This window comes from Streptomyces sp. NPDC058464, from assembly GCF_042721035.1.
Classification (GTDB): domain Bacteria; phylum Actinomycetota; class Actinomycetes; order Streptomycetales; family Streptomycetaceae; genus Streptomyces.
Genome location: NZ_JBHXMA010000013.1, coordinates 55,238 through 111,698, shown reverse-complemented (window position 1 = coordinate 111,698; position 56,461 = coordinate 55,238). Strand labels below are relative to the sequence as shown.

General features: G+C 72.0%; 51 protein-coding genes and 1 pseudogene (2 of these 52 cut by a window edge). 35 read left to right on the top strand and 17 right to left on the bottom strand.

The window, feature by feature from the left end; translation table 11 throughout:
* Positions 1-1,989 carry the 3' portion of an FAD-binding and (Fe-S)-binding domain-containing protein gene (locus ACFWPQ_RS19200; RefSeq protein WP_384035663.1) on the top strand. 1,182 nt of this gene lie to the left of the window's left edge, so the window shows 1,989 of its 3,171 coding nt (coding positions 1,183-3,171); its start codon lies beyond the left edge, outside the window; it ends in the stop codon at positions 1,987-1,989.
* 40 nt (positions 1,990-2,029) lie between these two features.
* Here the strand turns inward: ACFWPQ_RS19200 and ACFWPQ_RS19195 are convergent, their stop codons facing one another.
* Positions 2,030-2,443 carry an acyl-CoA dehydrogenase family protein gene (locus ACFWPQ_RS19195; protein WP_384035927.1) on the bottom strand — a complete coding sequence of 138 codons (414 nt, stop codon included), beginning with the start codon at positions 2,441-2,443 and terminating at the stop codon, positions 2,030-2,032.
* A gap of 53 nt (positions 2,444-2,496) precedes the next feature.
* Between ACFWPQ_RS19195 and ACFWPQ_RS19190 the strand changes: the two are divergent.
* Positions 2,497-2,640: pseudogene (locus ACFWPQ_RS19190) on the top strand (helix-turn-helix domain-containing protein); the annotation flags it as partial.
* Here the strand turns inward: ACFWPQ_RS19190 and ACFWPQ_RS19185 are convergent.
* A complete protein-coding gene (locus ACFWPQ_RS19185) occupies positions 2,637-2,822 on the bottom strand; it encodes a hypothetical protein (protein WP_384035660.1) in 186 nt (61 codons plus the stop codon). The pseudogene ACFWPQ_RS19190 and the gene ACFWPQ_RS19185 sit on opposite strands and share 4 nt — an antisense overlap.
* On the opposite strand from ACFWPQ_RS19185, the gene ACFWPQ_RS19180 reads away from it, so the two are divergent.
* The 3 genes from ACFWPQ_RS19180 (at position 2,821) to ACFWPQ_RS19170 (ending at position 6,614) form a co-directional block, all read left to right on the top strand.
* Positions 2,821-3,948 carry a lipid II:glycine glycyltransferase FemX gene (locus tag ACFWPQ_RS19180; protein ID WP_384035658.1) on the top strand — a complete coding sequence of 376 codons (1,128 nt, stop codon included), beginning with the start codon at positions 2,821-2,823 and terminating at the stop codon, positions 3,946-3,948. The genes ACFWPQ_RS19185 and ACFWPQ_RS19180 overlap by 2 nt on opposite strands.
* Positions 3,949-4,214: 266 nt before the next feature.
* Positions 4,215-4,343, top strand: a complete 129-nt coding sequence (locus tag ACFWPQ_RS19175; RefSeq protein ID WP_384035655.1) for a hypothetical protein — start codon at positions 4,215-4,217, stop codon at positions 4,341-4,343.
* A gap of 93 nt (positions 4,344-4,436) precedes the next feature.
* Positions 4,437-6,614: an ABC transporter ATP-binding protein gene (locus ACFWPQ_RS19170; RefSeq protein WP_384035652.1), complete on the top strand. Its 2,178-nt coding sequence runs from the start codon at positions 4,437-4,439 to the stop codon at positions 6,612-6,614.
* Here the strand turns inward: ACFWPQ_RS19170 and ACFWPQ_RS19165 are convergent.
* Both ACFWPQ_RS19165 and ACFWPQ_RS19160 read right to left on the bottom strand, forming a co-directional pair.
* Positions 6,536-7,234 carry a Fic family protein gene (locus ACFWPQ_RS19165; protein ID WP_384035649.1) on the bottom strand — a complete coding sequence of 233 codons (699 nt, stop codon included), beginning with the start codon at positions 7,232-7,234 and terminating at the stop codon, positions 6,536-6,538. The genes ACFWPQ_RS19170 and ACFWPQ_RS19165 overlap by 79 nt on opposite strands.
* Complete coding sequence (locus tag ACFWPQ_RS19160; protein WP_384035647.1) at positions 7,221-7,967, bottom strand: hypothetical protein; 747 nt, start codon at positions 7,965-7,967, stop codon at positions 7,221-7,223. Before ACFWPQ_RS19160 ends, ACFWPQ_RS19165 begins: the two co-directional genes overlap by 14 nt.
* Before the next feature lie 269 nt (positions 7,968-8,236).
* Between ACFWPQ_RS19160 and ACFWPQ_RS19155 the strand changes: the two genes are divergently transcribed.
* Both ACFWPQ_RS19155 and ACFWPQ_RS19150 read left to right on the top strand, forming a co-directional pair.
* Positions 8,237-9,133, top strand: a complete 897-nt coding sequence (locus ACFWPQ_RS19155) for a hypothetical protein (protein WP_384035644.1) — start codon at positions 8,237-8,239, stop codon at positions 9,131-9,133.
* A 192-nt stretch (positions 9,134-9,325) separates the two neighbouring features.
* Positions 9,326-10,396, top strand: coding sequence for a DMT family transporter (locus ACFWPQ_RS19150; protein ID WP_384035641.1), 1,071 nt, complete (start codon positions 9,326-9,328; stop codon positions 10,394-10,396).
* Here the strand turns inward: ACFWPQ_RS19150 and ACFWPQ_RS19145 are convergent.
* Entirely contained in the window at positions 10,366-11,154 is a 789-nt protein-coding gene (locus tag ACFWPQ_RS19145; protein ID WP_384035640.1) for a TIGR03943 family putative permease subunit, read from the bottom strand. The genes ACFWPQ_RS19150 and ACFWPQ_RS19145 overlap by 31 nt on opposite strands.
* Positions 11,151-12,128 carry a permease gene (locus ACFWPQ_RS19140; protein WP_384035925.1) on the bottom strand — a complete coding sequence of 326 codons (978 nt, stop codon included), beginning with the start codon at positions 12,126-12,128 and terminating at the stop codon, positions 11,151-11,153. Before ACFWPQ_RS19140 ends, ACFWPQ_RS19145 begins: the two co-directional genes overlap by 4 nt.
* A gap of 378 nt (positions 12,129-12,506) precedes the next feature.
* Here ACFWPQ_RS19140 and ACFWPQ_RS19135 point away from each other — a divergent pair, with 378 nt between their 5' ends.
* From ACFWPQ_RS19135 to ACFWPQ_RS19100, 8 genes are read left to right on the top strand one after another with little or no spacing between them, the layout of a single operon-like run.
* Positions 12,507-13,301, top strand: a complete 795-nt coding sequence (locus tag ACFWPQ_RS19135) for a TIGR03084 family metal-binding protein (protein ID WP_384035639.1) — start codon at positions 12,507-12,509, stop codon at positions 13,299-13,301.
* Entirely contained in the window at positions 13,298-15,010 is a 1,713-nt protein-coding gene (locus ACFWPQ_RS19130; protein WP_384035637.1) for an acyclic terpene utilization AtuA family protein, read from the top strand. Before ACFWPQ_RS19135 ends, ACFWPQ_RS19130 begins: the two co-directional genes overlap by 4 nt.
* Positions 15,007-16,605 (top strand): acyl-CoA carboxylase subunit beta, encoded by a 1,599-nt coding sequence (locus ACFWPQ_RS19125; RefSeq protein ID WP_384035634.1) that lies wholly within the window; start codon positions 15,007-15,009, stop codon positions 16,603-16,605. The genes ACFWPQ_RS19130 and ACFWPQ_RS19125 overlap by 4 nt, the downstream gene beginning before the upstream one ends.
* Positions 16,606-16,613: 8 nt before the next feature.
* The gene (locus ACFWPQ_RS19120) at positions 16,614-18,461 is read left to right on the top strand and encodes an acetyl/propionyl/methylcrotonyl-CoA carboxylase subunit alpha (protein ID WP_384035631.1); all 1,848 of its coding nucleotides are present in this window, start codon (positions 16,614-16,616) and stop codon (positions 18,459-18,461) included.
* Positions 18,462-18,515: 54 nt separating this feature from the next.
* The gene (locus tag ACFWPQ_RS19115; protein WP_384035628.1) at positions 18,516-19,682 is read left to right on the top strand and encodes an acyl-CoA dehydrogenase family protein; all 1,167 of its coding nucleotides are present in this window, start codon (positions 18,516-18,518) and stop codon (positions 19,680-19,682) included.
* A gap of 36 nt (positions 19,683-19,718) precedes the next feature.
* Positions 19,719-21,314 (top strand): 4-coumarate--CoA ligase family protein, encoded by a 1,596-nt coding sequence (locus tag ACFWPQ_RS19110; RefSeq protein ID WP_384035627.1) that lies wholly within the window; start codon positions 19,719-19,721, stop codon positions 21,312-21,314.
* Entirely contained in the window at positions 21,311-22,057 is a 747-nt protein-coding gene (locus tag ACFWPQ_RS19105) for an enoyl-CoA hydratase family protein (RefSeq protein WP_384035624.1), read from the top strand. Before ACFWPQ_RS19110 ends, ACFWPQ_RS19105 begins: the two co-directional genes overlap by 4 nt.
* Before the next feature lie 8 nt (positions 22,058-22,065).
* Positions 22,066-22,686, top strand: a complete 621-nt coding sequence (locus ACFWPQ_RS19100; RefSeq protein WP_384035622.1) for a TetR/AcrR family transcriptional regulator — start codon at positions 22,066-22,068, stop codon at positions 22,684-22,686.
* Positions 22,687-22,808: 122 nt separating this feature from the next.
* Here the strand turns inward: ACFWPQ_RS19100 and ACFWPQ_RS19095 are convergent, their stop codons facing one another.
* A complete protein-coding gene (locus tag ACFWPQ_RS19095) occupies positions 22,809-23,909 on the bottom strand; it encodes a citrate synthase 2 (RefSeq protein ID WP_384035620.1) in 1,101 nt (366 codons plus the stop codon).
* A 139-nt stretch (positions 23,910-24,048) separates the two neighbouring features.
* On the opposite strand from ACFWPQ_RS19095, the gene pdxH reads away from it, so the two are divergent.
* From pdxH to ACFWPQ_RS19070, 5 genes are all read left to right on the top strand, one after another.
* Positions 24,049-24,744, top strand: a complete 696-nt coding sequence (pdxH, locus tag ACFWPQ_RS19090) for a pyridoxamine 5'-phosphate oxidase (protein ID WP_384035617.1) — start codon at positions 24,049-24,051, stop codon at positions 24,742-24,744.
* A gap of 929 nt (positions 24,745-25,673) precedes the next feature.
* A complete protein-coding gene (locus ACFWPQ_RS19085) occupies positions 25,674-26,147 on the top strand; it encodes a hypothetical protein (protein WP_384035615.1) in 474 nt (157 codons plus the stop codon).
* A gap of 122 nt (positions 26,148-26,269) precedes the next feature.
* Positions 26,270-26,674, top strand: a complete 405-nt coding sequence (locus ACFWPQ_RS19080) for a RidA family protein (RefSeq protein WP_089102391.1) — start codon at positions 26,270-26,272, stop codon at positions 26,672-26,674.
* Positions 26,671-27,111 carry a GNAT family N-acetyltransferase gene (locus ACFWPQ_RS19075; RefSeq protein WP_384035612.1) on the top strand — a complete coding sequence of 147 codons (441 nt, stop codon included), beginning with the start codon at positions 26,671-26,673 and terminating at the stop codon, positions 27,109-27,111. Before ACFWPQ_RS19080 ends, ACFWPQ_RS19075 begins: the two co-directional genes overlap by 4 nt.
* 140 nt (positions 27,112-27,251) lie before the next feature.
* Positions 27,252-28,673: a PAS domain-containing protein gene (locus ACFWPQ_RS19070; protein ID WP_384035609.1), complete on the top strand. Its 1,422-nt coding sequence runs from the start codon at positions 27,252-27,254 to the stop codon at positions 28,671-28,673.
* A gap of 13 nt (positions 28,674-28,686) precedes the next feature.
* Here ACFWPQ_RS19070 and ACFWPQ_RS19065 read toward each other — a convergent pair whose 3' ends face one another.
* Positions 28,687-29,442 (bottom strand): SIS domain-containing protein, encoded by a 756-nt coding sequence (locus ACFWPQ_RS19065; RefSeq protein WP_384035606.1) that lies wholly within the window; start codon positions 29,440-29,442, stop codon positions 28,687-28,689.
* A gap of 318 nt (positions 29,443-29,760) precedes the next feature.
* Between ACFWPQ_RS19065 and ACFWPQ_RS19060 the strand changes: the two genes are divergently transcribed.
* Positions 29,761-30,453, top strand: coding sequence for a metal-dependent transcriptional regulator (locus ACFWPQ_RS19060; protein WP_384035603.1), 693 nt, complete (start codon positions 29,761-29,763; stop codon positions 30,451-30,453).
* Between the two features lie 503 nt (positions 30,454-30,956).
* Positions 30,957-31,817, top strand: a complete 861-nt coding sequence (locus tag ACFWPQ_RS19055) for an alpha/beta fold hydrolase (protein WP_384035600.1) — start codon at positions 30,957-30,959, stop codon at positions 31,815-31,817.
* A gap of 125 nt (positions 31,818-31,942) precedes the next feature.
* On the opposite strand, the gene ACFWPQ_RS19050 is transcribed toward ACFWPQ_RS19055, so the two are convergent.
* The 3 genes from ACFWPQ_RS19050 to ACFWPQ_RS19040 form a co-directional block, all read right to left on the bottom strand.
* Positions 31,943-33,553, bottom strand: a complete 1,611-nt coding sequence (locus ACFWPQ_RS19050; RefSeq protein ID WP_384035597.1) for a transporter — start codon at positions 33,551-33,553, stop codon at positions 31,943-31,945.
* Positions 33,550-34,323, bottom strand: a complete 774-nt coding sequence (locus ACFWPQ_RS19045) for an ABC transporter ATP-binding protein (protein ID WP_384035594.1) — start codon at positions 34,321-34,323, stop codon at positions 33,550-33,552. The genes ACFWPQ_RS19050 and ACFWPQ_RS19045 overlap by 4 nt, the downstream gene beginning before the upstream one ends.
* 239 nt (positions 34,324-34,562) lie before the next feature.
* Positions 34,563-35,225, bottom strand: coding sequence for a bifunctional DNA primase/polymerase (locus ACFWPQ_RS19040; protein ID WP_384035591.1), 663 nt, complete (start codon positions 35,223-35,225; stop codon positions 34,563-34,565).
* 274 nt (positions 35,226-35,499) lie between these two features.
* Between ACFWPQ_RS19040 and ACFWPQ_RS19035 the strand changes: the two genes are divergently transcribed.
* A complete protein-coding gene (locus tag ACFWPQ_RS19035; protein ID WP_361295843.1) occupies positions 35,500-36,885 on the top strand; it encodes a transcriptional regulator in 1,386 nt (461 codons plus the stop codon).
* 201 nt (positions 36,886-37,086) lie between these two features.
* Positions 37,087-38,727 carry a hypothetical protein gene (locus ACFWPQ_RS19030; RefSeq protein ID WP_384035587.1) on the top strand — a complete coding sequence of 547 codons (1,641 nt, stop codon included), beginning with the start codon at positions 37,087-37,089 and terminating at the stop codon, positions 38,725-38,727.
* Between the two features lie 87 nt (positions 38,728-38,814).
* Here the strand turns inward: ACFWPQ_RS19030 and ACFWPQ_RS19025 are convergent, their stop codons facing one another.
* Entirely contained in the window at positions 38,815-40,131 is a 1,317-nt protein-coding gene (locus ACFWPQ_RS19025; protein WP_384035584.1) for an ABC transporter substrate-binding protein, read from the bottom strand.
* Between the two features lie 172 nt (positions 40,132-40,303).
* Here ACFWPQ_RS19025 and ACFWPQ_RS19020 point away from each other — a divergent pair, with 172 nt between their 5' ends.
* Positions 40,304-40,750, top strand: coding sequence for a hypothetical protein (locus ACFWPQ_RS19020; protein WP_384035581.1), 447 nt, complete (start codon positions 40,304-40,306; stop codon positions 40,748-40,750).
* Between the two features lie 56 nt (positions 40,751-40,806).
* Complete coding sequence (purU, locus tag ACFWPQ_RS19015; protein ID WP_384035579.1) at positions 40,807-41,691, top strand: formyltetrahydrofolate deformylase; 885 nt, start codon at positions 40,807-40,809, stop codon at positions 41,689-41,691.
* Positions 41,692-41,919: 228 nt separating this feature from the next.
* Here purU and ACFWPQ_RS19010 read toward each other — a convergent pair whose 3' ends face one another.
* Positions 41,920-43,143: a maleylpyruvate isomerase N-terminal domain-containing protein gene (locus ACFWPQ_RS19010; RefSeq protein ID WP_384035922.1), complete on the bottom strand. Its 1,224-nt coding sequence runs from the start codon at positions 43,141-43,143 to the stop codon at positions 41,920-41,922.
* Between the two features lie 53 nt (positions 43,144-43,196).
* Positions 43,197-43,778, bottom strand: coding sequence for a sigma-70 family RNA polymerase sigma factor (locus tag ACFWPQ_RS19005; RefSeq protein ID WP_384035576.1), 582 nt, complete (start codon positions 43,776-43,778; stop codon positions 43,197-43,199).
* 408 nt (positions 43,779-44,186) lie between these two features.
* Between ACFWPQ_RS19005 and ACFWPQ_RS19000 the strand changes: the two genes are divergently transcribed.
* Both ACFWPQ_RS19000 and ACFWPQ_RS18995 read left to right on the top strand, forming a co-directional pair.
* Positions 44,187-44,561, top strand: a complete 375-nt coding sequence (locus tag ACFWPQ_RS19000) for an STAS domain-containing protein (RefSeq protein ID WP_384035573.1) — start codon at positions 44,187-44,189, stop codon at positions 44,559-44,561.
* Between the two features lie 166 nt (positions 44,562-44,727).
* Positions 44,728-45,240: an EF-hand domain-containing protein gene (locus tag ACFWPQ_RS18995; protein ID WP_384035570.1), complete on the top strand. Its 513-nt coding sequence runs from the start codon at positions 44,728-44,730 to the stop codon at positions 45,238-45,240.
* On the opposite strand, the gene ACFWPQ_RS18990 is transcribed toward ACFWPQ_RS18995, so the two are convergent.
* Positions 45,224-46,783 carry a class I adenylate-forming enzyme family protein gene (locus tag ACFWPQ_RS18990; RefSeq protein ID WP_384035567.1) on the bottom strand — a complete coding sequence of 520 codons (1,560 nt, stop codon included), beginning with the start codon at positions 46,781-46,783 and terminating at the stop codon, positions 45,224-45,226. The two genes, ACFWPQ_RS18995 and ACFWPQ_RS18990, sit on opposite strands and share 17 nt — an antisense overlap.
* A gap of 156 nt (positions 46,784-46,939) precedes the next feature.
* Between ACFWPQ_RS18990 and ACFWPQ_RS18985 the strand changes: the two genes are divergently transcribed.
* From ACFWPQ_RS18985 to ACFWPQ_RS18975, 3 genes are all read left to right on the top strand, one after another.
* Positions 46,940-48,070 carry an acyl-CoA dehydrogenase gene (locus ACFWPQ_RS18985; protein ID WP_384035564.1) on the top strand — a complete coding sequence of 377 codons (1,131 nt, stop codon included), beginning with the start codon at positions 46,940-46,942 and terminating at the stop codon, positions 48,068-48,070.
* 6 nt (positions 48,071-48,076) lie between these two features.
* Complete coding sequence (locus ACFWPQ_RS18980; protein ID WP_384035561.1) at positions 48,077-48,952, top strand: acyl-CoA dehydrogenase family protein; 876 nt, start codon at positions 48,077-48,079, stop codon at positions 48,950-48,952.
* Between the two features lie 553 nt (positions 48,953-49,505).
* Positions 49,506-49,982, top strand: coding sequence for an ATP-binding protein (locus tag ACFWPQ_RS18975; protein ID WP_384035919.1), 477 nt, complete (start codon positions 49,506-49,508; stop codon positions 49,980-49,982).
* A 337-nt stretch (positions 49,983-50,319) separates the two neighbouring features.
* Here ACFWPQ_RS18975 and ACFWPQ_RS18970 read toward each other — a convergent pair whose 3' ends face one another.
* Complete coding sequence (locus ACFWPQ_RS18970) at positions 50,320-51,255, bottom strand: cyclase family protein (protein ID WP_384035558.1); 936 nt, start codon at positions 51,253-51,255, stop codon at positions 50,320-50,322.
* 86 nt (positions 51,256-51,341) lie between these two features.
* Between ACFWPQ_RS18970 and ACFWPQ_RS18965 the strand changes: the two genes are divergently transcribed.
* The 3 genes from ACFWPQ_RS18965 (at position 51,342) to ACFWPQ_RS18955 (ending at position 54,809) form a co-directional block, all read left to right on the top strand.
* On the top strand, positions 51,342-52,256 hold the full coding sequence (locus tag ACFWPQ_RS18965) for an SDR family NAD(P)-dependent oxidoreductase (RefSeq protein WP_384035556.1): 915 nt from the start codon (positions 51,342-51,344) through the stop codon (positions 52,254-52,256).
* Positions 52,257-52,605: 349 nt separating this feature from the next.
* Positions 52,606-53,760: an acyl-CoA dehydrogenase family protein gene (locus tag ACFWPQ_RS18960; RefSeq protein WP_384035553.1), complete on the top strand. Its 1,155-nt coding sequence runs from the start codon at positions 52,606-52,608 to the stop codon at positions 53,758-53,760.
* Positions 53,760-54,809 (top strand): Zn-dependent alcohol dehydrogenase, encoded by a 1,050-nt coding sequence (locus tag ACFWPQ_RS18955; protein WP_384035917.1) that lies wholly within the window; start codon positions 53,760-53,762, stop codon positions 54,807-54,809. Before ACFWPQ_RS18960 ends, ACFWPQ_RS18955 begins: the two co-directional genes overlap by 1 nt.
* Here the strand turns inward: ACFWPQ_RS18955 and ACFWPQ_RS18950 are convergent.
* Positions 54,806-55,813, bottom strand: coding sequence for a GlxA family transcriptional regulator (locus ACFWPQ_RS18950; RefSeq protein WP_384035550.1), 1,008 nt, complete (start codon positions 55,811-55,813; stop codon positions 54,806-54,808). The genes ACFWPQ_RS18955 and ACFWPQ_RS18950 overlap by 4 nt on opposite strands.
* A gap of 71 nt (positions 55,814-55,884) precedes the next feature.
* Between ACFWPQ_RS18950 and ACFWPQ_RS18945 the strand changes: the two genes are divergently transcribed.
* On the top strand, positions 55,885-56,461 hold the 5' end (the start) of the coding sequence (locus ACFWPQ_RS18945; protein ID WP_384035546.1) for an MFS transporter. 764 nt of this gene lie beyond the right edge of the window; only the first 577 of its 1,341 coding nucleotides appear in the window; the start codon lies at positions 55,885-55,887; the stop codon falls past the right edge of the window.

The window sequence follows — 56,461 nt, the reverse complement described above, 5'->3', positions numbered from 1 at the left end:
GGCACCCCCTACGGCCACTTCGGCGACGGCTGCGTCCACGTCCGTATCGACTTCGACCTGCTGAGCGAGGCGGGCGTGGCCCGGTTCCGCCGCTTCTCGGAGGAGCTCGCGGACGTGGTGGTGGCGCACGGCGGGTCCTTGTCCGGGGAGCACGGGGACGGCCTGGCACGGGCGGAACTCCTCCCGAGGATGTACGGCGACGAACTGGTGGCGCTCTTCGGGCGGGCGAAGGGGATCTGGGACCCCGACGACCTCCTCAACCCGGGCGTACTGGTCAGGCCCGCCCCCCTGGACTCGAACCTCCGCTTCGCCGTCCTGCCCCGCGAGCCGCTCCCCGTGGCCTTCGGCTACCCCGCCGACGGCGGCGACTTCTCGGCGGCGGTCCGCCGCTGCGTGGGCGTGGCGAAGTGCCGTACGACCGGGCCGGCCGGCGCGTCCGTCATGTGCCCGTCCTTCCGGGCCACCGGCGAGGAGGAGCACTCCACCCGTGGCCGGGCCCGGCTGCTGCACGAGATGCTGGCGGGCGAGCTGGTGACGGACGGCTGGCGCTCGACGGAGGTCCGCGACGCCCTCGACCTCTGCCTGTCCTGCAAGGGCTGCCGGTCGGACTGCCCGGTCGGGGTGGACATGGCGACGTACAAGGCGGAGTTCCTGCACCAGCACTACGCGGGCCGGCGGCGCCCGGCGGCCCACTACAGCATGGGATGGCTGCCGAGGTGGCTGCGCCTGGTGGCCCGGACCCGCACGGCGGCGGTCGTCAACGCCCTCTCCTCCGTACGGCCGCTGGCGGCGCTCGCCAAGCGGCTGGGCGGCATCGCCCCCGAGCGGCGGATCCCGCGCCTGGCGGGCGAGCCCTTCAGCCGGTGGGAGCGGCGGCGGCAGCGCGGGCGGCTGCGGGGGTGGGCGGCCCGGGCGCGGGCCGGGCGGCGGCCGGAACTCCCGGCGCGGCTGGCCTTCCTGTGGCCGGACACCTTCACGGAGTACCTGTCACCGGAGGTGGGCCGGGCGGCCGTACGGGTGCTGGAGGCGGCCGGAGTGGGGGTGGTGCCGCTGCCGACACGGCGCTGGAGGGCACGGCGGTCGGACGACGGCGGGCTGGAGGGCTACGGCATGTCCGTCCTGAACCCGCGCCGGACCCGGGCCTGTTGCGGTCTCACCTACCTCTCGACGGGCCAACTGGACCGGGCCCGGGCGGTGTTGCGGGAGACGCTGGACTTGCTGGAGCCGTTTCTGCTGCTGCCGTCGGACCTGGACCTGGACCTGGACCTGGACCGGGACCGGGCCCTGGACCGGGCCCTGGACCTGGACCTGGACCTGGACCTGGACCTGGACCGGGCCCTGGACCTGGACCGGGACCCGGAGTCGGACCTGGACCCGGAGTCGGAGTCGGAGTCGGACTCGGACTCGGATCCGGACCCCGACCCCGACCCCGACTCGGACTCGGACTCGGACTCGGACTCGGATCCCGACTCGGACGGGGAGTTCCCGTTCCCGCCGCCGTTCGTCGTTCTGGAGCCCAGCTGTGCCGCCGCCCTCCGTGCCGACCTGCCGGAGCTGCTTCCCGACGATCCCCGGGCGGCCCGGCTCGCCGCGCGGGTGCTCACCTTCGCGGAGGCGCTGGAACGCCTGGCCCCCGACTGGGCGCCGCCCCGCCTGGACCGCCCGGTCACGGGGCAGACCCACTGCCACCAGCACGCGGTGCTCGGCGACACCCCGGACCGCCGCCTCCGCGAGGCGGCCGACCTCACCGGCGACCTGGTCGGCGGCTGTTGCGGCCTGGCGGGCAACTTCGGCTTCGAGAAAGGCCACTTCGAGGTGTCGAAGGCCTGCGCGGAGGAACAGCTCCTGCCGGCGGTGCAGGAGGCGGAGCCGGGCACGGTGGTCCTGGCCGACGGCTTCTCGTGCCGGACGCAGCTGGAGCAACTGGCCGGGGTGCGCGCGAGACACCTGGCGGAGGTGCTGGCGGAGGGGCTGGAAGGGGAGGCGTGACGGTCGGCCGGGCGGCCGGGGCGAGACGGCCCGCCGTCGGTCAGATGATGAACGTGGGCTGCTCGGTGATGCCCAGGAGGCTGCGGCCGTAGATCTCGCGGCCGAGGCCGGGGTTGACGACGCCGTGCCGGGAGGCGGTCGCGGAGCCGGACGGGGTCAGCGACGCGGCCACCGCCACGTCGGGGTCCTGGCCCCAGACCTCCTGCCGGGCCCGCTCGTCCATCAGCGAGGCGACCAGGCCGCCCCCGGTGCAGATGTTCGCGATCCAGGCGGCGGAGGCGTCGCCGCGGGCCAGCTCGGCCGTCACCTCCAGGGACGTACGCACCCCGGCCCCGAAGCCGCCGAGGACACGCGGGGTGCCGAGGCGGAACATGCCGCCCTCGCGCAGCGCCCGCGCCGCGTCGTCCGACACCCTGCGCAAACGTTCGCTCTCCTGGGCCTGCCCGGCGAGAATGGGGACGAGTTTCGCGGGCGTCGCCGTCAGCTCGGCGCGGACGCCGGCGCCGTCTCGAAGGCGCCCGCCGGGAACTGGACCAGTCCGGGGGTGCGTACACCGTCGCCGACGTCGCCGCCCGCTGGCAGTTCGCCGACCCCAGCCACTTCCGCCGCGCCCACCGCACCACGTACGGGCGGCCGCCCCGCCAGGGCTAGGCAGCGGACGCCTCCGCGGCCGACACGCCCTCACCCACCTGCGCGCCGAAACGATTCCCGGCGGGCCCGCGTCTGTTGTCCTTGATGTCGATGTCGATGTCGATGTTGACGCCGATGTTGACGCCGATGCCGACATCGACGGTTTGGTCCCGTCCGCCGACCCGCCCAGGAGCACCGCCCATGACAGCAGCCCTCCGCCTCCGGCCCCTCTCCCGTGCCGAGCACCTCGCCTTCGTGGGCTCCCTGCCCTCCGTCAGCCATATGCAGGTGCCGTCGTGGGGGGACGTGAAGCCCGACTGGGAGGCGGAGAGCCTCGGGTGGATCGACGGGGAGGGGCAGGTCGTCGGGGCCGGGCTGGTGCTGTTGCGGGCGGTGCCCAGGGTGAAGCGGTATCTGGCGTATCTGCCGGAGGGGCCCGCCATCGACTGGCACGACCCCGACCTCGGGCGGTGGCTCGATCCGCTGCTGGCGTACCTGAAGGGACGCGGGGCGTTCGCCGTGAAGATGGGGCCGCCGGTCGTCGTACGGCGGTGGAGCGCGGAGGCGGTGAAGGAGGCCATCGCCGATCCGGCCGTCCGGCGGCTGGGGGACGCGGAGCCGACGGCGTACGACGCCCGTGCCGCAGCCCTCGTCGAACGGCTGCGGCGGGCCGGGTGGCGGCAGGCGGAGCCGGGCGGGGAGGAGGGGTTCGCGGCCGGGCAGCCCCGGTACGTGTTCCAGGTGCCGTTCGCGGGGCGGTCGCTGGACGACATCCAGCGCGGGCTCAACCAGCAGTGGCGGCGCAACGTGAAGAAGGCGGAGAAGGCGGGCGTCAAGGTGGTGCGGGGCGGTTACGAGGACCTGCCCGCCTTCCACACCCTGTACACGGAGACCGCCGAGCGCGACCGCTTCGTCGGGCGCCCCCTCTCCTACTTCCAGCGCATGTGGACCGCGCTCACCGCCGAACACCCCGACCGGATGCGCCTCTACCTCGCCCACCACGACGGCGACATCCTCGCCGCGGCCACCATGCTCACCGTCGGCGACCACGTCTGGTACTCCTACGGCGCCTCCACCAGTCGCAGGCGCGAGGTCCAGCCCAACAACGCCATGCAGTGGCGGATGATGTGCGACGCCCACGAACTCGGCGCCGCCGTCTACGACTTCAGGGGCATCACCGACACCCTGGAGGAGTCCGACCACCTGCTGGGGCTGCTCCGTTTCAAGGTGGGAGCGGGAGGGGAGGCCGTGGAGTACCCGGGCGAATGGGACTTTCCGCTCAACAAGCTGCTCCACAAGGCGTTCGACCTGTACATGGCCCGCCGCTGAGACCCGGCTTCATAAGCTGGCTCTCAGGTTCATAAGAGAACTCTCAGCTTCGGGGTCGTTATACAGCTGTTACCCAGGTATTCACAGCACCTGTTTGCCGTTCGCGAGCCGACTTTGCCGTCGCTTGGGATTCGGGCCGTGTAAGTTCATCGGTGTCGGGCGGCGGGGATTGCCGAGGATGACGATCCAAAATCCCCGGACGTTGCCCCAAGAGAATTCTCGTACCATCCCGCACCACTTGCACTTCGAACTCTCAAGGAGTCGGAATGAGCCTCAAGAAGCTCGCCCCGCTGCCCCCCAAGCCCAAGAAGCAGCTGCCCCCGCCGCCGCAGCCGAAGCCCAAGAAGCGCGCTCCGAAGCCGGCTCCGAAGCCCATCCCGGGTCAGGACAACTAAGGCAGAAATGAAAAGGGCCGACGGTTCGCCGTCGGCCCTTTTCACTTCCTGAATTTCGGTAGTTCCAGCGTCGGAGAGCGGAGGTAGTGTGAAATGCACGTGAAGGAGAGTGAAGGCACAGAATACGAGTACGACGTCGCCGGCTCGGCATATCAGGACGATGACGACGAGTACGACGACGAGGAGGACGAGTACACGCCCACCATCCCGGCCCGTGCCGCCTTCCGCCGCTTCTGGCCGCTGACCCGGGGCCTGCGCGGCTGGCTGGTGATCGTCTGGGTGTGCACGGTGATCGCCGCGCTCGCCGAGACCGAGGCCATCCTCCTCTTCAGCGACCTCACCGACCACGCCCTGCAGAAGGGCTCGCTGAGCGCCTTCTGGAGTCCGGCGAGCAAGTGGCTGGCCATCGCGATCGTCGGCGCGATCGTCGCGTACGCCGGCAACTCCCTGGCCGCCTGGACCACCGAACGCTTCGTCATGCGGCTGCGCGAGCACGTCTTCGACCACGTCCAGCAGCTGCCCCCGCACTTCTTCCAGCGCCACCGCCAGGGCGACCTGCTCTCCCGCCTGACCAGCGATGTCGAGGCCATCGAGACCATGGTGGTGTCCGGACTGATCGGCGCCGCCTCGGCCGTCTTCAGCGCCCTGTTCTACGCGGCCGCCGCGTTCTGGCTGCGCTGGGACCTGGCCGCCGCCACCTTCGTCCTCGCGCCCCTGTTCTGGCTGGCCGCCCGCCGTTTCTCCGGCTCCATCAAGGACGTGTCGCGGGAGGGCCGGGTCGCCGACGGCGCGATCACCTCCGTCGTCGAGGAGTCCCTCGGCAACATCGTGCTGACGCAGGCGTACGACCGCCGCGACGCCGAGCGCCGCCGCCTGCACGAGGAGGCGAACGCCTGGTTCCGCGCCTCCGTCCGCTCCACCCGCCTCAACGAGGCCTACGAACAGCTCGTCCAGGTCATCGAGACGGTCTGCGTCCTCGCCGTCATCGGCATCGGCGCCTGGGAGATCTCCACCGGCCGCATGACCCTCGGCCAGCTCCTCGCCTTCTCCGCCTTCCTCGGCTACCTCTACCCGCCGGTGCGCGGCCTCGCCCAGCTCGGCCTCACCGTCACCGCCGCCACGGCGGGCGCGGAGCGGCTGATCGAGATCCTGGACGTGCAGCCGTCGGTCGCCGACCCCCGGCGCGGCACCGGCACCGACACCGGCCGCCCGGACGGCGCCGTCGAGGTCCGCGACGTCGGGTTCAGCTACCCCGGCGCCGACGGAGCCGCGCTGGAGAGCCTCTCCTTCGCCGTCAGCCCCGGCGAGCTCGTGATCATCACCGGCCCCAGCGGCGCCGGCAAGTCCACCGTCTCCAAGATGCTGCTCCGCTTCTACGACCCGGACAGTGGCGAAGTCCTCCTCGACGGCGTCCCGATCCGCGACTTCCCGCTGGCCAGGCTGCGCGAGTACATCACCCTCCTCCCCCAGGAGACCCTCGTCCTGCACGACACCGTCCGCGCCAACATCGCCTGCGGCCGACCCGGCGCCAGCGAGCAGGCCATCGAGGACGCGGCCAGGGCGGCCGACGCCCACGACTTCATCGTCCGGCTTCCCGACGGCTACGACACCCGGGTCGACCCCAACTCCGCCCGGCTCTCCGGCGGTCAGCTCCAGCGCCTGGCCATCGCCCGGGCGATCCTGCGCGACGCCCCCGTCCTCGTCCTCGACGAGCCGACCACCGGCCTGGACGCGATGGCCGCACGCCGGGTCGTCAAACCGCTGCGCCGCCTGATGACCGGCCGCACGACCATCATGATCACCCACGACCTCAACCTCGCCCCCGACGCCGACCGCATCCTCGTCGTCGACCGCGGCCGCATCGTCGAGACCGGCCGCCACGACGAACTCCTCGCCCGCGGCGGCGCCTACTCCCGGCTCCACCGCTCCCAGAACAACGCCATGATGGACACCGGCGAACTGCGGCTCCCGCTGTTCGCGGACCAGGGCGGCGCACCGGTGGCCGAGGCCGTGGGAGCCATGGGGGCTGTGGGAGCCGTGGGCGTGCCGCAGGCCTCCTACGCGGGGGCGCAGGGCGGTGGGGACGGCGGGTACGCCTACCAGCAGCCTTACGGGAACATGTACGACTACAACGTGTACGCGGCCGCAGGGCTATGGCCCCAGCCCGTGTACGAGACCCACATAGAGGCCGCCTACGGGGCCGACGTGCCCACCACACTCCCCGACGGCCGCCCCCTGTTCCGCGACGAGGAGCCCTGGCCCGGTATCTGAGCCGCCTGCGGACGGTACCGGGGGCGGTTGAGCACCCCGATGAGAGCGGCGAGGTCGGCGGCGCCCGCCGGGTCGTCCGCGTAGCGGGTGGTCTGGAGCGGGCCGACCTCGGGAAGGACGACGCCCTCCCGGGCCAGGACGTGCACCAGGGTCAACAGGGCGGCGCGGGCGTTGCCGTCGGCGAAGGGGTGGAAGAACGCCACGTCGAGGTACACGCGGGCGGCGCGGGCCGCCAGCGGGAGGTCCGGGTCGGTCGTCTCGCGCAGGCAGGAGGCGAAGTCGGCCGGGGTGCGCGAGGTCAGGCCGTAGCGCTCGCGGCCGTCCTTCGCGCAGGCGTCGTCCGTGCGGAACGGTGCCTCCGCTGCGCCGAGGACCTCGCGCTGCCAGCCGGACAGCAGGGCGAAGCTCAGCGGGGTGCGGCGGGCGGCGTCGGCCAGGGCCAAGGTGTGGGCGGCGAGCAGACGTTCGGCGCGCACGGGGTCGCGTCGGCGCACCGGCCCTTCGCACCAGGTCCGGAACCCGTCGCTCGCGGACGGAACCCGCCGTAGCACCGGTGCGTGCCGCCAGTCGGCCTCACGGCGCACGCGCAGCCAGACCGCGAGGCTGTCAGCAGCGGTCATGGAACTCCTCCAGGGCCGCCCTCTCACGGTGGTCCCGGTAGGGGGCGTGGCCGGTGAGGCCGACGGCGAGGTCGTCGCCGACGGCATCGATCAGCGTCTGTTCAGGGCGGATCCAGCTCTTGAACCGGCCGCCGATCGCGCTCTCCACCGCTCGGTCGGCCTCGGCCCGGTCCATGCCGGTGCTGGTGAGGAACCAGCCCAGAACCATCGAGGCCTGCCCGTACCAGCCGCCCTCCGCTCCCGAGCGGTCCAGCGCGTACGTCACGAGGCGGACGCAGGCCCGCTCCAGGTGCCAGCTGCGGTCCTCGGGTGAGGCGTCCGGCGGCGGCGACAGCTCGGCGAAGCGCTCGGCCATCCCTTCCAGCCACTCCCGCCACTCCAACAGCGCGGCTACGACACGTGCCGCGGTCTCGTCGGGGGTCGTCACCGAGCTGGGCCCGGTGACCCAGCTGCCGATGGGCCCGCCGTGCCGGTGGCACCAGTTCCATCCCCAGGCCCAGTCGCCGTATCGCTCCCAGATGATCGCGTCCACCTGGCGGGCGCACCAGTGTTCGGCCTGCCACCAGCCGGCCATGCCGGAGAGCACGGGTGGCACCCACTCGCGGACCAGCGAGCGGAGGTGGGCCTCCTCGTCCTCGTCCCAGGCGAACGGGTTCCGGGCCGGGTCGAGTTCGGCCCAGCCCCGAACGAACCTGGAGGTGACGGGGGGTACGCGGTTCTCGGGGAAGGGCAAGGTGTCACGGTTGTACGTCAGCGCCGGCCACTCTTCCTGTCCGATGTGATGACCCCACCAGTCTCGGCTCGAAGACCTTCGCGCCGCGAACGGTTTTCCCGAACGCGCCCCGAGGGCAACACGGGTGAGTGTTCGTCACATGAGTGTTGTTACACACCTATTGCACAAGGGATCTTCAAGAATCCTCCACTTGGTCCGTAGGCTGCGTACGCCAATGGGCTCGGCCGGGGGCGACCTGCCGGGCCCCTCGCGATCCCAGGGGGATTCACATGCGTATACGCGTCGCGGCCACCGTTCTGTCCGGTGCGGTCGCGCTGTCCGCGCTCGCTGTTCCGGTGGCCGCCCAGGCGGCGACCGGCCCGAGTGCGAAGGCGCAGCTCAGCTCCTTCTCCGCGAACTCCACGCACGCCGCTCGTACCACGCACGCCGCGAACTCCGCGCAGACCGTCCGGCCGAAGGACGGCATCGGGACCATCACCTTCTCGAAGGGCGTCGTCAACGGCGGCAAGGACATCGTCCTCGGCACCACCACGAAGAAGTCCGTCACCGTGACCTACACCGCCACCAGTTCCAGCGGTGTCGCGCTCACGGAGGCCTTCCTCTGGCAGGGCACCGACCCCTCCAGCACGGACACCATCACCGGCGCCCTGGGCACCGACGACGACCCGGTCTGCACCGAGTCGACCACCCAGACCGGCGTCTACAGCTGCAAGGCCGTCTTCAACATCGACGCGGCCGTCGACATGGTGGACAACGGCGTCGCCGGCACCTGGAAGATCGCCCTCGGCGGCTACGACCTCTACGCGAGCGCCAGCTTCGACGACAACGTGGGCACCGGCAAGATCAAGAAGGCCTCGAAGCTGACCGTCAACGCCACCCCGGAGCCGGTGAAGAAGGGCAAGACCATCACCGTCACCGGCAAGCTGACGCGCGCCAACTGGAACACCGGCACGTACGGCGGCTACGCGTCGCAGAAGGTGCAGCTGCAGTACCGCAAGAAGGGCAGCACCACCTATACCACCCTCAAGACCATCACCGCCGGCACCGGCGGCGCCCTCAAGACCACGACCAAGGCCACGGCCGACGGGTACTACCGCTTCTCGTTCGCGACCAACGCGACCACCGGCGCCTCGACGGCCACCGGCGACTACGTCGACGTGAAGTAGCCTCCGGGCGCCGCCTGAAGATTCGTTCCACTGCCGTTCGGCCCCGCCCCGCACAGGGGGCGGGGCCGAACGTGTTCCTGTCGGCATCTCAGCATCCAGGACAGTTCCATAAGGGGTTCACGCGCCTGTCCAAGTCCATTACCCTGGACTGAGAAGTGCATCGTACTGAACAACGAACCTACTGGACCGCCCGTGACCACCCCCAGCACCTCACAGCCGACGCCGACGCCCGCGTCCGCCCCGGTGTCCGCGCCCGCCGCCACCGGCGCACCGGGCCGGCTCGGCTCGCTCGGTCCCGTCGGGCTGGTCCTGGCCGGAGGGATCTCCGTGCAGTTCGGCGGCGCCCTCGCGGTGACCCTGATGCCCAGGGCGGGCGCGCTCGGTGTGGTGACCCTGCGGCTCATCGCGGCCGCCGTCGTCCTGCTCGTCGTCTGCCGGCCCCGGCTGCGCGGCCACTCCCGCACCGACTGGGGCACGGTGATCGTCTTCGGCGTCACCATGGGCGCGATGAACGGCCTGTTCTACGAGGCCGTCGACCGCATCCCGCTGGGTCCCGCCGTCACCCTCGAGGTGCTCGGCCCGCTGGCCCTGTCCGTGCTGGCCTCCCGGCGCGCGATCAACGCGCTGTGGGCGGGACTGGCCCTGGCCGGTGTCTTCCTGCTCGGCGGCGGGGGCTTCGGGGATCTCGACCCCACAGGTGTCGCCCTCGCCCTGGGGGCCGGCGCCATGTGGGCCACCTATATCGTCTTCAGCGCCCGCACGGGCCGCCGCTTCCCGCAGGCCGACGGCCTCGCCCTGGCCATGGCGGTCGCGGCACTGCTGATCCTCCCGCTGGGCATCGCCGAGGCCGGCGGCAGGCTCCTGGACCCGACCACCGTCGCCCTCGGCTCGTCGGTCGCGATTCTCTCCTCGGTCCTGCCCTACACCCTCGAACTCCTCGCGCTGCGCCGCATGCCCGCCCACACCTTCGCGGTTCTGATGAGCCTGGAACCGGCCATCGCCGCCACCGCCGGCTTCCTCGTCCTGGACCAGGCCCTGACGTCCACCCAGGCGGCCGCCATCGCCCTCGTCGTCGCGGCGAGCATCGGGGCGGTCCGTTCCCAGGTGGGACGCGGCCGCCGGCCGGCGGGCGGTGCACAGCCGGACTCGGCGGGCGGGGTCCGGCCGGAACCGGCGGGCGGTGCGCATTCCGACTCGGCGGGCGCTGCCCGGCCGGAGCCGGTGGTCGGCGTTCAGCCGGACGGGAACGGCAGCGCGTCCTGATAGCCGTTCGAGGGCCGCTGGATCTTCTTGATGGTCCGGGCGTCCAGCGCGACCGGCGCGGACTTCGTGCCCAGCTTCCCGCCGGGATGCCAGTTGCCCGTGACGGACACCCACGTGTTGGCGGCCGGGATGCTGTCGCTGTAGATCCGCACCTTCACGGACTGCGCGTCCGCCGCGCAGCAGGAGATGATGATCCGGGTCAGATCCCAGCTCCCGCCCCCCGGGACGGGCGTGACCAGCCCGCTCATCTCCACGGTCCGCGCCCTGATGGCCAGCGTGCGGTCCTGCTGCACCCGGGTGGTGAAGTCCGTGAGCGTGATGGGCAGCGGTGAGGTCTTCGGCAGCGGATCGAAGTCGTCCTGCTCCGCCACGACCTTGGCGGGCTGCCGGGCGGCGGTGTACGCGCCGAGCGCCGGCGGGGCGTAGAAGAGCAGGCTCAGCGCGGGGAGCAGGAGCAGCCAGGCGACCCGGGGGACGGCCGTGTGGTCGTGACCGTGGTGGTGTTCCGGCTCGTCGTGTGGTCCGGCGCCATGTGCGTGGGCGCCATGTGTAGGGCCACCATGCCTGCCGTGTCCCCTCTTGCCCTCCCGCGCGGCCGCCTCCACGACGCCCAGCACCAGCAGCACGAACCCGGACGCGATCAGCAGCGGCCGCATCCCGGGCTTCACGTAGCGCAGGCACAGGTCCGTGAAGAGGGAGGCGTGCAGCAGGCCGAGGCCGCTGAGCACCAGCAGGGTCACCTGGAGCGGACGTCTCACAGCAGCACCCCTCCGACCAGCACACTGCACAGGACCGCGACGACCGTCGTGGCGGTCGAGAAGCGGGCCGCGAAGGCCCGGCCGAACGTGCCCGCCTGCAACGCGATCAGTTTGAGGTCCACCATGGGGCCGACCACCATGAACGCCAGCCGGGCGGTGGGCGAGAAACCCGTGAGCGACGACGCCACGAACGCGTCCGCCTCCGAGCACACCGCGAGGATGACCGCCAGCGCGGCCAGGAACAGCACCGACAGCCAGGGCGAACCGGAGAAGGTGTCGAGCACCGACCGCGGTACGGCCACGTTGAAGGTGGCCGCGGCCATCGCGCCGACCACCAGGAAACCGCCGGCCTGGAGGAAGTCGTGCTGGAAGCCGCGCCGGAACTCCGTCCAGCGGTTGTGCCCCGGCTGGTGCCCGGTGTGCCGGACGGCGGGCCGCAGCCACTCCTCCCGCCCCAGCCAGAGCCAGAGCCAGCCCATCACGGCGGCGGTGACCAGCGAGGCGAGCAGCCGGGCCAGCACCATGAGGGGGGTGCCGGGGAAGGCGATGGCGGTGGCGGTCAGCACCACCGGGTTGATGGCGGGCGCGGACAGCAGGAACGCGAAGGCGGCGGCCGGGGTGACCCCGCGTCCGATCAGGCTGTTCGCCACCGGCACCGACGCGCACTCGCACCCCGGCAGCACGACCCCGGCCACTCCGGCGACCGGCACGGCGAGCGCGGGCCGCTTCGGCAGCAGCCGGGTGAACACCCGTTCCGGCACGAACGCGTTGATCGCCCCGGACAGCGCCGTGCCGAGCAGCAGGAACGGGGTCGCCTGCACGATCACGGCGAGACACACCGTCTGCCAGGCCTGCAGCGCGGCCTTGCTGACGCCCTGGCCCACGAGGAAGAGAGCGGTACCGGGCACGACGGCGGCGGCCACGAGGAGGAGTGGCCAGAAGCGGGGCGGATCGCGCGGGGGCGGGTCCGCGATACCCGCGTCACCCGAGTCCGCCGGGTGGTCGCCTGTCCCGACTGCCGGAGGTGCCACGACGGCGGTCGTCTGCGCCTCCACGGCGAGTTCATCTGTCCTCCGCACGCCCCGCACGCCTCACACATCACTCCATCGCCGGATGTTCGCATCGAACATAGGGCATGCCGGTGCCCCTGCCCCGACGGGTTGTGCCAAGGCTTGCCCCAGGGTGACTCCAGATGTCGCCAAGGAGGACCGCCCCGGGGCGGTGGCGGGCCCGTGCTCCGGGGGGTGGCGGGCCCGTGCTCCGGGCCGTGGCTGCGCGCTCCGGGCCATGGCTGAGCCAAATTCATGCAAGCGTGCTTGATTGTTTCCGGCCTCGCTGCCATGCTCCTGCCCATGTCCGATCCGACGCCCGTCATCGACGACCTGCGTGAGGAGAGCGCGGAACTCGACCGGCTGGTAGCCGAGTTGAGGCCCGAGCAGTGGGCTCTCGCCACGCCCGCGCCCCGCTGGACCGTCGCCCACCAGATCGCCCACCTCGCCTGGACCGACCACTCCTCGCTGCTGGCCGTGACCGATCGGGACGCCTTCTCCCGTGAGGTCGAGAAGGCGCTGACCCAGCCCGGGGACTTCGTGGACAACGGGGCGGAGGAAGGCGCCGCGAAGCCCTCCGCTCAGTTGCTGGCGGACTGGCGGGCCGGGCGCGAGGCCCTGGCGGCGGCGCTGGGCGAGGCGCCCGAGCGGGCGCGTTTCCCCTGGTACGGCCCCCCTATGTCGGTCGCCTCCATGGCCACCGCCCGGCTGATGGAGACCTGGGCGCACGGCCTGGACATCGCGGACGCGCTCGGGGTGACCCGTACCCCCACCGACCGGCTCCGGCACATCGCCCGGCTCGGCGTCCGCACCCGCGACTTCGCCTTCGGCGTGCACGGACTGCCCGTGCCGTTCGAGGAGTTCCGCGTCGAACTGACCGCCCCGTCCGGCGACCTGTGGGCATACGGCCCCGAGGACGCCGACGACCGGGTCACCGGCCCCGCCCTCGACTTCTGCCTCCTGGTCACCCAGCGCGCCCACCGCGCCGACCTCGCCCTCGAAGCCGTCGGCCCGGACGCCGACCGCTGGCTGGACGTCGCCCAGGCCTTCGCGGGCCCGCCAGGACCCGGCCGCACCCCGAAGGGCGGCACCCCGTGACCCTGCGCATAGGCAACGCCTCCGGCTTCTACGGCGACCGCTTCGACGCCCTGCGCGAGATGCTCACCGGCGGCGAACTCGACGTCCTCACCGGCGACTACCTCGCCGAGCTGACCATGCTCATCCTCGGCCGCGACCGCCTCAAGGACCCCACCGCCGGCTACGCCCGCACCTTCCTGCGCCAGCTGGAGGACTGCCTGGGCCTGGCCCACGAGCGGGGCGTGCGGATCGTCACCAACGCCGGCGGCCTCAACCCGGCCGGACTCGCCGATGCCGTACGGCAGCTGGCCGACCGGCTCGGGATACCTGTGCGCGTCGCACATGTGGAGGGCGACGACCTGACCGCCGCCCACCCCGGCAGCCTCGCCGCCCATGCCTACCTCGGCGGCTTCGGGATCGCCGAGTGCCTGCGGGCCGGCGCCGACATCGTGGTCACCGGCCGGGTCACCGACGCGGCCCTGGTCACCGGGCCCGCCGCCGCCCACTTCGGCTGGCGGCCGGGGGAGTACGACCGGCTCGCGGGCGCCGTCGTCGCCGGGCACGTCCTGGAGTGCGGGACCCAGGCCACCGGCGGCAACTACGCGTTCTTCGCCGAAGCGCGAGCCCATGCGGGAGCCGAAGCGGGGACAGGCCGCGACCTGCGCCGTCCCGGCTTCCCGCTCGCCGAGCTCCACGCGGACGGCAGCTGCGTCATCACCAAGCACCCCGGCACCGGCGGCTTCGTCGACGTCGGCACGGTCACCGCGCAGCTGCTGTACGAGACCGGCGGCGCCCGGTACGCGGGCCCCGACGTCACCGCCCGCCTCGACAGCATTCAGCTGAGCCAGGACGGCCCGGACCGGGTGCGGATCGAGGGTGTACGGGGCGAGGCCCCGCCCCCCACCCTCAAGGTCGGCCGCAACCGGCTGGGCGGCTTCCGCAACGAGGTCGTCTTCGTGCTCACCGGGCTCGACATCGAGGCGAAGGCCGCGCTGGTACAGGACCAGATGGCCGACGCGCTCGCCAAGTCCCCGCCGTCCGGGGTCCGCTGGGAGCTGGTCCGCACCGACCACCCCGACGCGGACACCGAGGAGACCGCCAGCGCGCTGCTCCGGCTCGTCGTACGGGACCGGGACCAGGACACCGTCGGCCGGGCGCTGAGCGCGGCCGCCGTGGAACTCGCCCTCGCCAGCTACCCCGGCTTCCATGTGCTCGCCCCACCCGGGAAGGGCGCACCCTATGGGGTCTTCGAGGATGTGTACGTCCCCCAGGGCGAGGTGCCCCATGTGGCCGTCCTCCATGACGGGCGACGGATCCCCGTGCTGCCGGCCCAGGACACCCTCGTCCTCCAGGACCCGCCCGAGCCACCGCTGCCCGAGCCGTACCCGGCCGGCGGCCCCACCCGGCGGGCGCCCCTCGGGCTCGTCGCCGGGGCCCGCAGCGGCGACAAGGGCGGCAACGCCAACGTCGGCGTCTGGGCGCGCTCGGACGAGGCCTGGCGTTGGCTCGCGCACACCCTGACCGTCGACACCTTCCGCCGGCTCCTGCCCGAGACCCGCGAGCTGAGGGTCACCCGGCACCCGCTCCCGAACCTCCGCGCCCTCAACTTCACCGTCGAGGGCGTGCTCGGCGAGGGGGTGGCCGCCCAGCACCGTTTCGACCCCCAGGCCAAGGCCCTCGGCGAATGGCTCCGCTCCCGCCACCTGGACATCCCGGAGGCCCTGCTGTGACGGTCATCGAGACCACCCTCGACACCCACCACCCCGACCACCGGTCGAACCGCGACGCCATGCTCGCCAAGCTCGCCGACCTGGAGGCCGAGCACGCCAAGGCCCTCGCGGGCGGCGGCCCGAAGTACGTCGAACGGCACCGCAAGCGCGGCAAGCTGCTCGCCCGCGAGCGCATCGAACTCCTCCTCGACCCCGACACGCCCTTCCTGGAGCTGTCCCCGCTGGCCGCCTGGGGCAGCGACTACGCCGTCGGCGCCTCGCTGGTCACCGGCATCGGGATGGTCGAGGGCGTGGAGTGCCTGATCACCGCCAACGACCCGACCGTGCGCGGCGGCGCCAGCAACCCCTGGTCGCTGAAGAAGGCCCTGCGCGCCAACGACATCGCCCTCGCCAACCGGCTGCCCTGCATCAGCCTTGTCGAGTCCGGCGGCGCCGACCTGCCCTCCCAGAAGGAGATCTTCATCCCGGGCGGCGCCATCTTCCGCGACCTCACCCGCCTCTCGGCCGCCGGTATCCCCACCGTCGCCGTCGTCTTCGGCAACTCCACCGCCGGCGGCGCCTACATCCCCGGCATGTCCGACCACGTGATCATGGTCAAGGAGCGCGCCAAGGTCTTCCTCGGCGGGCCGCCGCTGGTGAAGATGGCGACCGGCGAGGAGAGCGACGACGAGTCGCTGGGCGGCGCGGAGATGCACGCGCGCGTGTCGGGCCTCGCCGACTACTTCGCCGTCGACGAACCGGACGCGCTCCGGCAGGCACGGCGCGTGGTGGCCCGCCTCAACCACCGCAAGGCCCACCCCGACCCCGGCCCCGCCGAACCGCCGAAGTACGACCCCGAGGAGTTGCTGGGCATCGTCCCCGGCGACCTCAAGATCCCCTTCGACCCGCGTGAGGTGATCGCCCGCCTGGTCGACGCCTCCGACTTCGACGAGTTCAAGCCGCTGTACGGGACCAGCCTCGCCACCGGCTGGGCGAGCCTGCACGGCTACCCGGTCGGCATCCTCGCCAACGCCCAAGGCGTCCTGTTCTCCGCGGAGTCCCAGAAGGCCGCCCAGTTCATCCAGTTGGCCAACCAGCGCGACATCCCCCTCCTCTTCCTCCACAACACCACCGGCTACATGGTCGGCAAGGAGTACGAGCAGGGCGGCATCATCAAACACGGCGCGATGATGATCAACGCGGTCAGCAACAGCCGCGTCCCGCACCTCTCCGTCCTCATGGGCGCCTCCTACGGCGCCGGGCACTACGGCATGTGCGGACGCGCCTACGACCCCCGCTTCCTGTTCGCCTGGCCCAGCGCCAAGTCGGCCGTCATGGGCCCGCAGCAGCTCGCCGGCGTCCTCTCGATCGTCGCCCGCCAGTCGGCCGCCGCGAAGGGCCAGCCGTACGACGACGAAGGCGACGCGGCCCTGCGCGCCATGGTCGAGCAGCAGATCGAGTCCGAGTCGCTGCCCAAGTTCCTGTCCGGGCGGCTGTACGACGACGGCGTCATCGACCCGCGCGACACCCGCACCGTCCTCGGCCTGTGCCTGTCCGCCATCCACACCGCCCCCTACGAAGGCGCGCGCGGCGGCTTCGGCGTCTTCCGGATGTGAGGGACCACGTGATCACGACCCTGCTCGTCGCCAACCGCGGCGAGATCGCCTGCCGGATCTTCCGCACCTGCGCCGAACTCGGCATCCGCACCGTCGCCGTGCACTCGGACGCCGACGAGAACGCACTCCACACGCGCGTGGCCGACACCGCCGTACGCCTGCCCGGCTCGACACCCGCCGACACCTACCTGCGTGCCGACCTGGTGGTGAAGGCCGCCGTGAGCGCCGGCGCGGACGCCGTGCACCCCGGGTACGGCTTCCTCTCCGAGAACGCCGACTTCGCCCGGGCCGTCCTCGACGCCGGCCTGGTCTGGATCGGGCCGCCCCCCGAGGCCATCGAGGCGATGGCGTCCAAGACCCGCGCCAAGGAGCTGATGGGCATCGCCCCCCTGGGCGAGGTGACCGAGTCCGACCTGCCGGTACTGGTCAAGGCGGCCGCCGGCGGCGGCGGGCGCGGCATGCGCATCGTGCGCCGCCTCGACGAACTGGGCGCCGCACTGGAGGGCGCACGCGCCGAAGCCACCAGCGCCTTCGGCGACGGCGAGGTCTTCGTCGAGCCCTACCTCGAACGCGGCCGCCACGTCGAGGTGCAGATCCTCGCCGACACCCACGGCACGGTCTGGCCCCTCGGCACCCGAGACTGCTCACTCCAGCGCAGACACCAGAAGGTCGTCGAGGAGGCACCGGCACCCGGCCTCCCCGAGGGGCTGGTGAAGGAGCTGCACGCACTGGCCGTACGCGCCGCCCGCTCCGTCGCCTACGTCGGCGCGGGCACCGTCGAGTTCCTCGTCGCCGACGGCAGGGCGCACTTCCTGGAGATGAACACCCGCCTCCAGGTGGAACACCCCGTCACCGAGGCCGTCTTCGACCTCGACCTGGTCGCCGAACAGATCCGCGTCGCCGAGGGCCACGCCCTCCCCCTCGACACCCCACGCGCGCGTGGCCACGCGATCGAGGCCCGCCTCTACGCCGAGGACCCCGCCCGCGACTGGACCCCGCAGACCGGCACCCTGCACCGCCTCGCCGTACCGGACAGCGTCCGCCTGGACACCGGCTACACCGACGGCGACGAGATCGGCGTCCACTACGACGCGATGCTCGCGAAAGTGGTCGCCCACGCCCCGACCCGCGCCGAGGCCCTCCGCAAACTGGCCCACGCGCTCGAAGCCACCACCCTGCACGGCCCCACCACCAACCGCGACCTCCTCATCCGCTCCCTGCGCCACGAGGAGTTCGCGACGGCCCGCATGGACACGGGTTTCTACGACCGTCACCTCACCGAACTGACGGCGTCGGCCCCTGACCCGCACGCCCCCCTCGCGGCCGCCCTGGCCGACGCCCACGGCCGCTCCCGCTTCGGCGGCTGGCGCAACCTGCCCTCCCAGCCCCAGACCAAGCGCTACCTGATGGCCGGCGAGGAACACGAGGCCCACTACCGGCACACCCGCGAGGGCCTCACGGCGGACGGCGTACGCGTCGTGCACGCCGGCGCGCGTCTGGTCGTACTCGACATCGACGGCGTACACCGCAAGTTCGAGGTGTCGAGCTACGGCGACCAGGTCCACGTCAACAACACGACCCTCACCGCCCTGCACCGCTTCCCCGATGCCAAGGCTCAGCTGGCACCGGGTTCGCTGCTGGCACCGATGCCGGGGACGGTCGTACGGATCGCCGAGGGGCTGGAAGCAGGGGCCGCCGTAGAGGCCGGCCAGCCCCTGCTCTGGCTGGAGGCGATGAAGATGCAGCACGTCATCTCCGCTCCGACGACGGGAACGCTTGAGGCCCTCCACGTGACCGAGGGCCAGCAGGTAGAGCCCGGCTCTCTACTGGCAGTAGTGCAAGCGCCCCTTCTTTAGGGGCGCGGGGAACTGCGCGAGAAACCACGACGATCCCGCACCCGAAGGAGCACCGTGCCCCCCCAGATCGAAACCGACGAACACAAGGCACTGCGCGAAGCGGTGGCGACCCTCGGCAAGAAATACGGACGCAGCTACATGACCTCGGTGATCGCCGCCGGAGGCCACCCCACCGAACTCTGGAACGAGGCCGGAAAACTCGGCTACCTCGGCGTCAACCTCCCGGAGGAGCACGGCGGCGGAGGCGGCGGCATCACCGAACTCTCCATCGTCCTGGAGGAACTGGGTGCCGCGGGCTCCCCGCTCCTCATGCTCGTCGTCTCACCCGCGATCTGCGGCACGGTGATCGCCCGCTTCGGTACCGAAGCCCAGAAGAACCGGTGGCTGCCCGCGCTGGCGGACGGCTCCCGCCTCATGGCGTTCGGCATCACCGAACCCGACGCCGGCTCCAACTCCCACCGCATCACCACCACCGCCCGCCGCGACCCGGCGAGCGGCGACTGGCTGCTCACCGGCCGCAAAGTATTCATCTCCGGCGTCGACATGGCCGACGCCGTCCTGATCGTCGGCCGTACCGAGGACGCCCGTACCGGCAGCCTCAAGCCCTGCCTGTTCATCGTCCCGACGGACGCCGAGGGCTTCCAGAAGCGCCCCATCGACATGGAACTGAACGCCGCCGAGAAGCAGTTCGAGCTGACCCTCGACGACGTACGGCTGCCCGCCGACGCACTCGTCGGCGACGAGGACGCGGGCCTCCTGCAACTGTTCGCCGGCCTCAACCCGGAGCGCATCATGACGGCCGCGTTCGCGATCGGCATGGGCCGCTACGCGCTCTCCAAAGCGATCGAGTACGCGCGCGACCGCACCGTCTGGAAGGCCCCCATCGGCGCCCACCAGGCCATCGCGCACCCCCTCGCCCAGGCGCACATCGACCTCGAACTCGCCCGCCTGATGATGCAGAAGGCGGCCCACCTGTACGACGCCGGCGACGACATCGGCGCAGGCGAGGCCGCCAACATGGCGAAGTACGCGGCGGGCGAGGCGTGCGTGAAGGCGGTCGACCAGGCCGTGCACACCCTCGGCGGCAACGGACTCACGCGGGAATTCGGGCTCGCCTCGTTGATAACGGCCGCGCGCGTGGCTCGTATTGCTCCGGTGAGCAGGGAGATGATTCTCAACTACGTCTCCCACCAGACCCTCGGCCTGCCGAAGTCGTACTGAGGCCGTACTGAGGCCCAAGGCCGCCTTGGAGGAACCGTGTTCCGCAGCGAGTACGCAGACGTTCCGCCCGTAGAACTCCCCATCCACGAGGCCGTGCTGGGCCGGGCCGCCGAGTTCGGCGACACGCCCGCCCTGGTCGACGGCAACGACGGCACCACCCTCACGTACGCACAGCTGGACCGGTTCCACCGACGGCTCGCGGCCGCGTTCGCCGACGCCGGTGTCCGCAAGGGCGACGTGCTCGCCCTGCACAGCCCGAACACGGTCGCCTTCCCGACCGCGTTCTACGCGGCCACGCGCGCGGGCGCCTCCGTCACCACCGTGCACCCGCTCGCCACCCCCGAGGAGTTCGCCAAACAGCTCAAGGACTCCGCCGCCCGCTGGATCGTCACCGTCTCGCCGCTCCTGGAGACGGCCCGCCGGGCCGCCGAACTCGCGGGCGGCATAGCGGAGATATTCGTCTGCGACAGCGCACCCGGACACCGCTCACTGCTCGACATGCTGGCCAGTGAAGCCCCCGAGCCGCAGGTAGACATCGACCCCGCCGAGGACGTCGCCGCGCTGCCGTACTCCTCCGGCACCACCGGCGTCCCCAAGGGCGTCATGCTCACCCACCGGCAGATCGCCACCAACCTCGCGCAGCTGGAGATCCCCGTCCCGTCCGGCCCCGGCGACCGCATCCTCGCCGTGCTGCCGTTCTTCCACATCTACGGCCTCACCGCGCTCATGAACGCGCCGCTGCGCAACGGCGCCACCGTGGTCGTCCTGCCCCGCTTCGAGCTGGAGACCTTCCTCGCGGCGATCCAGAACCACCGCATCACCGGCCTGTGGGTCGCCCCGCCGATCGTCCTCGCCCTCGCCAAGCACCCGCTGGTCGAGCAGTACGACCTGTCGTCCCTGAAGTACGTCATGAGCGCCGCCGCACCCCTGGACGCCAAACTCGCCACGGCCTGCGGCGACCGCCTCGGCATGCCGCCCGTCGCACAGGGCTACGGCATGACCGAACTCTCCCCCGGCACCCACATCGTCCCCCTCGACGCCCTGCGCCAGTCGCCGCCCGGCACCGTCGGCAAGCTCATCGCCGGCACCGAGATGCGGATCGTGTCCCTGGACGACCCGCACAAGGACCTCGCCGTCGGCGAGCCCGGCGAGATCGTCATCCGCGGCCCCCAGGTCATGAAGGGCTACCTCGGCCGGCCCGACGCCACCGCCGAGATGATCGACACCGACGGCTGGCTGCACACCGGGGACGTCGGCCATGTCGACGCCGACGGCTGGCTGTACGTCGTCGACCGGGTCAAGGAACTCATCAAGTACAAGGGCTTCCAGGTGGCACCCGCCGAACTGGAGGCCCTCCTGCTCACCCACCCGGGCATCGCCGACGCCGCCGTCGTCGGCGCCTACAACGACGACGGCAACGAGATCCCGCACGCCTTCGTCGTCCGCCAGCCCACCGCCGACGGCCTCACCGAGAACGAGACCATGCTGTACGTCGCCGAACGCGTCGCGCCCTACAAGCGCGTCCGCAAGGTCACCTTCATCACCGGCGTGCCCCGCGCGGCCTCCGGGAAGATACTCCGCCGCGAACTGCGCGCCCTCGCCAAGACCGCGGAACCCGAGGAGCGCCCATGACGTCGATCGCACCGTCGGTCGGACAGACACACACGCGTGCCGTCACCACCCTCAGCCTCGACGCCACCGCCACCCGCAACGCCCTGTCCGCCGCCCTCGTCGCCGAGCTCGCCGAGGCCCTCACCGACTGTGCCAAGGACCCCGACGTCCGCGCCGTCGTCCTCACCCACACCGGCAACACCTTCTGCGCCGGCGCCGACCTGCGCGACCCGCCCGACCCCGACGCCCTCGTCGGCCTCCTCCGCCAACTGGTCGAACTGCCCAAGCCGGTCGTCGCCCGCATCACCGGCCACGTCCGCGCGGGCGGCCTCGGCCTCCTCGCCGCCTGCGACATCGCGGCGGCCTCCACCGAGTCCACCTTCGCCTTCACGGAGGTACGGATCGGCGTCGCCCCCGCGGTGATCTCCCTCCCCCTCCTCCCGCGCGCCGACCCCCGCACCCTCGCCCGCTACTACCTCACCGGCGAACGCTTCGACCCCGCCGAGGCCGTCCGCCTGGGCCTCCTCACCACCACCGCCGACGACGTCGACACCGCCCTGGCCCCCGTCCTCGACGGCCTCCGCCGCTCCGCCCCCCAGGCCCTGGCCGAGACGAAACAGCTGCTCACGGCTAGGGTGCTGGAGACATTCGACCGGGACGCGGCCCACCTCACCGCACTCTCGGCCCGGCTGTTCTCCTCCGACCAGGCCCGCGAGGGGATGACGGCCTTCCTCGAACGACGGGACGCGGCGTGGGTGGTGTGAACACGGGTGTGAGTGCGAGTGCCGGCACGGGTGTGGGCACGTCGGAACGCGCGCCGAAACAGGACCGCAGCCGCGCCACCCGGCAGCGACTCCTGGAGGCCGCCGTGGCCTGCCTCGCCGAGCGCGGCTGGGCAGGCTCCACCGTGGCCGTCGTCGCCGAACGCGCCGGTGTCTCCCGGGGCGCCGCCCAACACCACTTCCCGACCCGCGAGGACCTCTTCACGGCCGCCGTCGAGTACGTCGCCGAGGAACGCTCCACCGCCCTCCGCGCCCTGTTCCCGCAGGGCGCGGCCGCCGACGACCGCCGAGCAGTCGTCTCGGCCCTCGTCGACCTCTACACCGGCCCCCTCTTCCGCGCCGCACTCCACCTCTGGGTCGCCGCCTCCAGCGAGGACCAGCTCCGCCCCCGGGTCACCGAACTGGAAGCCCGCGTAGGCCGCGAGACCCACCGCATCGCCGTCGACCTCCTGGCCGCGGACGAGTCCCGCCCGGGCGCCCGGGAGACGGTCCAGGGCCTGTTGGACATGGCCCGAGGCCTGGGCCTGGCCAACCTCCTCACGGACGACCGGGCGCGGCGGGAGCGCGTGGTGGCGCAGTGGGCGGCACTGCTGGACGAGGTGCTGGACTGAAAAGCAGGGCCCGAAGGGCCCGCTTTTCAGGGGCGCGGGGCTGTATTTGATTTGCGGCTCCGCCGCGTGGGCGCGACCAGCCACGGCGCACCCGCACCCGCCCATGCACCCCTGCGACCCCTTCAGTGGGCGATATCCGCAAACCCCTCGATGTCCTGCGGCCTCCGCACCCCCGGCCCCACATACTCCGCCGACGGCCGCACCAACCGCCCCGTCCGCTTCTGCTCGAGAATGTGCGCCGACCACCCCGCCGTCCGCGCACACGTGAACATCGACGTGAACATGTGCGCCGGCACCTCCGCGAAGTCCAGCATGATCGCCGCCCAGAACTCCACATTGGTGGCGAGCACACGATCCGGCCGCCGATTGTGGAGCTCCTCCAGCGCCGCCTTCTCCAGCGCCTCAGCGATCTCGAACCGCGGCGCCCCCAGCTCCCGCGCCGTCCGCCGCAGCACCCGCGCCCGCGGGTCCTCCGCCCGGTACACCCGGTGCCCGAACCCCATCAGCCGCTCACCCCGGTCCAGCGCCCGCTTGACGTACCCCACCGCGTCCCCGGTCCGCTCGATCTCCTCGATCATCCCGAGCACCCGCGACGGCGCACCCCCGTGCAGCGGCCCCGACATGGCCCCCACCGCACCCGACAGCGCCGCGGCGACATCGGCACCGGTCGAGGCGATGACCCGCGCGGTGAACGTGGAAGCGTTCATCCCATGCTCAGCGGCCGAGGTCCAGTAGGCGTCCACAGCCGCCACATGCTTCGGATCCGGCTCGCCCCGCCACCGGATCATGAACCGCTCGACCACCGAGTGCGCCTTGTCGATCTCCCGCTGCGGCACCATCGCGTGCCCCTGCCCACGCGCGGACTGGGCGACGTACGACAGCGCCATGACCGCGGCCCGCGCCAGATCCTCCCGGGCCTGGTCCGCATCGATGTCCAGGAGCGGCTTCAGCCCCCACACCGGCGCCAGCATCGCGAGCGCCGACTGCACGTCCACCCGGATGTCACCCGAATGGACGGGGATCGGAAACGGCTCGGCCGGCGGCAGTCCCGGATTGAACGCCCCGTCGACGAGCAGCCCCCACACGTTCCCGAACGACACGTGCCCGACCAGATCCTCGATGTCGACGCCCCGGTACCGCAGGGCGCCTCCCTCCTTGTCCGGTTCGGCGATCTCCGTCTCGAACGCGACGACTCCTTCGAGCCCAGGTACGAAGTCGGACATGGGGCGGCTCCTCATGGGTGTAGGCGGAGGCAACTGCACCATAACCCCGAGTGCCAGAGTTGGGGAGCCCAGCGGCACTCAGTGCCACACTCCTCGCCGCCCGCCGGTGCCGCACAGAGCGATACGGCAAGATGACCGCGTGACCGATCGTGACGCCGCAGCCTCCGACGACGACCCCATCCTCGACCCCGCCGCGATGCGCAAGCACTACCGGGCCGAGGGATTCGAAGAGCACGACCTGGCCGCCCACCCCATGGACCAGTTCACCCGCTGGTTCGAACAGGCCGCGCGGGCGGCCGCCGACGGCATGATCTACGAACCCAACGCGATGGTCGTCGCCACCGCCGACGCCGAGGGCCGCCCCAGCTCACGCACGGTCCTGATGAAGCAGTACGACACCCGGGGCTTCGTCTTCTACACCAACTACGACTCCCGCAAGGCCCAGGACCTCGCCGCGAACCCGTACGTCTCGCTGGTCTTCCCGTGGCACGCCATCGCCCGCCAGGTCGTCGTCACCGGCACCGCCCGCCGCACCGGCCGCGACGAGACCGCCGCCTACTTCCGCACCCGCCCGCACGGCTCCCAGCTCGGCGCCTGGGCCAGCACCCAGTCCACGGTCATCTACTCCCGCGCCGAACTCGACGCCTCCTACGCGGAGCTCAGCGCCCGCTACCCCGAGGGCGAACAGGTCCCGGTCCCCCCGCACTGGGGCGGCTTCCGCATCGCCCCCCAGACCGTCGAGTTCTGGCAGGGCCGCCAGAACCGCCTCCACGACCGCCTCCGCTACGTGGCCGACCCCGCCGGCACCTGGCACGTGGAACGCCTCAGCCCCTGACGTCCCTACGGGGCCCGAAATCCCCGAGAACGCAGACGACCCGCGAGCTCGGGTCCCTCCGCCATCTGGCGGAGAAGCCGGCCGGACGTACCGGCGAGCTCGCGGGTCGGGTGACTGCGTTGGATTAGGCCGGCTGCGTGCATCTCGTGCACGCCGGTCCGGCACCGCACAGGTGTGGTGACGGGCGCTAGCCCGCAGCCACCTCCGACGTCCGGTGTGCATACATGCTCCGAACCACCTCCTCTCCTCGGTGCCCCACACATTACGAGGCTGGCTGGAAGCGCTCAAGGGATTTTTTGAGATGCTGGCGGCGCTGCTTCCTGCTGGGTGGAGTAGCCGTAACCGTCGCCGCGCTGCCACAGCCGCAGATTCCGGTGCCGGACGTTGAAACGGCCGACCGGCGTCGTGAGACTGTGCGAGGGGACGACGGCACGGACGAGGTCCCCGGTGACGTACCCGAAGTGCTGTTTGGTCCGGGAGCGCCGTAGGCGCGGGAATCCGTACCGAAGACTCTGCCGTCGCCGCTTCCGCCCGCGTACTCCGGTGGGTGGGTGGGAGCGTCACCGCTCCCGTTCTCTGCCGCCTGCGCCACCGGGGCGACGCGCTTGGCGTGTCGCCGACGGGCCTCGGTGCCGGTCCCGTCGGTCTCCCCTCGCCCATGTTCCCTGCCGGTGCTGGCCACTCCACGGCCTCGTGGCTGGGGAGCGAGTGACCTCCTTTCCGAAGTGTGCAGTTGAAGCTACTGATCCGGACCGCAACTATTGCCTTGAACGAACCGGAGTCGCTCGTTCATGTGGATTTTGCCGATCTTTCGAACGCGCACGTGATTTTCCTGCTCAGGCGTGTGTGGTCGATCTTTGGGGGCGATGGCGTCTGGCACTCGTGCATCTGGTTGTCGAAGGTCTCGTCGAGTGAGGTAGAAGGACGGCATGGATACCGCCGTACTTGAACAGATGCTGGACGAGACCTTCGATCACGCTGTCGTGCACCACGGATACAGCAACTACATGCGCGACTACGAGGTCATCGTCTACGCGACGGCTGATCCCCGTACCGGCATCACGCCGTCCCGCCTGCGGTATCTCTTCCGGTACTGCGTCGAGGCCCGATGCGAGACGTCAGTGCCGGCGAAGACTTGGCGGATCTCGTTGGACGACCGGCTCATCGACCACAAGACCGGTATCGACCTCGACGGATACGTCTGGGGCGTGAAGTGGCACAGCCTGTACCCGGGAGCCAGGCTTCTCCCTGAGTCGGAGGGAGCCCGCCACTGGTCCAAGGCTCTTGGGATCGACTTCCATGAGGTGTGTATTGAGACCAGTGCACACAACCTGACTTTGCTTTTCTCGGATCTTCAGGTGAGCGAGGTCCCGGTCGGATACACACCCTTCGTCACGGAGTAGGGGCTAGGGTCCGTGTGATCTTGTGACCAGTGCGTGCTCTGGTTCCTGCCGGTCGGCAACGGGCGTTGTGGCCGGTGGCGGGATCGGCACCGCAGCCGGAGAAGGCCCTCTAGCGTTCCGGTATGACAAAGCGGCGGGTGATTCTCAGTGGGTCCGTGTTCGAGGAGGAGATCGGGTATGCGCGGGCGGTGGTGGACGGGGACTGGGTGCATGTGTCCGGGACCACCGGGTTCGACTATGCGGCGATGACGATCTCCGAGGACGTGGTGGAGCAGGCCGAGCAGTGTCTGCGGAACATCGGGGCGGCGCTGGCGGAGGCCGGGTGCGGGTTCGGGGACGTGGTGCGGGTGAGGTATCTGCTGCCGGTGCGGGAGGACTTCGAGCCGTGCTGGCCGGTGCTGCGGCGGGTGTTCGGGGAGGTGCGGCCCGCCGCGACGATGATGGTGTGCGGGCTGTCGGATCCTCGGATGAAGATCGAGATCGAGGTTTACGCGCGGCGGTCGGCAGAAGGGGAGGGTGACGCGTGAGTGATCTTCGGGTGGTCCTCGTCGACGGCGATGAGGCGCTGGAACGGTGGCGGTATGTGCACAACATCGTCGTGCCGCCGGCCGCGATGTCGGCGGAGGAGGCGCGGGAGCGGCTGGTGCGGGGGTATCGGCTGGAGAACGCGTACGACGGGGAGGTGCTCGTGGGGTGTTCCACTGTGCGGCCTGCCGTCGGCGGGGTGGTGACGGTGATCGCGCGGGTGTTGCCGGAGTTTCGGCTGCGGGGGTTCGGTACGGCCTTGTACGAGCACGCGCTCGGGTATGGGCGGGCGCAGGGGGCCGAGGTGGTCGAGACATGTGTGCTGGGGGTCAATGAGGACGGCGTGCGGTTTGCGCGGCGGCACGGGTTCGTCGAGGTCGAGCGGTATGTGCTCGACGGGGAGAGCGACGAGTGGGTGGATCTGCGGCTCGCGCTCTGAAGCGCTGGTGGACGGCGGGTTGCAACGATTCCCTCAATCTTGCGGGAACACAGTGTGGGCTGCGTCACGTTCGAGTTGAATGAAGGGCAGCGAGTGAACCGACGCGCCGTGCGTGCGGACGCAGCCTGATGGGGGTCCAGGTGAGTGCTTCCCGGCGTAGTGGGGCCACGGACGAGCTGGGGCCCGACGAGCCCGAGCCGGAACCGGAGCGGGATGCTCCGGAGGACTCGGGCGGCTCCGACCTGCTCGCCGCGCTGCTCGACGGCATGGACGCGGCTCTGTGCGCGTTCGACGCGGACGGCTTCGTCACGCACTGGAACCGTGAGGCCGAGCGGATCCTCGGGTGGACGGCGGCCGAGGCGGTGGGCCGGCACGGGTTCGCCGGGTGGGCGGTGCGTGAGGCGGACGCCGACGAGGTGGAGGGGCGGCTGTTGTCCGCCATGCACGCGCCCGGTCGGCAGGTGCATGAGTTCGCGCTGCTCACCAAGGACGGCGGGCGGGTCCTCGTACGGACGCAGTCGGCGGCCGTGCGCGGGCCGGACGGGAAGCCGGCGGGGGTGTACTGCGCGTTCAGCGAGGTGCACGCGCAGATCGACCTGGAGCGGTCGATCGCGCTGAGCGAGGCGCTGTTCGAGGACGCTGCCTGGGGCGTCGTCCTCGTGGACGCGGATCTGCGGCCCGCCGTCGTCAACGCGCATGCCGCGCGGGCGCTCGGTATCGGGCGTACGTCGGCGCTCGGCCGGCCGCTGGGGGAGTTGCTCGCGCTGGGTGTGGAGGATCTGGAGAGCGCGCTCACGCATGTGCTGGCCGAGGGGGCGCCGCCCGCGCCGGCCGAGATGTGGGTGAGCGTGCGGACGCCCGAGGGCGAGCAGCGGCGCTGCTGGCGGTCCGGGTTCCTGAGGCTGGCGTCGCCGCTCGCCGAGGAGCCGGTGCCGCTCGGGGTGGGCTGGCTGTTCCTGGACGTCACGGAGGCCAAGCACGCGGAGCAGGACGCGGCGATGCTGCGCTTCCGTGCCAACCAGTTGCATCGTGCGGCCCGTGCGGCGGCCGAGTGCGAGGACCCGGCGGAGGCGGCGACCGTCCATCTGGACTTCGCGCTGGCCGGGTTCGCGGACCATGCGGTGATCGACCGGGTGGTGGGCGGTTCCCGGGCCGACGGGGAGGTGGGGCCGGTCCGGCTGGTGCGGATCGCGGCCACGCCGGCCGGGGCGCCGGGGCCGAGCATGCTGACGGGGGCGGCGGGGCTGCCGGTGCGCTACGAGGAGGGGCATCCGGCGTTGCAGTGCGTGGTGCGGGCCGGGAGTGTGCGGGCGGACGCCGGTTCGGTGCCGCTGGACCGGGCGCGGGCCTGGGCGCTGGACCGGCAGTGGCCCGGTGACGTGGTGCACGCGTTGTGCGCGGTGCTGCGCAGCCGGGGGCGGACGCTGGGCGTCGTGACGTTCCTGCGCGGGTCGGCCCGCAACCGTTTCGAGCGCGCGGACGCGACGTACGCGGAGGACGTGGCCGTGCGCATCGCGACCGCGCTGGATCTCGCCCACCTCGCGAAGGACCGGCAGCAGTAGCAGCGACAGCCGCTCAGTGCTGGTAGAAGATCCGGTCGCGGTACTCCTCGAACACGCGGGCGTTCCATTCGTGGCCGCCGTCGACGTTGCCGGAGCGCAGCAGCGGGGGTTCGGTGCCGCGGTCGGCGAGGGTGGCCGCGGTGGTGGCCAGGACCGCCTGGAGCAGGGCGCTGGTGACGACCGTGGAGGCGGGCGCGAAGGGTGCGGGGATGGTGTCGAGGGTGAGCTCGGCGTCCCCGACGGCGATCTTCGAGTCCAGGACGATGTCGCAGTGGTCCTTGAGGTACGTGCCGGAGGAGTGCCGGGAGGTGGTCTCGGTGGCGTACGCCACCGATGTCACGCCGATGACCTTGGCGCCGCGCCGGCGGGCCTCGACGGCCATCTCGACGGGCAGGGCGTTGCGGCCGGACAGGGAGATGATCACGAGGGCGTCGCCGGCGCGCAGGGGTGAGGTGTCGAGGACGGCGGTGGCGAGTCCGTCGACCCGTTCGAGACGGGAGCCGAGGGTGGCGGGCATCACGTCGACGCCGACGAGGCCGGGGGCGGCGAGGAGGTTCATGAGGGCGAGGCCGCCGGCGCGGTAGACGACGTCCTGGGCGGCGAGCGAGGAGTGCCCGGCGCCGAAGGCGAAGAGGCGGCCGCCGGAGGCGACGGTGTCGGCGAGGAGGGTGCCGGCGGCGGTGATGGCCTCGGCCTCCTCGTCGCGTACCCGTTGCAGGAGGCCGATGGCGGCGTCGAAGAACAGGTCGGCGGGTGTGCCGTCGCTCATGCGGTGCCCCTTCGCAGCGTCAGCGTCAGCGTGTGCGTCAGCGTGTGTGTCGCGGATCACCCTCAGGTCTGGACCAGGTCGGTGTCAATACGGCCTGTGCGGGGGCAGCGGCGTCAGCTGACAAGGCGCCCGCGGCTGAAGCGCCCCGTAAGGGGCGCGGGGAACTGCGCGGCCCGCCCCCACCGGCCCGCAGGCGAAGGTCGGCCCGCACCCCCCGTTTTTCCGGTGTCCCCCGCTTGTCAGTGGGATCCGGCAGAATTGGTTGCAGGGCCAGCGCACGCCGCCGGGGTTTCCGGCAGAGGTAATCGAGGGGCACGTATGTCCGGACTGATCGACACCACGGAGATGTATCTCCGCACCATCCTCGAGCTCGAAGAGGAAGGCGTGGTCCCCATGCGCGCCCGCATCGCGGAGCGGCTCGACCAGAGTGGGCCGACGGTGAGCCAGACGGTGGCGCGGATGGAGCGGGACGGTCTGGTGTCCGTGGCCAGCGACCGCCACCTGGAACTGACCGACGAGGGCCGCCGGCTGGCGACGCGGGTGATGCGCAAGCACCGCCTCGCCGAGTGCCTGCTGGTCGACGTGATCGGCCTGGAGTGGGAGCAGGTGCACGCCGAGGCGTGTCGCTGGGAGCACGTCATGAGCGAGGCCGTGGAGCGGCGGGTGCTCGAGCTGCTGCGGCATCCGACCGAGTCGCCGTACGGCAACCCGATCCCGGGGCTGGAGGAGCTGGGCGAGAAGGACGGCGCGGACCCGTTCCTCGACGAGAGCATGGTGTCGCTGGCCGACCTGGACCCGGGCACGGACGGCAAGACGGTGGTCGTGCGCCGGATCGGCGAGCCCATCCAGACCGATGCGCAGCTGATGTACACGCTGCGGCGGGCGGGTGTGCAGCCCGGTTCGGTGGTGAGCGTGACGGAGGCGGCCGGCGGGGTGCTGGTGGGCAGCGGCGGTGAGGCGGCCGAGCTGGAGGCGGATGTCGCCTCCCACGTGTTCGTCGCCGCAACCTGAGCATCGTTCAACTTCTGTTGCTCGTGGGGAAGTTGACGCCTTCTCTCGACGTCTCACCCGTGTGTGTCGAACGCGTCGAATCGAAGATTCAGTGCTCCGAATCGCAGCGCTGGAACGTTTCGCGTGCAAGGCTGTCGCGAGAGGCATATGACCTGAGGGGGGCGGGGAGGATGTGCCGAAGACGTGGACACGGACATGTGCGTGGACGTGGGATTGGCCCCGGCACCTTTCGGTACCGGGGCCTGTCCTCCCCAGTGCTGACCCGGAGCCCCGAGCTCTCAGGGTCATCCCCTCGGACCGTTTTCCCCGAGCGGTCCGCCCCCCGCAGAACAAATCCCCCCGGCGGCGCCGATCATGCCTGAGGAGGGGTCACTCGAATGAGGGGTGTTGCCCGCAGGAACCCGGTTTTCGAATAAGGGTTCGATAGTCTGCAGTGGTACCGAAGCACCACGAAGCGATACGAGGCGACACTAGGCACGCGGAGCTAGGGGGGTGCCAGGCCCATGGCACGGCGCATCGACGTGACAGGAGCCGGCGGCGTGAACCTCGCCGCCTGGGAGTTCGCGGACCCGCCCAAGACGGAGGATCCTGGCCACTCGTTTCCCGGCGTGCTGTTACTGCACGGCCTGATGGGCCGCGCCTCGCACTGGGCGTCCACCGCCCGCTGGCTCGCCGGGCGGCACCGTGCCGTCGCCCTCGACCAGCGTGGCCACGGCCAGAGCGACAAGCCCCCGCAGGCCGCCTACACCCGTGAGGCGTACGTCGAGGACGCCGTGGCCGCCGTCGAGCAGCTGGGCCTCGCGCCGGCCGTGCTGATCGGCCACGCCATGGGGGCCCTGACCGCCTGGCAGCTCGCCGCGAAGCGCCCCGAGCTGGTGCGGGGTCTGATCATCTGCGACATGCGGGCCTCCGCGCTCGGCGCGGCCTCGCAGCGCGAGTGGTCCGACTGGTTCAAGTCCTGGCCCGTTCCCTTCGCCACGCTCGCCGACGTACGCAAGTGGTTCGGCGAGGACGATCCCTGGGTGGAGCGGCCGAGCCCCGCGCGCGGGGAGTTCTACGCCGAGGTGATGCACGAGTGCGCCGACGGCTGGCGGCCCGTGTTCGACCCGGACCAGATGCTGAAGTCCAGGGAGACCTGGGTGTACGACGCGCACTGGGAGGAGCTGGCCCAGGTACCGTGCCCCACGCTGGTCGTGCGCGGGGTGGACGGGGAGCTGGGGCGGGCGGAGGCGCAGGAGATGGTCAGGGTGCTGCCGAAGGGGGAGTACGCCGAGGTGGCCGATGCCGGGCATCTGCTGCCGTATGACCGGCCGGATGCCTGGCGGGCGGCTGTGGAGCCGTTTCTCGATCGGGTGGGGGAGTGAAGGGCGCGACCGGAGGGGCGGCGATGCCGTCTCGCGGCTGCGGGTGAGTGGGGGCTGGTCGCGCAGTTCCTCCCCCAGCCTTCGGCCGGGGGTACCCCCAGCGCCCCCGAAGGGGCGCGTTGCGGCTAGCCCTTGCTGACAGCCGTCAGGATCTCCGGCAGGTTCGCCGCCGTCCGCGGGGCCGCCAGGCGTAGGCCCGCCCAGGTGATGCCCGCCCCGTACCCGGCCCCCACCGGCAGCATCAGCCAGGTCCACTCCTCGCCCCCCGCGCTCGCGTTCAACGCGATCGTCAGCGCGATGACGGGGGCGCACAGCAGGGCCGCCGACACCATGCCGCCGAAGATCGCGACGCAGGCCAGGCCGGTCTGGCCGGGGGCGACATTGCGGTGGCCCTCCTGTGGGATGGAGTACGGGAAGCGGGCGGAGGTCCAGGCGCCCGTCGCCAGCATCGCGCGGAGCAGGGCGAAGGCGAGGCCGAGCACCTCGGGCAGCCGGGGCCAGTCGCCCAGCATGGCCGTGGTCAGGACGGTCACCAGCGTGGTGTACGGCAGGGTGATCACCAGCAGGGCCAGCGCCCGCCCGCGCAGTTCGACGTAGGCGTCCCGCGCGGAGGAGACGGTCACCGCGACCATCCAGAAGGCGGAGGTGTCCTGCCCGAACTGGTTGTACATCTGGATGCCGAGCATGCCGGCGGCGAAGCACGCGAAGTAGATCGACCCGGTGCCCTGCAGGGCGTTGAAGACGGGCACGATCAGGCCGATGGCCAGCGAGGTCACCCAGGCGGCCTTGGTCTTGGGGTCGCGCCAGACGTAGCGCAGGCTGCGCGCCATGACCGTGCCGGTACGGCCGCCCGGCAGCAGCTGCCCCAGTCGCCCCAGTCGCCCCAGCCTCCCGCCTTCCGGTGAACGCCCCCGGGCGGCCGCTTCGGGCGCCTGCAGCGTGGAACCGTCGGGTGCGGTCATCAGCCGGGTCAGCGTCCGCGCCCAGGCGCCGACGAGCAGCACCAACGCGGCGAGGGACAGCCCTAGTCGGAGGACCGCCGTCCCGTACGACCCCTCGCTCGCCGCGTGCACCGCGCCGATCGCCGACGCGGGCGGCAGCCACCGCACCACGTCCGCCACCGGCGCGAGCCTGCCGAGCCCGGCCGAACCGAGGCTCTGGGCGCCGAAGTTGACGAGCTGCGCCCCGACGGCGATGACCAGGCCGCTCAGGACCGCCAGGTCCCGTCCCTTGCGGCTGCTGAGCAGCCGTACGTTCGCGGCGGCCACGGCACGCGCGAGGGCCACGCAGACCAGCAGTGCGAGGGGTACGGCGACGACCGCGACGCCGTAGCCGGCCGCACCGTGCGCCACCGCCACCGCACAGCCCACCAGCAGCAACAGGCTGAACAGGGGGCCGATACCGACCAGCGAGGCGGCCAGCAGGGCCCGTACCAGCGGCCGGGGCCGCAGCGGGAGCATCACCAGCCGGGTCGGGTCCAGGGTCTCGTCGCCGCCCGGGAAGAACAGCGGCATCACCGCCCACCCCAGCGCCAGCACGGCGGCCCCCAGCACGGCCACCGCGTCCGCGTGCGCATGCCCGCGCAGCAGGACCAGGCCCAGCAGCTGCAGCACCGCGAACAGCAGTGCGACGACCGCCGACGCGACGAACGCGGCCCGTCGGCCGCCGGACTGCCGCAGCCCGTTCCGCAGCAGCGACAGCTTCAGCCGTACGACTGTGGCGGTCACGTCCGTCATCGGGCCGCCCCGCCGCCCAGCCAGTCCAGGTCGGAGGCCGCGTCCCGGCCGCTCGCCCCGACCAGCTCCAGGAAGGCGGCCTGGAGGTTGGGATGCGCCCCGCGCACTTCCTCCAGCGTCCCGGTCGCGCGGATCCGCCCGGCCGCCAGCACCGCGACCCAGTCGCACAGCGACTCGACGAGCTCCATCACGTGGGAGGAGAAGACGACGGTCGCGCCGGAGGCGGTGTACCGCTCCAGCACGCCCCGGATGGTCTGCGCGGACACCGGATCGACGCCCTCGAACGGCTCGTCCAGGAAGAGGACTTCGGGGTTGTGGAGGAGAGCGGCGGCGAGCCCGATCTTCTTGCGCATGCCGGTCGAGTAGTCGACGACGAGTTTGTGCTGGGCGCCGGCGAGGTCGAGCACGTCGAGGAGCTGGGTGGCGCGCTTGTCGACCTCGGCGCCGGGGAGGCCCCGCAGGCGGCCGGAGTAGCCGAGCAGTTCGCGGCCGGAGAGCCGTTCGAAGAGGCGGAGGCCTTCGGGGAGGACGCCGATGCGGGCCTTCACGGCGACCGGGTCCCGCCACACGTCGTGGCCGACGACCTCGACGGAGCCGTGGTCCGGGCGCAGCAGCCCGGTCACCATGGAGAGGGTGGTGGTCTTGCCGGCGCCGTTGGGTCCGACGAGTCCGACGAACTTCCCGGCGGGCAGCGACAGATCGATCCCGCCGACGGCCACCTGCTGCCCAAACCGCTTCCAGAGCCCACGCACACGCACGGCATCGGTCATGCCAGCACCCTATGCGGGGGCCGGGGCGTGGGGACGCTTACCGGCGCTTGCAGGGTGCCTCCCCCAGCCTTCGGCCGGGGGGACCCCCAGCGCCCACCCGTGCCGCCCTGCGGCACGCCTGCCCGCAGCTATGTAGGACACGGCTGGGCAGCGCCCCGTAAGGGGCGCGGGGAACTGCGCGACCAGCCACGACGCACCCGCAGTCGCTCACAACACATCACCCGGCAGCCCAGCAGGCGCTACCGATCCCGCCCGCACGCATAAGCCAACGGCGAGATCAGCTCCTCCGCATCCGGCAGCCACCGGTTCGCGGCCGTCGGCCGGCAGGCCCACTGCACCGCCCCCCGCGACCCGTACCGCGTCGGCGGAGCGGGGACGTACGCCCCCTCGCCGAGCGCCGTGAGGTCCAGCGACGCCGGTGACCAGCCGATCTTCCGTACCAGGTCCGGCACCTTCACCGACGCCCCCGGCAGCACGAAGAACTGCATCCGGCGGTCGGGCGTCAGGGTCACCGGCCCCAGCGTCAGCTCCATCCGCTCCATGCGCGCCAGCGCGAGGAACCCCGCCGTCTCCGGGACGGACAGCGCGTCGAAGGTCCGCCCCGTCGGCAGCAGGATCGACGCCGTCGGCTGCTTCTGCCACATCCGGCGCGCCACCGTCGCACTACCGGTGGCCTGCGTCGCCCAGTCCGGGCGCGCCGCGTGCGCGCCGGGCGCGACGCACGCGACCTCACCACAGGAACAGCGTTGCACCCCCTCGACCGCTTCCAGCCAGGTGCCCGGGAAGACGTCCCAGTGGCGCTCCTCGGCGTAGCGTACGGCGGTCTCCAGCAGCGTTTCCCCGCGCTGCTTCGGAATCTGAGCGGCTTCGGTGCCCACGATCGTCTCTTCCACGCTCAACACAACTCCCGCGCCCACCTGGAGTTACGGGCGTAGCGCGCGCGGGGGAGGAGCATCTTTTCCGTAACTGGGGCGCATGGATGCACGTGTGGGGGCGCGCAGGAGGAACCGGGGCGTGAGCGGGTAGTCACACGTGGGGGGTTGGTGGCGGTCGTACCCGTGATTCCGCCGCCTTTACCCGGCAATCCTCGCATGTCCCGCATTTTCGGTATGTCCGCTGGGCAGTGATCGTCAGGGCCGGATCTTTTCCCTACAGGGAGTTCGCAGGGGGTACGCCATGGCCGCAAGGCCGCTTGTCGCGCGGCAGCCGAACGAACGGTTGCAGGCGCTCATCCAGGAGGCGGGGTGCTCGAACGCCGGGCTCGCCCGCCGGGTCAACATGTGCGGCGCCGAGCACGGTCTCGACCTGCGGTACGACAAGACGTCCGTGGCGCGCTGGCTGCGCGGCCAGCAGCCGCGGGGCCGGGCGCCCGCGATCATCGCCGAGGCGCTGGGGCGCAAGCTGGGCCGTACGGTCACGATCGACGAGATCGGCATGGCCAACGGCAAGAACCTCGCGTCGGGCGTCGGTCTCCAGTTCTCGCCGACGGTGCTGGGGGCCATCGAGCAGGTCTGCGAGCTGTGGCGCAGCGACGTGGGGCGCCGGGACTTCCTGTCCGGGTCGTCCGTGGCCGCGTCCGCGCTCGTCGAGCCCAGCCGGGACTGGCTGATCTCGGCGCCGGACGCGCAGGTGGCGCGGCAGGCGGGGCCGCGGGTCGGGCAGGCGGACGTCGCGGCGGTGAAGGCGATGACGCAGGCGCTGACGGATCTGGACCACCAGTTCGGCAGCGGGCATGTGCGTCCCGTCGTCGTGCACTACCTCAACAGCGTCGTCTCCGGACTGCTGGCCGGCTCCTACCGGGAGTCCGTGGGGCGGGAGTTGTTCGCCGCCGTCGCCCGGCTCACCGAGCTCGCCGGGTACATGGCCGTCGACACCGGCCAACCCGGTCTCGCGCAGCGGTACTACATCCAGTCGCTGCGCCTCGCGCAGGCGGCCGGCGACCGTGGCTACGGCGGCTACGTGCTCGCCTCCTCCATGAGCCACCTCGCCGCCCAGCTCGGAAACCCGCGCGAGATCGCCCAGTTGGCGAGGGCGGCGCAGGAGGGGGCGCGCGGTCGCGTGACCCCGCGCGCGGAGGCGATGTTCTTCGCGGCCGAGGCCCGGGGCCACGCCCTGCTGGGCGATGTGCGGTCGGCGCAGCTGGCGTCCGGGCGGGCGGTGTCGGCGATGGAGGCGGCCGATCCGGCGTCCGGGGACGACCCGGCGTGGATCAAGCACTTCGACGAGGCCTATCTGGCGGACGAGTTGGCGCACTGCCACCGTGACCTGGGGCAGGCCGATGCGGCCGCCAGGTGCGCGCAGCAGTCGCTGGACGGGCACCCGGAGACCCGGGCGCGGCGCCGCGCGATCGGCTATGTGCTCCTCGCCACGGCGCAGGTGCAGCAGCGTGAGATCGAACAGGCCTGTGCCACCGGGACGAAGGCGGTCGAGCTGCTGGAGACGGTCCGCTCCAACCGGGGCGCCGAGTACCTGGAGGACTTCCAGCAGCGGCTGGAGCCGTTCCGGGACGAACCGGTCGTCAGGGAGTTCGGCGCCCGGCTGGATCTGCAGGCAGCGGCATGAATTCATGCCCCGCGGTTGCGTAAACGTGTGGGAAACCACACGTTGCCGCGCACGAAGCGGCATATACAGCGCACCGCGGGGCGGCTTTGTTACTGCTGTGACAGGGAAGAAGATCGCGCCCTTGGCTGCGTGGCACCCGGCTGAGGGGACCCGGTAGCGTGAGCAGACGATTCACAAGGTCCCCCATTAGTAGGAGTCCCGGTGACGCAGAGTGGACAGGGCGAGCCCGCGCGCGAAGGCATCGTGCTGCCCTCCGACGGTGGCGAGCCCCTGCTGCCGGGTATGACGGGCAGCCCCGTCCCCGTCGCACAGCCGCCCGCCCCGGCCGCCGCGCCGTCCGAGGGGCAGTCCTGGGGCCAGCCGTGGGGCCCCGGCCACCAGCAGAGCCCGCAGCCCGAGCCGCCCGGCCATGGCTGGCCGCAGGCGGCCGGCCAGGCCGGCCAGGCCGGCCAGGAGTGGGCCGCCCCTGAGCACCCGCTGCCGCCCGCCTGGAACGCCCAGTCGCACGTCGCCCAGATCCAGGCCGCCCAGGCCCCCGGCGCCGGTGCGCTCCCGCCGGAGGGGGCGCCGGCCCCGTCGTACGGCGGCTACGAGCAGTCGTACGGCTACGACGCCCAGCCCCAGCAGCCGTACGGCGCCCCGCTGCCCCCCGCCGCCGGCCATGACCCGTACGGCGCTCCGGGCGCCACGCTGCCGCCCGCCGTCCCGCAGGGCGGCCACGGCGGCTACGGCGGTGCGCTGCCGCCCGCCGACGAGGGTGCCACCCAGTTCATACCGCCGGTGCCCGCCGCACCGGTGGACGAGGGCGCCACGCAGTACATACCGCCGGTCCCGGCGGCCTCCGAGGGTGCCACCCAGCTGATCCCGCCGGTGGGCCCCGGCGCGCTGCCGCCGGAGATGTCCCACGGGCAGACCGCTTTCGGCGGGGCGCCCGCCCCGGTGCACTCCGACGCCGACGCCACGCAGTACATCGCGCCGTACCCGGCCGGTGGCCCGCAGGGCGGCGGCGCCGACCGGCAGCCGCCCGCCGAGTTCGACAACCTCTTCCGCAGCGCGCCGGGCGGCGAGTCCCCGGCCGCGGCCACGGCCTATCTGCCGCGCTTCCAGGAGCCCCAGAGCGGTTACCAGCAGCCCCAGGGCGGCTACCAGCAGCCGCCGGCGTACACCCCGCCCCCGACCTCGTACGACCACCACGACGGCGACGGCCGGGGCGGTCGCGGCAGGTCGAAGGTGCCGGTGATCGCGGCCGTCGGGATCGGCATCGCGGTGCTCGGTATCGGCGCCGGTGCCCTGCTCAGCGGGGGCGGCGGGGGCTCGGACGACGCCAACAAGACGGTGGCCGCCTCCGCCCCGGCCACCGACGGATCGTCCTCGGCCGCGGCCGACCCCGCGAAGGCGCAGGCCGTCGCCCTGGACAAGCTGCTCGCCGACAGCGGCAGCAGCCGCGCCTCGGTGATCAACGCCGTCGCCCAGGTGAAGCAGTGCCAGGACCTGGACGGCTCCGCCTCCGACCTGCGCAACGCCGCCCAGCAGCGCACCGAGCTGGTCACCAGGCTGTCGAAGCTGGCCGTCGACAAGCTGCCGGACCACGCCGAGCTGAGCACCGCCCTCACCAAGGCCTGGCAGGCCTCCGCGAACGCGGACAACCACTACGCGGCCTGGGCCGACCAGGCCAAGGGCAAGCACGGCTGCCGCAAGGGCCAGGCCCGCACCACCGGCCAGACCGCCGCCGGCAACCGCGAGAGCGGGACCGCCAGCAGCCAGAAGGTGAAGGCGGCCGCGCTGTGGAACACGATCGCGAGCAAGTACGGACTGACCCAGCGGCAGCCGACCCAGCTGTGACCGCGGCCGGCCCGGCTGTGACCACGGCCGGTCGGCCGGTCCGGCCGGTGCGTGCGGGTGCGCGTGCCGGTCAGGTGCGCGTGCCGGTCAGCTGAGGTCGGCGTTCTCCAGGACCTTGGTCATGTCCAGGGCCTGCTTGTTCGCCGACTGCAGCAGCCCGCCCTTGACCGTCTGGACGTTCACGTCGGCGTTGACCAGCCGGGCGAAGCCGGCCGCGGCCAGCTTGCCCTGGTAGGGCCAGGACAGGGACGGGGTGAGGCCGCCGGTGGAGACCTTCAGGCCGTCGTTGAGGGTGTGCCGCACGCTGTCGGAGCTGACGTCGCCGTCGCCGATCTTCTCCAGCACGGCGGTGAGGACCTGGTAGGCGATCCAGGTGGTCTGCACCCCGGCGTCGGCCGGGTCGATCCGGTTGTCGCCGAAGGCCTCCTTGCTGATGACCTTCTTCATCTGGTCCCAGCGCGAGTCCGAGGCCACCGGGTACCAGCCGGTGATGTACGACCCCTCGTACGGGCCGGACGCGCCGCCGGTGGAGTTGATCACCGTCTGGTCGACGCTGCCGACCTCGGCGGCCGTCTTCACCTTCGGGTAGTCCTGGCGGGCGCGCTGGAAGTTGTCCATGAAGGTGGCCGTGCGGTCACCGAGCTCGGGCACCACGCAGCCCGTCTTCGCCGCGTTCGAGGTGGCGCTCTCCAGCGCCTTCTGCGACTGCTGGTCGTACTCGGTGAGGTCCTCGGCCGCGAGCTGGTCGTTCGCCTTGGCGTGGCCGCCCGCCTGCAGGCCCGAGTCGAGCAGCTGGGGCAGCTGGTCGCCGGCGATGGTGTCCGGGCGGACCAGGGTGACCGGGCCGCAGGAGTCGGCCAGCGCCTCCCCGAGTCCGGACAGCAGGGTGAGCGAGCCGCCGTTGACCGGGTAGGAGACGGGGCTGGTGAACTCGTTGTTCGACGCCCCGTAGCCGCCTATGTAGGGGATGGCCGCGCCCTCCAGCGGGGCGAAGTAGGAGTCGCCGAACTGGCTGTAGGAGCCGACCACGGCGACGACGTTCTGGTCGACCGCGCGCTGGGCGCAGTTCGCGGCGCCCACGCTGGTGTTGTGGTCGTTGCAGGTGATGAGCTTGAGTTTGCGGCCGTGGACGCCGCCCTGGGAGTTGATCCACTTGATGTAGGCGGAGGCAATGGCGGGCATGCCGGGCTTGTTGGTGGCGCTGGTCCCCTGCGGTGCCCAGGTCATCACCTTGATCTCGTCGTCCGTCGAGGCCGACATCCCTGGGATGGTGCCGCAGCCTGCGGCGAGGGACGCGCAGGCCGTCATGGCCACCGCGGACAGGGCGGTGGCTCTCACGCGCCGGTGTGCCGCGGGGCGGATGCTGCTGACGGTGGTGCTGAGGATGGGGCGCCTGCCGGTCATGGACACGCACGATTCCGCCACATCACTAACCGGGAAGTGACCCATGGTCAACGAAGGGTGACGTCAAGGTGAATTGCGGGGGGCCTGTTAAGGGTGTGTGACGAGGAACGTACGATCGACGACCGTGCAAGGTTCGGAGAACTCTTCCCGTCGCGGCCGTCGCTCCTCCACCATGGGCGACATGCCACTCAATGACATGCCATGGTGGCGCTGGCGCAGCAATGTGCGCTCCGCGCTGCACATGCTCTCCGACGCGGACTTCCAGCGGAACGTCTGGCTGGCCGGCCAGGACGGGTACGGCGACGTGACCGACGCGGTCTACCGGCTGGTCGAGGACACCTGGCTGGACAGCTGGTCCGCGGAGAAGTACGTCGGGACGATATTCCGGGACTCGCAGGAGGCGGCGCTCGTCGACACCGCCGTGCTGCGGGTGCTGCGGATCATGCACCAGGTCGGGCCGGACGCGCCGGTCTCCGCCTACCTCGACCACCAGGGGTGGCCGGACGCGGTCCGGGCGGCCCGGGACGCGCACATACGCCTCGCGGCGAGCGACGGCGACGACCCGGACGCCCCGCCGCGCACCCTCGAGGTGCTGCGGATCATGACGCGGGCGGCGTGAGTCCGCGAAGCGGACGCTGACGGCCGGGGCGGGCGGGGCATGAGATTCTGTGGTGCATGACCGACGAGTCCACCCGAGCCCAGGCCGCCCCGGCCGACCAGTACGTCCTCACGCTCTCCTGCCCGGACAAAAAGGGCATCGTGCACGCCGTGTCGAGCTACCTGTTCATGACCGGCTGCAACATCGAGGACAGCCAGCAGTTCGGGGACCACGACACGGGTCTGTTCTTCATGCGCGTGCACTTCTCGGCCGACGCGCCCGTGACGGTCGACAAGCTGCGGGCGAGCTTCGCGGCGATCGGTGACTCCTTCCACATGGACTGGCAGATCAACCGGGGCGACGAGAAGATGCGCATCGTCCTCATGGTCAGCAAGTTCGGCCACTGCCTGAACGACCTGCTCTTCCGCGCCCGCATCGGCGCGCTCCCGGTGGACATCGCGGCCGTGGTCTCCAACCACACCGACTTCGCGGAGCTGGTGGACTCGTACCACATCCCCTTCCACCACATCCCGGTGACGAAGGAGACGAAGGCCGACGCCGAGGCCCGGCTGCTCGACCTCGTCCGCGAGGAGAACGTCGAACTGGTGGTGCTGGCCCGCTACATGCAGGTCCTCTCGGACGACCTGTGCAAGCAGCTGAGCGGCCGGATCATCAACATCCACCACTCGTTCCTGCCGAGCTTCAAGGGCGCGAAGCCGTACCACCAGGCGCATGCGCGGGGCGTGAAGCTGATCGGTGCGACGGCGCACTACGTCACGGCGGACCTGGACGAGGGTCCGATCATCGAGCAGGAGGTCGAGCGGGTCGGCCACGACGTCACCCCGGACCAGCTGGTGGCGATCGGCCGCGACGTGGAGTGCCAGGCGCTGGCACGGGCGGTGAAGTGGCACGCGGAGCGCCGCATCCTCCTCAACGGCCGACGGACGGTCGTCTTCGGCTGACGGTACTTTTCCCTACGGGGGTGGGGCGTTCGCCCAAAGGGCGGGGTGGTTCCGTGAGACGGCGAGTGCGGCCGCGTGGGGGCCGTTCGCGCAGTTCCCCGCGCCCCTAAAAGCCAAAAGCGGGGCGCAGCCCCGTCTTTTCCAGGGGCGCGGGGAACTGCGCGACCAGCCACGAACCACCCGCAGTCGCCGTCTCACGGAACCACCCCGCCCCTTGGGCGAACCCACCTACATCCGGCTCAGGCTCGCGGCAGCGAAGAGGACGTCCCTGATCGCCGCCCGGTCCCCGAGTTGCCCCGCCGCAGCCTCCTCCGGCGGCACATGGCCCGCGGCCAGCCTGCAGAACTCCACGTCGTCCAGCGCCACGTGCGCCACCTCGAACTCCGACGAGCCCACCGCCCCCGGCGAGTCCAGCGGGATCAGCCACTCGCCGCCGCCGCTGCCCTCGATCTCCAGCCGCAGACTCCGGCCGGGCCGTCCCGCAGGGACCAGGTGGGGCGTCTGGCCGGGCGACGCCAGCCCCGCCCGTCGGCGCTCGGCCAGCGCAGCGGGCAGCATCCGGGCCGCCAGGTCGATCATCCGGTGCAGGTGCCTCGGGGCCGGCGGCCCGTAGGGATAGTCCACGGCCTCCGCGATGTCCTCCGCGTGCACCCAGCACTCGAAGGCGCGGTCCAGCATCGCGTCGTGCAACGGCAGTTCGAAGTCGCCGTACGACACCCCGAGGCGCCCGGCGCCGCCGCCGGTGAAGGAGACGGTCTGCACGAGCCGGTGGCTCTGCTCCCGCCAGGGCACCCGCACCGCACGCGTCGGCGGGAAGTGCGAGGCCTGCCAGAACGCCTCGGTGCGGGCCGCCGGGCCCTGTGCGCGGACCTCCCCCAGCGGGTCCTCCAGGCCCAGCGCCGTCGCCACCAGCCCGTCGACGGTCAGCAGGTGCGCGATCACACCGGCGACCGTCGTACGGCGGGTCGCCGCCGCCTCGCCGTCGAACCAGCGCAGCCGCACCGGCGCGTGCCACTCCGCGTCGCCGATGTCCTGGAGCAGGGCGTCCAGGCGGGCGGTCTCCGCGTCGTAGGGCGCCGCCCAGGCGGGGATCGGGATCCTGGCCGGCCGGCGGTCCAGGCAGGCCTCCAGGACCCGGGTGCGCAGGCCGGGATCGAGGTCCAGGCTCTCCGGCTGGTGCAGCAGGCCGACCGCCTCGCGCAGCCGCCGCGCCTCGTCCGCACAGGCCCCGCAGTCCCCGAGGTGGACCTCGACGGCGAGTGCCTCGGCGGTCGAGCACGCGGCCAGCGCCCACGCCCCGAGCAGCGACTTCAGGACGTCGTGCGACAACTGCAGCGGTACGGGCGGCAGGTCGGCCGGCTCGGGCAGCGGCTGCCCGCCGTCCTCGACGGAGGCCCGGGGCAGCGGTATGCGCGGCGACCGGCCGAAGTCGGTGCCGCCGTCGCGCGGCACGTCACCGTCCCCGGAGCCGCTGCCGTCGTGCGCCTCGGAGAACTCGGCGCCGGTCACGCCCCACCTCCGGGTCCGGGCGGCGTCCCGACGTCGTGCGCGGTGGACAGCAGTTGCAGGCCCAGGCGCAGCCGGCGGCGGGCCTCGTCCTCGGTGACGCCGAGGTCCACCGCGGTCTGGCGGTAGTCGCGGCGCTGGAAGTAGGCGAGCTCCAGGGCAGCGCGCAGCGGCGCCGGCATGGAGTGCACGATGTAGTCCGCGCGGGCGGCGACGGACGCCCGCCGCACCTTGTGCTCCAACTCCTCCGCGGCCTGCGGGGAACCGCTGTCGCCGGGGGCGAGCGCGGCGGTCTCGGTGGCCCGCAGGCGCTGCACGGCGAGCCGGTGGGCCAACGCCGCGAGCCACGAGCGCAACGGCCCCTGCCGGGGGTCGTAGGCGTCGGGGTGCTCCCAGACCTGGGCGAAGACCTCGCGGGTTATGCCGTCCGCGGCCCGTTCGTCCCCGAGGACGCGATGGGCGAGCCCGTGCACGAGCGAGGCGAAGCGGTCGTACAGCTCACCGAGGGCGGCCGCCTCACCGCGTGCGAGCCGCTGCTGCATCTTGCGGTCCCAGCGGGGCGGTACGTCCTTCTTCGCCATGCGGCCCCCTCCCCGTGTCCGTGTCCAGCGTGTCTCCACCGTCTCCTCGAATGTAGTCGGCACGTCCGGCAACGCACGCCCCTTTGTGGCAATGCGCGCCCCTTGACGGACTGCAGGTGGTAGTAGGCGGTTCCGGTACTTCTCCCCGCCCTTCTGCCTGCCCTTCTCCGCGACGTTCTCCGCGCCGCTCTCCGGGTGCTTCCCGGCTCTCTCGCTCGTATCCGGCCGAACCTTCTGTTTCTGATCGAACAGGATCGGCAGTGACCGAAACAAGACCCTCTCCGATCGATGCTCGTTTGTCATCCGGGGTTTCGGGGAACGGCCGCTGGGCAGCCGCGCGACAAGAAGCGTAGGAACTGGCTCCGTTTCCGGGCGGTTCCGGAGATCCGGCGAGCGGAGGGCTGAGCCGTGGCTTTCAAGGTGACCGGCGTCGAACAGGGCGAGTGGGCGGTGCTCGGGGTGTCGGGCGAACTGGACCTGGTGACCTCGCCGGTGCTGCGCCAGCGGGTGCACGACGTGGTCGCCGAGGGCCACCACAGCCTGGTCCTCGACCTCTCCGACGTGTTCTTCTGCGACTCCAGCGGCGTCGGCGTCCTCATCGCGGCCCGCCGCCTGATCCGCTCCTGCCGGGGCCGGCTGCGGCTGATACTGCCCGCCCAGGGCGCGAGTGACGGTTCTCACGTCAACCGGGTCCTCGGCGCCCTCGGCGTACGACGCTTGTTCGACGTGTACACCGACATCGACAGCGCGACCGCCGACGAGGAGGACCCGTTGTCCGCGTAGCCGGGCCGCGCGAGCGCGTAGCCGATGATCACGACAGTGCCACGTTGTTGTCGCGGAATTCCCCCGGTCTTGGCACAACTGTCTTTTTCCCGCTCTCGGGCCGCCGCCGCGTCGTACGCTCCCTGCGAGATGAACCCCCACGTCACGTAAGGCGGCCCGAACAGACATGGTCAGCACCGAGTACGAGCGACGGATCGCCGCCCGGTTCGCAACCTTCGACCAGGACGGCAACGGCTGGATCGACCGCGAGGACTTCAACGCGGCGGCCAAGGCGCTGCTCGCCGAGTTCGGCCTCGCCGCGCGCTCCGACAAGGGCCAGGCCCTGTACGCCGGTGCGGAGGCCTTCTGGCAGGGCATGGCCGGCATGGCGGACCGGGACGGCGACCAGCGCATCACCCGCCAGGAGTTCGTGAGCGGCGCGGTCAAGCGGCTGCACGACAACCCCGAGCGGTTCGGCGAGATCGCCCGCCCCTTCCTGCACGCGGCCCTCGCCCTCGCGGACACCGCGGGCACCGGCACGGCGACCGTCGCCGACACCGCGCGCGTGCTGCGCGTCCTCGGGGTCGCCCCGGACCTCGCCCAGGCGATCGCCTCGGGCCTCGACACCGACGGCGACGGCAACGTCGCGGAGACCGAGATCGTCCCGGCGTTCGCCCGCTACTTCACGATCCCGGAGTAGAGCTCCCCGGAGCCGGAGCCGGAGCCGGAGCCGGAGCCTCGGCGAACCGCTCGCGCAGCTTGTACTTGAGCACCTTGCGCAGCGTCTCGTTGCGCGGAAGCGCGTCCACCACCTCGAGCCGCTCCGGCAGCTTGTGCACCGACAGCCCCTCCGCGCGCAGGTACGACACCACCTCCGGGAGCGTCAACGCGGCCGTCCCCGGAGGCTGTTCGACCACCGCGCAGACCAGCTCGCCGCGGTCCGCGTCCGGCAGCCCGACCACCGCCACGTCGGCCACCGCCGGATGCGCGGCGAGCAGGTCCTCGATCTCCTTCGCCGAGATGTTCTCGCCCTTGCGGATGATCACGTCCTTGAGCCGCCCGGTGAGGACCAGATGGCCGGTTCCGGTCACCCGGCCCAGGTCGCCGGTGCGCAGGAACCCGTCCGCGTCGAAGGCCGCGGCGGACTGCGCCGGGTCCAGGTACCCCTGGCACACCGCCTCCCCCCGCAACCGCACCTCGCCGCCCTCGGCGATCCGGATCTCCATCCCCTCCGGCGGCCTGCCCTCGGTCGTCGCCAGGTTCTCCGCCGTGTCGTCCGGCGCCCCCATCGTGATCATCGGCACCTCGGTCATGCCGTACCCGTGCGTCAGCTGCACGCCCATCTCGCGCACCACCGCGTGGTACACCTCCGGCGGCTTGGGCGCCCCGCCGCCCGCGAGCAGCCGCAGCGACGGGATGACCGGATCCCCCGGCTGCTTGCGCTGCTCGGCCAGGAACATCGAATAGAACGCCGTCGAACCGCCCGCCACCGTCACCCCGTGCCTGCGGTACTCCTCCAGCGCGTCCGGCAGCGCGAACTGCTCGAACAGCACCGCCGGGAAGCCGTACAGCAGCAGCATCACCGTGTAGTCGGGGCCGGCGATGTGCGCGTACGGGAACGCCATCGAGCCCACGTCGGCCGCCGTGAGCCGCAGCGCGTGCGCCAGGCACGACCCGCCCGCGATGAGCGAACGGTCCGTGTGCAGAACGCCCTTGGGGTCGGAGGTGGTTCCCGAGGTCCAGTAGATCCACCGGACGGAGGTGCCCTCGGCGGGCGGGGCGGGCAGCACGGCGGGATCGCCGTCGGGCAGCCCGGCATCGTCGTACGCCTCGAAGACCCCCTTCGCGCCCAGCCGGCGCGCCATCTCCGTGTGGTCGAAGCCGCGCCACACGCCCGGTACGGCGAAGAACTCGGCCCTGGACTCGCGCAGTGCGAAGCCGACCTCGCGGTCCCGGTAGAAGGGGATGACGGGCGACTGGACGGCGCCGAGCCTGGCCAGCGCGAAGGAGAGGACGGCCGTCTCGATCCGGGTGGGGAGCTGCCAGGCGACCACCGTGCCGGGGCGCACCCCCATGCCGTACAGCCCGGCCGCGACGCGTTCGGCACGCGTGCGCAGGCCGCCGAAGGTCAGGGTGCGGTCGCCCTGGAGGAACACCGGCCGGTCCGGGGTGAGTTCGGCGCGGCGGGCGGCCAGGTCCCAGAGCGTGCGGGAGGCGCTGAGTTCGTGTGCGGTGGCGTTCATGGCGTCCCCCTGCCAGCGGAACCACGGAATCGACAACGGAACTGACGAGTCGTCAGATCGTAGGTCCTGGTGCCTTGCCGGTCCAGGGGTGCGGGGCTAGCCTGCGAGATCTGACGAAGATCTGATGAACCATCAGCTCCGTGGGGGTGGCTGTCGGTGGACCTGTCGTACACGCCCGAGGAGGAGGACTTCCGGGCGCGGCTGCGGGAGTGGCTCGCCAAGGCGCTGCCCGGCCTCCCGCCGAAGCCGAGGCCCGAGGACTGGCCGGGCCGCCGCGCCTACGACCTCGGCTGGCAGCGCGCGCTGTACGACGCCGGGTACGCCGACGTCCACTGGGACGCCTCCCCGACCACCCGGCTGATCTTTCTTGAGGAGACCGAGAAGGCCGGCGCGCCCTACGTGGGCGCCAACTTCGTCGGCCTGCTGCACGCGGGCCCCACCATCGCCGCCGAGGGCACCGAGGAGCAGCGGGCCCGCTGGCTGGCGCCGATCCTGCGCGGCGACGAGGTGTGGTGCCAGGGCTTCAGCGAGCCGGACGCCGGCTCCGACCTGGCCGCGCTGCGCACGCGCGCGTGGCGCGACGGCGACGACTACGTGGTGACCGGCTCCAAGATCTGGACCTCGCACGCGGAGGTCGCCGACTGGTGCGAGCTGCTGGTGCGCACGGACCCGGAGGCGCCCAGGCACCGGGGCATCACCTGGCTGGCTATGCCCATGGACGCCCCGGGCATCACCGTACGGCCGCTGCGCACGCTCGCCGGGTCCCACGAGTTCGCCGAGGTCTTCCTCGACGAGGTGCGGGTGCCGGTGGCCAACCGGGTCGGCGCCGAGCACGACGGCTGGCGCGTCACCATGGTGACCCTCTCCTTCGAACGCGGCACCGCCTTCGTCGGCGAGGTGGTCGCCTGCCGTCGGGTGCTCGGCGACCTCGCGCGCGTGGCGCACGGGAACGGCACCTGGGACGACCCGGGGCTGCGCCGCCGCCTCGGCCGACTGAACGCCGAGTTCCGGGCGCTGTGGCGGCTCACCCAGTGGAACGTCAGCGAGGCGGAGGGCCGGGGTGTGCCCGGCGTCGGGGGCTCGGTCTTCAAGCTGCGCTACTCGCACGCCCGCCAGGAGCTGTACGACGCGGCGGCCGACGTGCTCGGCCCCGACGCCCTCGACCTCGACCGGCCCTGGGTCCTCGACCGGCTCTCCTCCCTCTCGTACACCATCGCGGCCGGGACCTCGCAGATCCAGCGGAACATCGTGGCCGAGCGGATCCTCGGGCTGCCGAAGGGGCGGTGAGCGGACGTGCGCTTTCGACTGACCCGTGACCAGGAGGCGTTGCGAGCGGGCATGCGGGAGCTGCTCGGGCGCCGGTTCGACGGCGCGGTGCTGCGGGCGGCGGCGGCCGGCGCGCCGGGCTGCCTCGACCGGGGCCTGTGGCGGGAGCTGGGCGCCGCCGGGTTCTTCGCGCTGCGGCTGCCCGAGGCCGACGGCGGCGTCGGGCTCGGCCTGCCCGAGGCCGTGCTGGTGTTCGAGGAGGCGGGGCGGGCGCTGCTGCCCGGCCCGCTGGTGGCCACCCACCTCGCGGCGGCCGACGTGCCCGGCGCGGCCACCGGGGAGACCGTGGTGGCCCGGGTGGACGGCGGCCTGGTGGAGTGGCTGGCCGAGGCCGACGCGGTGACCGGGGATGCCTCGGGGGCCGTACCGGTGCGCTCGGTGGACCCGTTGACGCCCCTGCACCGGGTCCCGGGGCCGGTCTCCGCGCCGCCCGACCCGGTCGCCGTGCTCCTCACCGCGGCCGAGCAGCTCGGCACGGCCACGCGCGCGTGCGAGCTGGCCGTGCAACACGCACGCACGCGCGTGCAGTTCGGTCAGCCGATCGGGGCGTTCCAGGCGGTCAAGCATCTGTGCGCCGACATGCTGGTGCGCACCGAGACGGCGCGGGCGGCCGTCTACGCGGCCGCCGTGACCTCCGACCCCGCGGACCTCGCGGCGGCCCGGCTGCTGGCCGACGAGGCCGCCGTGCGCGGCGCCCGGGACTGCCTCCAGGTGCACGGCGGGATGGGCTTCACCTGGGAGTCGGAGGTGCATCTGCATCTGAAACGGACATGGGTACGGGCGCAGCGTGGCGGATCGAATACGGAGAGTGAGGATATGCTTGCCGCGGAGCTGCTCGGCTGAGCGTCCGAAACGCCCCTGGCCTGCGGAATCATGGGTTCGGGCGGTCGAGATGTCGCGGATTGTGGCATACCGGAATCACGGAGCGTTGATACCGGGTTGTGTCCAACGCGTGACTCGTCACGGCCTGGAGTCGGCTGCCCCCTCCGGTACCTTCTGTGGGATGCGAGTGGTTCCGAGGACGAGCCATGCCGGCGGAGCCGTCGAAGCGGCCCCGCCACTCATGGTGCGCACCGCCGCTCGCAGGGCGGTAAGGGCTTGTGCCCCCGCCTGTTCGACTCCCCGCCGCGAGCGTCGCACAGTATGCCGGAGGCGTACTCCTTCGCGCTGGAATATGCCCGAAGCGCTTGTTGGGGTGACTGTACGTCAACCATGCTGTCTCGTAAGGGAATCACGTTCCGTGACCCTTGCTCTGGCCGTTGTTCTGGCCATGCAGAAAATGGCTACGATCGTGGCCCTCGCCGTCCTTGTCGTCGCGGCCCCCGTCGCGGCGCCTGCTCGGCGCGGGTTCATGTGTCCGCCGGTTCGGATGGTGTGAGCGGTGCAGGTGCTTCAAGTGCAGCTGGAGATCCGGCCCGACCCCGCGGAGGTGGGGCGGGCCAGAAGGTGGGCCCGCTCGCGCCTCGCCGGGTCCGGTATAGCGGCGGACGAGCCGCTGGCCGAGACGCTGATCCTGCTCGTCTCCGAGCTGGTCACCAACGCCGTGGTGCACACCGGCTGTCCGGCCGTGCTGCGGCTCTCGCTGCCGGGCGTGGAGCGCAGAGGCGCCGACGAGTCGGTCACCGTACGGCTGGAGGTCGCCGACGCCAGCGACCGCGCGCCCGTGCCGCGGTGTGCCGACGGCGACGCGACCGGCGGTCGCGGCCTCGCTCTCGTCGACGGGCTCGCCGACCGCTGGGGCTGGAGCCCCGAAGGCGGCGGCAAGCGCATCTGGTGCGAACTCGACCGGTGTTCGCAGCCCCAGCAGGGCGCGGCGGTGGCGTACGGGGGCGGCCTCGCCTCGTACGAAGGGCTGGCCTTCGAGGCCGTGTGATCCCGCCGTGCGGCCATGCGCCGGGGGTTGCATCCGTGCGCGCCCATGATGAACCGGGGCATAAGCCGTAAAGCCCCGCGCGGGTGTTGACGCCTTGTGACCGTTTGCTCACGCTTGAGGTCTGCGATTCGCCGCGAGGGGACGGCGAGGGTCTTGATGGCGGACGCCCTCGTCGAGTGTGGGTCGAGTCGGACGGCGGCGCGCGGGACCGGGCTCGGGGCGGGCCGGTGCGCGTGGTCGTCCGGATGCAGGGGGAATGGGGGAGGGCCGGTGTCACGCCGCCTCGGCGTGACACCGGCTTCCGGCGAGGCGCCGCTCACTTCCGGCGAGGTGCCGCTCAGAGGATGGCCACGGGGGCGACCGGGGTGCCCGTCGCGCCGACGAACGGCTCGGGCATCGCCGACAGCAGGAACGCGTACCGGCCGCTTTGTCCACAGGCTGTGGACAACTCTTCGAGATTCCAGTTCTGGCCCTGCAGCATCCCCATCTCGACCAGGTCCAGGGCGTGCACGGGCAGCCACAGGTCCTCGATCTCCGGCGGGAAGATCTCGAACGTGAGGGTGTCGTTCGCGACCGCGGCCACGTCCCGCGCGTGGAACCACTCCGGGGTGTGCACCGAGAGACCCGGCGACGGGTAGCCGTACCCGTGCTTGTCCCCGGCCAGGTACACCTGCACCTGCCCGGTCCGTACGAGGACGATGTCGCCGCCGCGGACGGTCGTCCCGGCGAACTCCTCGGCCGCGTCCAGGTCTTCCGGGGTGACCGCGTGCCCGCCCGCCAGCCGGTCGACGCCCCGCGCCCGCGCCACGTCCAGCAGCACCCCGCGCGAGACGATGTGCCGCGCCTTGTCGATCCCGCCGAACTCGGCACCCCCGTGCGCGGTCACCGTGCCCGCCGGGCGGCCGTTGTAGAGCCTCCCCGAGTGCGAGACATGGGTGAGCGCGTCCCAGTGGGTGCCGGCCTGCAGCCCCATGGTCACGGCGTCGTCGCTGCATGCGACGGTCCCCGGGCCGAAGAGCTCCTGGTTGATCTGCACCATGGTGTGCAGGGGGTTGACCCGCCCGGGGATCATCCCGGTCTGCACGCCGTCCTCCCGGAGCGGCAGGGCGAGCGGCACGCGCCGCCCGCTCCGGACGGTCGCCGCCGCCTCCCGCACCACTTCGTCGGTGATCAGGTTCAACGTGCCGATCTCGTCGTCGGCCCCCCAGCGGCCCCAGTTGTTGACGCGCTTGGCGATGTCGTGGAACGCGGGATGAAGCGTCGGCAGTGACATCTCGGTCCTCCCCGGGGCTTGTGTCCGCACATCAGACGCGCCATAAAATCTAACGGTCCGTCAGAAACCGCGGGAAGGGGCCGGGCGTGGGGAACTTCTTGGCAGGCAAGGTCGTCGCCGTGACGGGTGCCGGGCGCGGTATCGGACGGGCGGTGGCGCTGGCGGCGGCGGCCGAGGGGGCGAAGGTCGTCGTCAACGACTACGGCGTCGCCGTCGACGGCGCCTCGCCCACGAGCGAGGTCGCCGAGGCCGTCGTCAAGGAGATCGAGGCGGCGGGCGGGGACGCGGTCGCCGTCGCCGACGACATCTCCACGATGGCGGGCGGGCAGCGGGTCGTGGACGTCGCGCTGTCGTCGTACGGCCGGCTCGACGGGGTCGTGTGCGTGGCGGGGATCCTGCGCGAGCGGATGCTGTTCAACATGGCCGAGGAGGAGTGGGACCCGGTGGTCGCCACTCATCTGAAGGGCACGTTCACGGTGTTCCGGGCGGCGTCGGCGGTGATGCGCAAGCAGCGCGCCGGCACGCTGATCGGCTTCACCAGCGGCAACCACCAGGGCTCGGTCTCGCAGGCCAACTACAGCGCGGCCAAGGGCGGGATCATCTCGCTGGTGCGGAGCGCTGCGCTCGGCCTCCACAAGTACGGGGTGACCGCCAACGCGGTGGCGCCGGTGGCCCGGACCCGGATGTCGGCGGGTGTGCCGACGGAGCTGACGGAGATCGGCGAGCCGGAGGACGTGGCCGCGTTCGTCGTCTACCTGCTGTCGGACGCGGCGCGGGACGCCGGGGTCACCGGGCAGGTCTACACGGTGGCCGGGCCGAAGATCGCGGTGTGGGCCCAGCCGAGGGAGTTGCGGGCCGCGTACGCCGAAGGGGGTGCGTGGACGCCGGAGCGGATCGCGGAGGCGCTGCCGGGGAGTGTGGGGACGGATCCCATGCCGATGCTCGCGCGGCTGGCGGCGATGGAGGCGGCCGCGCGGGACGGAAGCCGGCCGAACGCCTAGTGGGCAGGGGGTGCGGTACATGCGCGGGTGCGGCGCCGTCGTGGTTGTTCGCGCAGTTCCCCGCGCCCCTGAGGGGGTGCGGTCCGTGCGCGGGTGCGGCGCCGTCGTGGTTGTTCGCGCAGTTCCCCGCGCCCCTGAGGGGGTGCGGTCCGTGCGCGGGTGCGGCGCCGTCGTGGCTGTTCGCGCAGTTCCCCGCGCCCCCGGGGGTTGTCCGCGTCGGCGTTCGCAGGCTCCGTCCGTCTGGTCATCAGGTCACGCACCCTGTCGGCCCCTTTCCTCTCTCCGCCACGACGGCGGTGACCGGCGGTTTTCGTACGGCCCCAACCCCGACGCATCTCTGGAGGTCACCGTGGATTTCGGCGCAGTGCCGGAGGACGAGGTGTTTCGCAGCGAAGTCCGGACCTGGCTCGGTGCGCACGCCAGAGGCGGTGTGGACCGGCGCAGTTGGGAACGCGCGCTCGGGGCCGCCGGGTGGATCGGGATCGGGTGGGCGGAGGGCGGGTACGGGAACCGGACCGCCACGCTCACCCAGCAGGTCGCCTGGGCCGAGGAGTACGCGCGGTCGGCGGCACCGCCGCGGTCCGGGCACATCGGGGAGAACCTGCTCGCCCCGACGCTCATCGCGCACGGCAGCAGTGAGCAGAAGGCGCGCTTCCTGCCGGCCGTCGCCGCCGGGGAGGAGCTCTGGTGCCAGGGGTACAGCGAGCCCGGCGCGGGGTCCGATCTGGCCGGCGTGCGGACCGTGGCCGTGCGGGAGGGGGACGGCTACCGCGTCTCCGGGCAGAAGATCTGGACGTCGCTCGCCCACGAGGCCGACTGGTGTTTCGTGCTGGCGCGGACCGAGCCGGGCTCACGACGGCATCACGGGCTGAGCTTCCTGCTCGTGCCCATGGACCAGCCGGGCCGTGTCGAGGTCCGCCCCATCCGGCAGATGACCGGCACCAGCGAGTTCAACGAGGTCTTCTTCGACGGGGCGCACGCCCGCGTGGAGCACGTCGTGGGCGGTGCGGGCAACGGGTGGCGGGTGGCCATGAGCCTGCTCGGGTTCGAGCGCGGGGTGTCCACGCTCGCCCAGCAGATCGGGTTCGCCGAGGAGCTGGGGCAGGTGGTGCGGGATGCCGTACGGAGTGGGGCCGCCGACGATCCCGTCGTACGGGAGCGGCTGGTGCGGCAGTGGGCCGAGTTGCGGGTGATGCGGTGGAACGCCCTGCGGACGCTGGGGAACTCGGCCGCGGAGCCCGGCGCGCCCAGTGTGGCCAAGCTGCTGTGGGGCGGCTGGCACCAGCGGCTCGGAGAGCTCGCCGTGCTGGTGCGGGGCGCGGCCGCGAGCGTCGGCCCGGCCGGCTGGTCGGCCGCCGCACCGTACGAACTGGACACCGCCCAGCACCTGTTCCTCTTCTCCCGGGCCGACACCATCTACGGCGGCTCGGACCAGGTGCAGCGCACGATCATCGCCGAGCGGGTGCTCGGTCTGCCGAGGGAACCGAAGGGGGTCGAGTCGTGATGCGTGGGGTCGTGTTCGACGGGAAACAGGTGCAGGTCGTCGATGATCTGGACGTGCGGGAGCCGGGGCCGGGGGAGGTGCTGGTCGCGGTGTCGGCGGCCGGGCTGTGTCACAGCGATCTGTCGGTGGTGGACGGGACCATACCCTTCCCCGTTCCCGTGGTGCTCGGGCATGAAGGTGCGGGTGTGGTGGAGGCGGTCGGTGTGGGGGTCACCCATGTGGCACCGGGAGACCATGTCGCGTTGTCCACGCTCGCCAACTGCGGTGCCTGCGCCGACTGCGACCGGGGGCGGCCCACCATGTGCCGCAAGGCCATAGGGCGGCCGCAGAAGCCGTTCATGCGCGGTGGGCAGGCCGTGTACCAGTTCGCGTGCAACTCGGCCTTCGCGGAACGGACGGTCGTCAGGGCCGTGCAGGCGGTACGGATCCCGAAGGACATCCCGCTGACGTCCGCCGCGCTGATCGGGTGCGGGGTGCTGACCGGTGTGGGCGCCGTACTGAACCGGGCCCGCGTCGACCGCGGTGACACCGTGCTGGTCATCGGCACCGGCGGGATCGGGCTGAACGTCATCCAGGGGGCGCGGATCGCGGGCGCGCTGCGGATCGTGGCCGTGGACGCCAACCCGGCCAAGGAGGAGGTCGCCCGGCAGTTCGGTGCGACGGACTTCCTGACCTCGACGGAGGGCGTGAAGGACCTGCTGCCGACCGGGGTGGACCACGCCTTCGAGTGCGTCGGCCGGGTCGAACTGGTCCGGCAGGCCGTCGACCTCCTGGACCGGCACGGCCAGGCGGTCCTCCTCGGCATGCCCGCCGCCACCGCCGAGGCGTCCTTCGTCGTCGCCGCCATGTTCCTCGACAAGTCCATCCTGGGGTGCCGGTACGGCTCCTCACGCCCGCAGCACGACATCGCCCTCTACGCCGAGCTGTACCGCCAAGGGAGCCTGCTGCTGGACGAGCTGGTGACCGAGACGTACCCCGTGGAGGACTTCGAGAAGGCGCGGGCGGACGCGGAGGCGGGGCGGGTGGCCCGGGGGGTGCTCACCTTCTAGACCTTCTGGGGAGCGCCGGTGCCGGTGCGGAAGGTCCGGCGATAGGCGGTCGGGGTGACGCCGAGCGCCGCCTGCAGGTGCTGGCGCATCGACTGGGCGGTGCCGAAGCCGGCGTCCCGGGCCACCTGGTCGACGGAGAGGTCGGTGGACTCCAGGAGGTGGCGGGCGCGTTCGACGCGCTGCTGGGTGAGCCACTGGCCGGGGCTGACGCCGGTCTCCTCGCGGAAACGGCGCGTGAAGGTCCGTACCGACATGGCCTCCTGCTCGGCCATGTCCCGCAGCTGGACGGGCTCGTGGAGGCGGCCCAGGGCCCAGGCGCGGGCCGCGGTGGTGGTGGCGACCTGGGGGTCGGGGACCGGGCGGTGGATGTACTGGGCCTGGCCGCCGTCCCGGTGCGGGGGGACGACCGTACGGCGGGCCACCTCGTTGGCGACGGCCGTGCCGTGGTCGCGGCGGACCATGTGCAGGCACAGGTCGATGCCGGCGGCCACCCCGGCGGAGGTGAGGATGTCGCCGTCGTCGATGAAGAGGACGTCCGGGTCCACCCGCAACTGCGGGAACAGGCGCTGGAGATGGTCCGCCTCGGCCCAGTGCGTGGTCGCCGGGCGGCCGTCCAGGTAGCCGGCGGCGGCCAGGACGTAGACGCCCGTGCAGATGGAGGCGAGCCGGGTGCCGGGGCGGATGTGGGCGAGGGCGGCGGCCAGCTCGGGGGTCAGGACGCCCTGCTCGAAGACCGGGCCCAGCTCGTACGAGGCCGGGATGATCACGGTGTCGGCGGTGGCCAGCGTCTCCGGGCCGTTGGGCACGTGGATCGCGAAGTCGGCGTCGGTCTCGACCGGCCCGGGCGGGCGGACCGAGCAGGTCACGACCTCGTAGAGATGGCGGCCCCGGTGGTCCTTGGGGCGGCCGAAGATGCGGTGCGGGATGCCCAGCTCGAAGGGGAGCAGGCCGTCCAGGGCGAGGACGACGACGCGGTGCGGGCGGAAGCCGGGGTCACTGCTCATGGCCCGATCCTAGCGAATGCTGTCCTCCGGGCCACTCGATGGAGGGAGGCGGTTGGCCGGATATTTATGGCGTGACCCAGACAAGCGAAGCCGCAGCCGCCCCCGCCGAGGACGAGACGGGCTCGAAGGACGAGACGGGCTCGAAGCCGACCCGCTCGCCGCGCATCCACCGTGCCTGGTTCGTCGCCGCCGTCACCTTCGTCACGATCATCGGCGCGGCCGCCTTCCGCTCCCTGCCCGGCCTGCTCATCGACCCCCTGCACGCGGAGTTCGGCTGGTCGCGCGGCACGATCGGCGCGGCCGTCTCCGTCAACCTCGCGCTGTACGGGCTCACCGCGCCCTTCGCGGCCGCCCTTATGGACCGCTTCGGCATACGGCGGGTGGTGGCCGTCGCCCTGACCGTCATCGCGCTCGGCTCGGGCCTGACCGTGTGGATGACGGCGGCCTGGCAGCTGATGCTCTGCTGGGGCCTGCTGGTCGGGCTCGGGTCCGGCTCGATGGCCCTCGCCTTCGCCGCCACGGTCACCAACCGCTGGTTCACCACCCGGCGCGGCCTGGTCAGCGGCATCCTCACCGCCGCCTCCGCCTCGGGCCAGCTGATCTTCCTCCCCCTGCTCTCCTGGATGGTGGAGACCTACGACTGGCGCC

Excerpts from the sequence above, each read along its gene's own strand:
- ACFWPQ_RS19180 (WP_384035658.1), top strand. The coding sequence starts at position 2,821 with ATGACAGCAGCCCTCCGCCTCCGGCCCCTCTCCCGTGCCGAGCACCTC.
- ACFWPQ_RS19185 (WP_384035660.1), bottom strand. The coding sequence starts at position 2,822 with ATGGGCGGTGCTCCTGGGCGGGTCGGCGGACGGGACCAAACCGTCGAT.
- ACFWPQ_RS19175 (WP_384035655.1), top strand. The coding sequence starts at position 4,215 with ATGAGCCTCAAGAAGCTCGCCCCGCTGCCCCCCAAGCCCAAGAAGCAG.
- ACFWPQ_RS19170 (WP_384035652.1), top strand. The coding sequence starts at position 4,437 with ATGCACGTGAAGGAGAGTGAAGGCACAGAATACGAGTACGACGTCGCC.
- ACFWPQ_RS19165 (WP_384035649.1), bottom strand. The coding sequence starts at position 7,234 with ATGACCGCTGCTGACAGCCTCGCGGTCTGGCTGCGCGTGCGCCGTGAG.
- ACFWPQ_RS19155 (WP_384035644.1), top strand. The coding sequence starts at position 8,237 with ATGCGTATACGCGTCGCGGCCACCGTTCTGTCCGGTGCGGTCGCGCTG.
- ACFWPQ_RS19135 (WP_384035639.1), top strand. The coding sequence starts at position 12,507 with ATGTCCGATCCGACGCCCGTCATCGACGACCTGCGTGAGGAGAGCGCG.
- ACFWPQ_RS19105 (WP_384035624.1), top strand. The coding sequence starts at position 21,311 with ATGACGTCGATCGCACCGTCGGTCGGACAGACACACACGCGTGCCGTC.
- ACFWPQ_RS19095 (WP_384035620.1), bottom strand. The coding sequence starts at position 23,909 with ATGTCCGACTTCGTACCTGGGCTCGAAGGAGTCGTCGCGTTCGAGACG.
- ACFWPQ_RS19085 (WP_384035615.1), top strand. The coding sequence starts at position 25,674 with ATGGATACCGCCGTACTTGAACAGATGCTGGACGAGACCTTCGATCAC.
- ACFWPQ_RS19080 (WP_089102391.1), top strand. The coding sequence starts at position 26,270 with ATGACAAAGCGGCGGGTGATTCTCAGTGGGTCCGTGTTCGAGGAGGAG.
- ACFWPQ_RS19065 (WP_384035606.1), bottom strand. The coding sequence starts at position 29,442 with ATGAGCGACGGCACACCCGCCGACCTGTTCTTCGACGCCGCCATCGGC.
- ACFWPQ_RS19060 (WP_384035603.1), top strand. The coding sequence starts at position 29,761 with ATGTCCGGACTGATCGACACCACGGAGATGTATCTCCGCACCATCCTC.
- ACFWPQ_RS19055 (WP_384035600.1), top strand. The coding sequence starts at position 30,957 with ATGGCACGGCGCATCGACGTGACAGGAGCCGGCGGCGTGAACCTCGCC.
- ACFWPQ_RS19050 (WP_384035597.1), bottom strand. The coding sequence starts at position 33,553 with ATGACGGACGTGACCGCCACAGTCGTACGGCTGAAGCTGTCGCTGCTG.
- ACFWPQ_RS19045 (WP_384035594.1), bottom strand. The coding sequence starts at position 34,323 with ATGACCGATGCCGTGCGTGTGCGTGGGCTCTGGAAGCGGTTTGGGCAG.
- ACFWPQ_RS19035 (WP_361295843.1), top strand. The coding sequence starts at position 35,500 with ATGGCCGCAAGGCCGCTTGTCGCGCGGCAGCCGAACGAACGGTTGCAG.
- ACFWPQ_RS19025 (WP_384035584.1), bottom strand. The coding sequence starts at position 40,131 with ATGACCGGCAGGCGCCCCATCCTCAGCACCACCGTCAGCAGCATCCGC.
- ACFWPQ_RS19020 (WP_384035581.1), top strand. The coding sequence starts at position 40,304 with ATGGGCGACATGCCACTCAATGACATGCCATGGTGGCGCTGGCGCAGC.
- purU (WP_384035579.1), top strand. The coding sequence starts at position 40,807 with ATGACCGACGAGTCCACCCGAGCCCAGGCCGCCCCGGCCGACCAGTAC.
- ACFWPQ_RS19005 (WP_384035576.1), bottom strand. The coding sequence starts at position 43,778 with ATGGCGAAGAAGGACGTACCGCCCCGCTGGGACCGCAAGATGCAGCAG.
- ACFWPQ_RS18995 (WP_384035570.1), top strand. The coding sequence starts at position 44,728 with ATGGTCAGCACCGAGTACGAGCGACGGATCGCCGCCCGGTTCGCAACC.
- ACFWPQ_RS18990 (WP_384035567.1), bottom strand. The coding sequence starts at position 46,783 with ATGAACGCCACCGCACACGAACTCAGCGCCTCCCGCACGCTCTGGGAC.
- ACFWPQ_RS18970 (WP_384035558.1), bottom strand. The coding sequence starts at position 51,255 with ATGTCACTGCCGACGCTTCATCCCGCGTTCCACGACATCGCCAAGCGC.
- ACFWPQ_RS18955 (WP_384035917.1), top strand. The coding sequence starts at position 53,760 with ATGCGTGGGGTCGTGTTCGACGGGAAACAGGTGCAGGTCGTCGATGAT.
- ACFWPQ_RS18950 (WP_384035550.1), bottom strand. The coding sequence starts at position 55,813 with ATGAGCAGTGACCCCGGCTTCCGCCCGCACCGCGTCGTCGTCCTCGCC.